Raw genomic sequence first — 57,671 nt, forward strand, 5'->3', positions numbered from 1 at the left:
ATGCTCTACCAACTGAGCTAATGGCTCGTAAATGGCTGGGCTAGCTGGATTCGAACCAGCGCATGACGGAGTCAAAGTCCGTTGCCTTACCGCTTGGCTATAGCCCATCGAAATAATTATCTTCTTTTCAAAGACAAATGTTATTGTAACATAATGCCCAATAAAAAACAACTGCTATATAGCAGAAGTTAAAATGGCGGTCCCGACCGGGGTCGAACCGGCGATCTCCTGCGTGACAGGCAGGCATGTTAACCACTACACCACGGGACCATTTGGTTGCGGGGACAGGATTTGAACCTGCGACCTTCGGGTTATGAGCCCGACGAGCTACCGTGCTGCTCCACCCCGCGACAATACTATTCATATAAAATTATATGGTGGAGGATGACGGGATCGAACCGCCGACCCCCTGCTTGTAAGGCAGGTGCTCTCCCAGCTGAGCTAATCCTCCGAAGTGGTGACCCGTACGGGATTCGAACCCGTGTTACCGCCGTGAAAGGGCGGTGTCTTAACCACTTGACCAACGGGCCAATATGTATGGCAGAGAAGAAGGGATTCGAACCCTCGCACCGCGTTAGCGATCTACTCCCTTAGCAGGGGAGCCCCTTGAGCCACTTGGGTACTTCTCTGTATGGCTCCGCAGGTAGGACTCGAACCTACGACCGATCGGTTAACAGCCGATAGCTCTACCACTGAGCTACTGCGGAATAATGAAGACAATTTGTATCTTATAAAAATTCTCTCTGTAAGTCAAGAAGTTTTTAACAACATCTTGTTCAAACGTGACATGTTTATAATATACTGGATTGCGTTTTTACTGTCAAGATGTTTTCGATATCGGTTTGAGTTTCCCTTTACACTTTCCACAGACATATCTTTTTATATTTATTTGACGCCTTCTTACATATTGAAGTGAACACTCCATACATTCATACTTATAAATCTTTTTTTCCTTCTCTTCATTAATCATTCGTTTACAAAAACGTGGTGCATCAACTTCCTTTAACAACTCACGAAAATCCCTGTCCCTGTGCTTATACCCTCTTCCTGCAATATGTAAGTGATAATGACAAAGCTCATGTTTAATAATCCCGACTAACTCTTCTTCACCATACAATTCGTAATATCGATAATTCAGTTCGATATTATGACTCTTCAATAAATAACGCCCACCAGTTGTACGTAATCTATTATTAAACACCGCTTTATGTAAGAACGGCATCTCAAAGTATTGTAGTGACACTTCTTCCACTAGTCGCTGAATTTCTTGCTCATCCACTCTCATTCCTCCTAAACAAAAAAATATTTTTACACTTTTCTCCCTTCTTATACATATATTAAATAGTACATATACCCATCCTCATGTAAGAAGCGTGGTTTCTAAAAACAAAACATGAATAGAAATCCACTCACCAACCTCTCATCAATAGCATTTTAAATTTTTGAGAGCAGGATTAAACAAGGAGGGATTCCTATGCCTACGTGGCTAAAAAAACAAATGCAACGTGCATATTTCGAAAAAAACCGGTATCAAATTAAGTTATTAAATGAATGCTGGTTTTATTATAGCAAAATACATCAAAGCTCATAATCCATTACACTTTTTATTTCATAAAAAAAGAGCAGTTTCATCTGCTCTCTTCTCTTACTATTCAATCGGCAATATAGATAGTGCAACGCGTCCTTTTTTTGTATCAATATCATCTACCCATACTTTTACAATTTGCCCTACTGATACAACATCTAACGGATGCTTTACAAACTGTTTGCTAAGTTTAGAAATATGTACTAAACCATCTTGCTTTACACCAACATCAACAAAAGCACCAAAATCAACAACGTTACGAACTGTTCCTTCTAGTTCCATACCACGTTTTAAATCTTCTAATTTCAAAATCCCTTTTTTCAAAAGTGGTTTAGGCAACTCATCCCTCATATCTCGTTCAGGACTAATAAGCGCATCTATAATATCAACTAACGTCGGCTCCCCAACTCCTGTTTCTTGAGATAACTTAGAAATCTCTACTTCTTCCAATCTCTTTTGTAATTGCGGTTGTCCTACGTCATCTATTGATAACCCTAGACTCTTCAATAACAATTCAACATTTTTATATTGCTCTGGATGAATACCTGTTCGATCTAATGGATTCGCTCCTTCTAGTATACGTAAGAAACCTATACATTGTTCATAAGTCTTTGCACCTAAACGTGGGATTTTCTTTAATTCCGTGCGCTTCGTGAATTTCCCATCTTCTTCTCTCTTTGCTACAATATTTTTCGCAACAGTTTTCGATAAACCTGAAACATATTGTAACAATGCAACCGAAGCCGTATTTACATTAACCCCAACTTGGTTAACAGCTGTTTCTACTACAAATGTTAATGACTCATTCAGTCTCTTTTGAGATACATCATGTTGGTATTGTCCAACCCCAACTGATTTAGGATCAATTTTCACAAGTTCAGCAAGTGGATCTTGCAGACGTCTCCCAATAGAAACGGCACTTCTCTCTTCAACTTGTAAATTTGGGAATTCCTCACGGGCTAAATCAGAAGCTGAATATACACTAGCACCCGCTTCATTTACAATAATATAAAAGACATCTCGGTTCACACTTTGTAATACATCTACTATAAACTCTTCTGTTTCTCTAGATGCTGTCCCATTACCAATTGCAATCATTTCAACTTGATATTTATCTATAATAGAAAGAACTTTCGTTTTTGCATCCTCATATTTACGAACAGGTGGATGCGGATAAATAACATCGATATGTAGTACTTTCCCCGTATCATCTACTACAGACAATTTACAACCAGTTCTATATGCCGGATCTACCGCTAGCACGACTTTCCCTTTCATCGGAGGTTGTAATAATAAGTTACGTAAGTTCTCAGAGAAAATATGTATTGCTTGTTCTTCAGCTGTTTCTGTTAATTCTTTACGAATCTCTCTTTCGATTGAAGATTGAATTAATCGTTTATAACCATCTTCAATCGCTAATTGTACATAATGTGCACTTTTCGAATCGTTATCACGAATTACTTTCTTATTTAAGAAGGTTACTATCTCATCTACTGGCGGAACAACAGCAACTCTCAATATATCTTCTTTCTCGCCACGATTCATTGCTAATACACGATGTGGTACTACTTTTTGCAATGGTTCTTCATAACTGTAATACATTTCATATATATTCTTTTCATCTTTTTCTTCATCTTTCACGGAAGAAGACATAACACCTTTTCTAAAAGTAACATTTCGAATCCAACTACGATACGCAGCTTCATCTGAAACCATTTCTGCAATAATGTCTTGTGCACCTTGTAAAGCTTCTTCTGCAGATTGCACTTCTTTCTCTACATTAATAAATTCCACTGCCTTTTTAGCCGGATCTTCTTTCTTATATAACAATAACCATTCAGCTAATGGTTCTAATCCTTTTTCTTTAGCAACTGTCGCTTTCGTTCTTCTTTTCTCTTTATATGGACGATATAGATCTTCTACTTCTTGCAACTTTGTAGCTTTAACAATTTGCTGTCGTAGCTCTTCTGTCAGTTTCCCCTTCTCATCAATAAGACGAAGAACTTCTTCCTTCCTATCTTCAAGTTGCATCATATATTGCCATCTCTCTAAAATCGTACGAATTTGCACCTCATCTAAAGAGCCTGTCCATTCTTTTCGGTAACGAGCAATAAATGGAACTGTGTTACCTTCTTCTGTTAATTGAATAACATGACGAACTTGCTTTTCGGTAAAGCCTAATTCTTTCACTAACATTTTCATTAACGCTTGTCGATTATCTACCATTTCCATATACAACCGTAACCTCCTCTATAATAAAAAAAGTTGCCCTTCAAAGAGAGCAACTTAAACTGCCGATTTAAAAATCTATTAGTCCTAAACTAATTTGTAGCGCTTCATCTACACGAATCATCATCACTTCATCTAAGTGAGTTATTTTGTCCGTTAAGCGCTGCTTATCGATTGTTCGAATCTGCTCAAGTAAAATAACAGAATCTCTCTCAAAACCGTACTTTTTCGCATCAATTTCCACATGAGTGGGTAATTTCGCTTTTTGAATCTGTGCAGTAATAGCCGCTACAATCACCGTTGGACTAAAACGATTTCCGATGTCATTTTGAATGACAAGAACCGGACGAACGCCTCCTTGCTCAGAACCAACAACTGGGGAAAGGTCTGCAAAATACACGTCGCCGCGTTTTACAATCAAAATATTACCCCCCGCTAACTAAGCGTTCTACTGTATGAGCTGCTTCATACTCTGCTAAGAAAGCTTCAGATGCAATACCAAGATTAATTTTTCCCATTTCAATGTACCCACGTCGCATTGATTCATGTTGGTAGCGTTTCTTCGTCTTATGTTGACGCAATAACAATTGTGTTGCCTGGCAAATTAGTTCATGGCGATTCTTATTCTCTTGTTTTCCAATTCCGTCCAATTCCGTTACCATTTGCTTTGGCAACCGAACCACGATTTCAGTAGTTACACTTGATTCGGACACAAAAATACACCTCCACCGTCAACTACACACCCAAATATATATATGACACCTATTGTAATAATACCATTGTATGGAGCCTGTTGCAAAGACTTCCTTATTCCTTGCTTATGTTTTCCAATTCACAAACAAAACATTCATCTTCTTAAATTTTTTATCTCATAACTAACTAAAAACAATAGAACTCCTCTTCAAAACTTACGTGCAACTTATATAAAAAATGATTATAAGTAAAAAGCTTCTCATCAAAAAGAGCTTATTATCCAGCAATGAACAGTCACTCCAATGACAAGAAGCAATCATACTACCTTCTATATATTGTTCAAGTAATTAATTATCTCTACAACCTTACCATTCCGTATAAATATTCTCGGCACACGGAAACTGATCGTTGCAATAATTTCATAATTAATAGTCCCTGAGTATTCCGCAACCTCTGTAGCGCTAATATACTCATCTCCTTGCCTTCCAATAAGCGTAACTTTCGTACCAAGTGGCACTTCACAAGGAAGATGAATCATGAACTGATCCATTGTTACTCGCCCTACAATCGGTACCCTTTTACCATTTATAAGCACTTCAAATCCTTGTAACCTCCTAAGCCACCCATCTGCATAGCCAATCGCTACAGTCGCAATCCATTCTTCAGTTTTCGTTCGGTAGGTGACGTTATAACTAATTCCATCACCTTTAATTACCTGTTTAATATGAGCGACTTTCGTATGAAGTGATAGCGCCGGTTCTAATTCAAATGGTAAAAAAGGACGTATTTCTACAGAAGGAGATAATCCATACATTGCAATCCCAATTCGCACTGCATTAAATGTAATCCCTTGAAAACGTAACGTCGCAGCACTATTAGCTGTATGAACAAACTTAGGATCCACTCCGAATTCTTTCAACCAACTTAACTGCTCTAAGAACGTGTTATATTGCTTATCAAAATACGAAGTCTCAACTTCATCTGCCGTTGCAAAATGCGTGTATACTCCTTCTAACTCTAAAAACGGTGCACCCTCTAAACTCTTTAAAAATTCTTTTAGCTCTTTTCTTTCACGTATTCCAATTCTCCCCATACCACTATCAAAGTTAATATGGAATTTCATTACAGATGAACCATCCCAAAGTTTAATTGCTTCGTCCACCCATTCTTTTTGAAAAACCGTTAGCGCTACATCATTTTCAGCAGCTACATTTACATCACGCGGCGGCGAGGGACCTAACACTAAAATCGGCTCAGTAATACCAGCCCTCCGAAGCACTAAAGCTTCATCTAAAAAAGCAACAGCTAACCTTGTTGCACCTGCTTCTAATGCCGTTTTAGCCACCGGTACATAATCGTGCCCATATGCGTTTGCTTTAACTACAGCAAAAATCTCTACATTACTTGGGATGAACTCTTTAATATGTGTAACGTTGTTATAAATGGCATCTAAATCCACTTCCACCCAAGTGTCACGGTAAAATGGTGCTTCTTCCATAAATACACTTCCTTATACACGATATGCGAAGCTTATTCTTTTATATGCTTCTTTTATGAAATCCACCTTCAAACTAAGAAAAGACGTGGTGCACATATATCACCACGTCTAAGAAGTTTACTTCACCTGCTTCGCTGTAACTGAACGAGCAACCATTAACAGCTCCTTCGGCTCTAAACCTTTAGACACGAGCATATATTCTACTCCGTTATGCGACCACGTTACAGAGTCTTTCGTTAATGCACCAATCGTAAACCCAAGATCAACTGGTTCTCCACTTACACTTACCGCTGATGATGCCTCTGCAACTTTTGCCTTTTCTTGTATTAAAGTAAAGGATTTCTTATTTCCAGTGTATGTGAGTATCGCACGCTTGCCACTGTCTGTCTTCAACTCTTTTTCATCTTGCAGAGTCATACCTTGTGGTGTATCAAGTGGATACAAAATAGCAAACGGTTTGTCTTCTTTCGCTGTTGTTTGAACATCTACCTGCGCTCTAGACATATTTTGTTTCGTATCAAATGCACCTTTATCAAATTTCGCATCGAATTTCACTTTAGAGAAATCTACTTTCACAAGAACATTTTGATCATTATCCATTAACTTCACTGAAACTGGAGTCAAGTCGCTCTTATTCAATGTAATCTCTTGTCTCGGCAACATATTTTGATGTTGATAGTTTGTTTTTGTTTTAAAAATATAATACTTATCTGTTTTCTCAAAAGTAAGGTTTTTCTTGTCCTGCAAAATATCTCTTACAAGTGATTCATATAAATAAGCCTGGCTACTATTTTGCGGCCAATCACTTTGAAAACGGAAGCTCTTATTAAGTGCTGGCGTTAATACAAATACACCTTCTTCATTTCTCAAAATAATTTGGCTCTGATCTTTTTTTGCATTTTTTAAATTCACACGATAAAAAGACGGTTCCTTATGCCAAATCTCTACGTTATACTCTTGAGGCTCATTGCCTGTTTTAATAGATAATTTTGCCTCAGCTTGATAACTTTTCATCCCTTTTACTTTTGATTCTAAATCTCTCACGACATCATCTTGCTTCTTTTCCATACAACCCGCCAACACAAAAACGGTCAACAAACCGACAAGAACTAAAAACAGACGCCTTTTCATCAATTCAGCCCCTTTGCCCCTATAAATGAATGGAAGATGTACCTTCCTTATCGCTACCTCAAATATATGAGACAAAGATATAAAATATGCAGACTAGCGTGACAAGCTTTCTAAAACAACTTGAGCAACAGCAAATTCCTTACTATGACTAATTGATAAATGAACAATATACTCTGTACTTGTAATCAGAATTGGCTTACCTCTTTCATCATTTTTCACTTCAATATCTAAAAAACTCACTTCTTTTCCGATACCAGTACCTACAGCTTTTGAATACGCCTCTTTCGCTGCAAACCTTCCAGCTACAAACTCTGTAAGGCGACTTCCTTTCAGCTCCATAGCAACATTACGTTCATTTTCCGTTAAAATACGTTCCATAAATTTAAGCTTTCCATCTAGCATTTTTTCAATACGATTTAATTCAATAATATCGATACCAATCCCTATAATCATTTCAAAATCCCCTTCTTCTATTTAACTTTCTTCTTTCATATTGATAAGAATAACAGAGAATCTTTCTGATGCAAAAGGGGTGATAGTAACCGTATGCTAATAAGATCCACTCATATTTCTTTACAACCGACTATTCTTACCTTACTGCTTATTCATTTAGTCATGATGATATTAGGCGACTTTTTTCTCTTACCACTGGCAGCCTCTAATGAATATATCGCGAAAGGAGAATGGTGGCGTGTCATAACTTCTCTTCTCGTACACGTAGACTTACAACATTTTCTTTCTAATAGTATTTTTTTGTTTGCTCTTGGTTCTTCTATCGAAAAGCAACTCGGACACTTTTCTTTTTTTATTCTATTTTTTCTCTCTGGAATTTCTGGAAATATTTCTTCTTATATTATTATGCCGCTTGAATATATTCACGCAGGTGCATCAGGTGGTATTTTCGGACTATTAGGTGCACAGTTATTTTTATTGTACAATCGATACCGCTCTTCAAAACCAAAAGAAATTGCCATTTTCTCAATTATGATACTTCTATTACTACTATTTACTTTCTTTAACCCTTCTGCCAATCCGATCAGTCATTTAACAGGTTTAATAACCGGTGGCATTTTAACCCCTTTTTTAACAAAAAAAAACGATGGTGCAAAGCTTATTTAATATAAAAGCTTGCACCATCGATAATTTCTACATCTACTTGTTCACTTAAATCTCTCATTAATTGAAATAAAGACTCATCCTTCATCTTCGCCTCAATCATACAATCAATTTGCGGAACACTTCCCTTTATCCTTCTTAAAAAAGATAAAAATGCGTCTACATTAATATAATCTGCATGAGCTCTTGGATCTTTTCCCTCTCTAGGGCTAGAGATATGCATTTTAATCGGCAACAAAGACGTTTCCCACGTATGAACAACACGTGCCCAATCTTCAAACCAATCTTCTTGCTCATTATTCATCATATGGTGATGCAAGTCAAATACGACGGGAATATCTAATTTTTCTCCTAAATATAATGTTTCCTCTAACGTAAAGGTTGTATCATCATTTTCTAATATAATCATTTCTTGAATACCCCTTGGGACATTCGACCAATTCTCTATAAAGCGCTCTAATGCAAGTTCTTTATCTTTATATCCTCCTCCAACATGCAGTACACATCGTTGCTTATGTTCAATCCCCATGCCTTTTAATAATTTTTTGTGCATCTGCAATGTTTTTACAGATTGTTTAAAAACACTCTCTTCAGGTGAATTTAGTACAACAAAATGATCTGGATGGAAATCAATTCTCATATTCATATGAACTGCATATTCACCTAGTTTTTTTAAATTTTCTTTTAACGGACGAATATAGTTCCACTCTAGCAATTCCTCATGATTCGCTAAAGGAATGAGCTTTGAACTGAGCCGAAAGAAAGATATGTCATGCCCTTTATTATGCTTTAATAAACGTAAACAATTTTCTAAATTGGAATTAGCAATTCTTTCAAGCTTACGAATTGCAGCATCACGATCATCTAATTTCTGAAACTGTGCATACGTCATCGTTTGAGATGGAGATGCATTCTTCAAATGCACACTCATCGCAACGTAACCAAGCCTTACAAGCATATAACAGCCCCTTTTCTATCATAACTATTATGTAGTATGCACAATTATAGAAATAAAAAAAAGAGAATGCCCACAAAGGGCATTCTCTTTTTTTTATTAAGCTTGTGGACGGCTATGATGTTTTCTTTCGCCGCGTCCATTTGAAGAACCAGGGCGACCTTGGCCTTCACCTCTACGACCACGACTACCACCATCACGATTACGATCGCGGTTACCATCACGATTGCGATCACGGTTTCCGTCACGATTACGTCCATCACGGTTACGGTCACGATTACGTCCATCGCCACCGCCGCGTCCATCACGACTACGATTACGGTTACCATCACGGTATCCGCCTCCGTTACCGCCGCGTTTTTTAGAACCGCCGCCTCTTGAAACAACAGGTGGTTCTGATGTTAAAGCGATCGGAGTTGTATCCGGCTCTTTAGTCATCATTTTTAAAGCAGCAGCTACTACTGTTACAGAGTCATTTTCTTCTAACATTTCTTCTGCAATACGCTTGTAGTATGCTAAGTTTTCATTTTCAATTGTGCTTTGAAGCTTTTCAGCGATTAAACGTTGTTGACCTTCTAATGCCTCGTCAAGTGTCGGTGCATCCATACGGTCCATTTTACGTTTTGTTGTACGCTCGATATTTTTTAATTGTCCTGATTCACGTGGTGTTACAAATAGCATTGCAATACCTTTTTTACCTGCACGACCAGTACGACCGATACGGTGAACGTATGATTCTGGATCTTGTGGAATATCGAAGTTATATACGTGCGTTACGCCTGAAATATCAAGACCACGCGCAGCAACGTCTGTTGCAACAAGAACTTCAATAGAACCTTCTTTAAATTTACGTAATACAGACATACGTTTCGCCTGAGTTAAATCACCGTGAATACCTTCTGCAGCATAACCACGTAAGTTTAATGCTTCTGATAATTCATCAACACGACGCTTTGTACGACCAAATACGATTGCAAGCTCTGGAGATTGAATATCTAATAAGCGTGTTAACACGTCAAACTTTTTCTTTTCTTGCACTTCTAAATAGAACTGCTGAATGTTTGGCATTGTTACTTCTTTTGCTTTTACTTTAATGTGTTGAGGCTCAGTCATGAAACGCTCAGCAATACGGCGGATTGGATCCGGCATTGTCGCTGAGAATAGTAATGTTTGATGTGTTTCTGGCACATCTGTTAAAATTGCTTCAATGTCTTCAATGAAGCCCATGTTTAACATTTCATCTGCTTCGTCAAGAACAACTGTCTCTACGTTTTGCAGACGAAGTGTTTTACGGTTAATATGATCTAAAATACGACCCGGCGTACCAACAATAATGTGTGGGTGTTTTTTTAGAGCACGAATTTGGCGGTTAATATCTTGACCACCATAAATCGGTAAAATACGAACGCGTTTATGCTTACCAATTTTGTATAATTCTTCTCCAACTTGAATTGCTAATTCACGCGTTGGCGCGATAACAATACCTTGAACCGATTCTTTATGTGTATCCACTTTATCTAATAGTGGTAATCCGAATGCTGCTGTTTTCCCTGTACCTGTTTGCGCTTGCCCAATAATATCTTTACCTTGCAATGCATGTGGAATTGTTTCAGCTTGAATTGGTGTAGCCTCTTCAAAGCCCATACTTTCAACAGATTGCAGTAAAGAATCACTTAATCCTAATTCTCGAAATGTTGTCAATGTTACTTCTCCTTTTCTATCCTATACTTATCATTTAAAAAAAGGCGTTTTCCGAATTTGCGGAAAAGCCCTTTTCCTGAATGCTCACGTATATAAACGGGCGTATATTCTTCACGAAAATACTTCTAAACGTTATTACACTTTATCAATTATAAGTTTTGTATGTGTAAAAAGCAAACCCAACTGTTACCTTATTTTCATATTCAGAGTTTTTTTCTTCACTTTTATTTTTTTATATTTACTGTAAGCGCTTATTATAAGTTTCTTCTATTTTCGTAACTATCATCCCTATTTATATACACCAATTATTTCAACATCGTAATTACTTCTTCTAATTTCATACCGCGAGATGCTTTTATTAATACAACATCTTTCACATCGACTACTGCTTGTAAATCTTTTACTAACTCTTCTTTATTATCATACGCCTTTACACGTTCATTAGGGAAATTAATTTTTGCTCCTTCAGCAATTTGAGCCCCTAATCTACCGTATGTGAATACATGTGAGATTTTTGCTGGATCGATTAATTTTCCTACCTCATAATGGAACTGTACTTCTTGATCTCCAAGTTCTAACATATCACCGAGCACAACGATTTTTTTAGCAAAACCATCTAAACCATTCATTAAATGGAATGCTGCTTCCATAGCCGTCGGGCTTGCATTATAAGCATCGTTGATAATTGTTAAACCACTATTTGTTTTCACAATTTCCATACGCATGCCCGTCATTTGAAGTGTTACTAAACCTTCTTTCATCTCTTCCCACGTTACACCAAAATGTTTCGCAATTGCCATTGAAGCAAGTGTATTATACACATTATGTTTTCCTAACACCGGTAAGTAGAATGAAATATTTTCATCTCTATTCATTTTGAAATGTGTCCCAGTTGCTTGTAATGTTACAGTCGTTGGATAATAATCGTTTGCTCTTGCATCACCAAACGTAACCGTTTCTGCTGCTAAATTCATTCCAGGAACACGATTCGTTAATAAAGGCTCATCTCCGTTATATACGAACACGCCACCTTCTTGTAATCCTGTAACAATTTCTAATTTCGCTTCAGCAATTGCCTCACGAGATCCTAAATCCATTAAATGTGCCTCACCAATATTTGTAATGATAGCTGCATTAGGACGAGCTAACTTAGATAAGAATTCAATTTCGCCTCGGCTTGACATACCCATCTCTAATACTGCTACTTCTGTATTTTCTTCTAAGTTTAAAATGGTAAGAGGTAATCCGATATGGTTATTGAAGTTCCCTTCTGTTTTTTGCACTTTGAATTTAGTCGCAAGAAGACTTGTTACAATATCTTTCGTAGATGTTTTACCGTTACTACCCGTTACACCTACAACTTTAACATCCAATTGATCGCGATAGTTTTTCGCTAACATTTGCAATGCCGATAGCGTGTCTTCTACAAAAATAACTGGAAGATTCTCAGGTGGATTCGCTACATCTTTCATCCATAATGTAGCCACAGCTCCATTTTCAACAGCTTTATCTACAAAAGCATGTCCATCGAAGCGCTCCCCTTGAATCGGAACATACAAGTTTCCTTTTTCAATTTTTCTCGTATCAATAGACACGCCTTGAATAGTAATTCCCTCATATTGCTCTGCTAATTCAGTACCATTTACCATCTGTTCCACTTGCTTTAACATTCGCTTTATCATATATAAACGCTCCTTACATAGAGGAAGCACTATTCCTATGAATAGTGCTTCCTCCTTTTTTATTAGATTGTATATTTAATTTTTTGTTTTTCTTCGTGACGTTCAATCGCTAAACGAATTAGCTCTTCGATTAATTCTGGATACGGTAACCCAGTATGTTGCCATAATAGAGGGAACATACTGAACGGTGTAAATCCTGGCATTGTGTTTACTTCGTTAATATACACTTCTCCATCTTTCGTTAAGAAGAAATCAGCTCGCGTTAAACCTGCACCGTCTAATGATTGGAATGCAATAATCGCATCACGCTTAATTACATTAGATTCTTCTTCTGTCATTTCAGCTGGAATAATTAGCGCCGTATCACCATCGATATATTTCGACTTATAATCATAGAAGTCCTTTTTCGGAACGATTTCACCTACAACTGAACATTTCGGCTCATCATTACCTAGTACCCCAACTTCTACTTCACGACCTACAATATTTTCTTCTACAATAATTTTGCGATCAAATTGGAATGCCTCTACAAATGCATCCTCAAGTTCTTCACGATTTTTACACTTATTAATACCAACACTTGAACCAAGGTTCGCTGGTTTTACGAAGCAAGGATATCCTAACTTATCTTCTACTTTAGAATAAGCTTCCTCACGATTTTTTTCCCATGCACTACGAATGAAGGATGCATATTTTGCTTGTTTTAAACCAGCCTCTGCAAAGATGTTTTTCATAACAACTTTATCCATACCAGCAGATGATGCTAGAACACCATTTCCTACATAAGGGATATTCATTAATTCTAATAGTCCTTGAACCGTTCCATCTTCACCGTTTGGTCCATGTAGTAATGGGAAAATAACGTCAATAGCGTTCTCCTCAGAAGCTGCAGATGGGATAATTTCTGTACTTAATGATAACGGAGAAATCGCATTTTCTGCACCGCTCATTTTTAAAGCTTCAACATCTGTTACTTCGCCTTCAATACGCTCACCACGTACCCATTGACCTTGTTCTGTAATATAAATTGGATGAATCTCGAATTTATCTTGATTTAACGCTTTAATAGCAGCAAGAGCCGTCTGTAGCGAAACTTGATGCTCAGCTGATTTTCCACCATATAATAAACCTAATTTAATTTTCGTCAATGAAATCACCCTAACCAATTGTTTTCATTTTTCTATTTTAGCACTTTTTATAAAAATAGGTAGTTCCTATTTGAAATAAAATGTAACTTCCATAAATAATTAAATAACATCACTTATTGGTTTTTCATTTCATTTTCTATATAGCTACACAAAATAAAATGGCAATCTAATCTAGTTATGTACCTAAAATATGTAGAAATCCCCTTTTTTGTGTATGTCATCTATTCACTAAGAAGATTGTTTGGTTAGTGTGTCTTTTTGCCTTTGCTCAACAAGACGATCTAAAGAAACATATACAATACCTGCAACTACACATCCTACAGCTAAAATTGTAAATAGAAAGTGACCAAGTAATCGATCTAATAAAAAACCGCCCAAAAGTGGACCAAATGCGCTTCCTGTAATCCACTGCAAACTTGCAGCTCCCATATAAGTCCCTCTCAAATGCTCAGGGGCCAAATTTGCTACAAATGTCATCTGTACAGGCGACATAATCATTTCACCTAACGTATATAAAGCATAAACGAACAGTAGTGTTATTAAAATAATTGTAGCATTTGTATTAAATTCTCCAAACCACTTCGGTAACCACCCTATAAAAAATAATCCAATCCCGAATAAACATGCACCATATAACATCGTCTTCCCGACCGGTTTATCCGTAGCCCATTTTGAAATTTGAAACTGGAATAAAACAACTAATAGTCCGTTTAACGCCATTAAATATGGATATGGATTATTCGTTCCAAAAATACGCTTCATTTCATTATCAAAATGTAGTGGCAACATGCCTTCCGTTTGAGAAAACCCCATCGAAATGATAATACCTGCTAATAAGTAAATCATTAATGCCTTATCTCGCATTACAATTTTCCAAACTGCCCCAGATTCCTTTTCTTTATGTTCTTCCTTATCTGTCCTCTTTGGCATCGTCTCTTGAATAAGAAGTAATACAAGCAACGCATAAAATAGCATTGTAGAAGAGGCAATAATAAACACAAGGTTCTTTGACAACACAACTACTGATGCTCCCATTATCGGACCAATCGCAGCACCTATATTGTGTCCCATTCGTAATAAACCATATGCCTCTGTTCTTTTTTCTGGTGCCGTTACATCCGCGACCATAGCTGATGCAGCTGGGTGAAATAAAGAATTACTCAACCCTAAAAAAATAGATAAAATTGCATATGGAATAAACCCTTCTATAAATAGAAAACCGAGCATTAATAATGCATTACTTGCCATAGAAAATATCATAATAGGCTTTCTTCCATATATGTCAGCAATTCTCCCTCCTATAAGTGATCCAAAACTTGCAGCAATTGGAGAAAGCGCCATAATAACCCCAACTTCCAACAACGAATCTACCTTATCTTTTAAATATAATGCAAAAAAAGGCATTAACATCATCATTGCAATTCCATTTAACGTCTCTCCAATAAATCGAATCCATACGTTACGGTCCATCTCCCTTAACTCACGCCACGTATTTTTCATCATTTCACCCCTTTAGTTAGCCAACAATTATCTTATAATAAGTTCAGAAAAATGTAAATTTTCAAATAAAAAAATCCATTCTAACAGAATTAGAATGGATTTTTTCGCTTATAAATTTGCAACATCTTCTTCTTTTTTACTATTATTTAAAGCACTATGTTTTCGGCTATATAAGAAGTAAACCGCTATACCAATAACCATCCATATCCCAAAACTAATCCATGCTGTCCCCGATAATTGAAGCATTAAGTATAAACAGAAGATCACTGTTAATGCTGGTAAAAATGGTACAAGCGGAGCCTTAAATGCCCTTGGTAAGTCTGGATGTGTTCTTCTCATTACGATTACCGCAACAGCTACGAGTGCAAATGCTGACAATGTCCCCATATTTACAAGATGTGCTAAAACATTTAAATCTATTAATCCTGAAATCAGTGCCGCAATAATTCCCGTTGTCCATGTATTTAAAAATGGCGTTTTAAATTTCGGATGAACTTTAGCAAGACGCTTCGGCAGTAAACCATCTCGGCTCATCGCATAAGAAACACGAACTTGCCCATACATCATAACTAGCATTACTGTTGTAATTCCTGTAATTGCTCCTACTGAAATTACCCCCGCTAAACCATCTTGTCCAATAAATTGAAGTGCAAAAGCAACTGGATCTGATATATTTAGCTGTCCGTATGGAACAATTCCTGTCAAAATAAGCGAAACAACGATATAAAGAACTGTACAAATTAATAACGATGCAATAATACCAATTGGTAAATCACGTTGCGGACGTTTCACTTCTTCTGCCGCTGTTGAAACTGCATCAAATCCTATAAATGCGAAGAATACTGTAGCCGCTCCAGCCATTACACCATCTAAACCAAATGGCATAAAAGGCGTCCAGTTTTCAGGTTTCACATAATTAAAACCAGCAAAGATAAAAATAAGAACAACTGCTATTTTAATAAATACCATAATATTATTTACTCGTGCACTTTCACGAACACCCCTAGATAAAAGAACTGTCATCACTAAAATAATTAGAACTGCAGGTAGATCAATTATTCCACCCTTACCTGTACCAGGAGCCGAGGAGAGAATAGTCGGAATATGAATTCCAAACCCCTTTAATAAAGATTGAAAATATGCAGACCAACCGTTCGCTACAGCAGATGTAGCAAGTAAATATTCCAGCATTAAGTCCCAGCCAATTAAAAATGCGAATACTTCCCCCATCGTCGCGTATGTATACGTATACACACTGCCCGAGACAGGAACTGAAGAAGCAAATTCAGCATAACAAAATGCAGCAAAGGCACAAGCTAGAGCGGCAATCGCAAATGATAATATAATAGCTGGCCCAGAATGTTTCGCTGCCACAACACCCGTTAGAACAAAAATACCAGTTCCAACAATTGCTCCGATTCCAAGCATAGTTAAATCTAGCGCGCCCAATGTTCTTGCTAACGTTTTTTGCTTACTTTCTTGCATTAACTTTGCAATTGGCTTCTTTTGAAAAATTTGCTTCATCTTTCACTCCTCCAAGTTTTAAATTTTCTGAAAATTTTTAATTCGCTTTTTTATTTTACTCATTACGCTTTTCCTAGTCAATACTTTTGTCGAAACAAGTAGAAATTCTTCTGAATATGCACAATCCTTATTATTCTTTCTATATATCTTTCCATTATTTTTTTGGTATTATTATACATGTCGATTCCGTGAAAAAGGCATGCCCCCTTATTGAGAGCATGCCTTTTTTACTTATTTCACAGTATATGAACCTTGTTCAATCCAGCTATACATATACTTTTCATCTTCTGTTTCATGTGCTTGTTTTACAATACGAAGCGGACGGAATGTGTCTATCATAACAGCTAATTCAAGCGTCTCTTTCTTCCCTATACTTGCCTCTGTTTTCCCCGGATGCGGTCCATGGGGAATCCCGCTCGGATGAAGTGTAATAGAACCTTCTTCCACACCTTTGCGACTCATAAAGTTTCCTTCTACATAGTAAAGAACTTCATCACTATTAACATTACTATGATAATATGGTGCCGGAATTGACTCTGGATGATAATCGTATAAACGTGGTACGAAAGAGCAAATAACAAAATTATGTCCTTCAAATGTTTGATGTACTGGCGGTGGCTGATGAATGCGCCCTGTAATTGGTTCAAAATCCTCTACATTAAATACCCACGGATATAAATAGCCATCCCATCCCACAACATCTAACGGGTGGTGTCCTAAAACATGTTTATGCATATAGCCTCTTGATTTTGTCATTACGACAAACTCGCCTTTTTCATCATATGTCTCTAATTTTTCTGGACCACGAAGATCTCTTTCACAAAACGGACTATGCTCTAACAATTGTCCGTATTCATTTCGATAACGACGCGGCGTTGTAATTTGGCTATTCGCCTCTACAACAAGAAACTTAGTCTCTCCTTCATCTGGAATAACACGATAAATCGTTCCAATTGGAATCGTTACATAGTCGCCTTTTCTATAGTGAATCGTTCCAAACATCGTTTCAATTTTCCCTGTTCCATAATGAACAAATAACATTTCGTCGCCATCACCATTACGATAGAAATAATCCATTTTTTCTGTTGGACTCACTACTCCAATTAATAAATCTTCATTTCCAAGTATGAAATTCCGTCCACTTATTGCATCACCACTTTTTTTACTGTCTTTCGTTCGAAAGTGGCGATGAGAAAGAGCAACATCCTCTTCATACTGCAACTGACAAGAATGCGATAATGCAGAATGACCTACTTCTGTCGGCATATAATGATGATACAAAATAGACTGCGTACCAGAAAAACCTTTTGTTCCCATTACCTGTTCACGATAAAGCGATCCATCTTTTTTACGAAATTGTACATGTCGTTTATGAGGTAGTTCTCCCATGTGACGATAAAACATGCCCATCACCCGCTTCCTTTTCTTTTTTGATTGTATTACGTAGTGTACCTAAACCAGTAATCGACAGTTCTACAACATCTCCATCTTGTAGCCACTCTTCTGTACCCAGTTCTAAAATACATCCTGTTCCTACTGTCCCAGAACCAATCACATCTCCTGGATATAACGTAACGTCCTCTGAAGCACGTTCAATCATTTCAGCAAATGTATAGTAAATATCTTGGAAGTTTCCTTTTGATAATAGTTTTCCATTTACATGAGCAGTCATTTCTAAATTATATCGATCACCATTACGATAAACGTCTAATTCCTCTTTCGTAACAAGATGTGCTCCTAAAGAAGTTGCAAAGTCTTTTCCTTTCGCTGGACCGAGACCTACTTTCATTTCTGTTGCTTGTAAGTCTCTCGCACTCCAGTCGTTCATAATACAATAACCAAAAATATATTCCTCTGCTTGCTCACGAGAAATATTTCGCCCTTCTCTTCCTATTACGCAAGCAATCTCCAACTCATAATCAAGCTTTTTAGACTTTTTCGGACCAATTACAAAATCACTGGAACCAATTACAGCACGATGATTAGTAAAATAAAAAACCGGAATATCATACCATTCAGGCACAACATCTAATCCTCTTCGTCCGCGAGCTGTTTTTACATGTTGTTCAAATGCGTAAAAATCTCGAATACTACTCGGATTAGGAAGAGCAGCTGTCAATTGTACTTCTTCTAAAGCATATATACCCTTATTTGGATTCTTAATATTCCGCACTACTTCTACATACTCATCCGCTTTCTCTAAAAAAGCAATCATAGAAGAAGGGATTTTCCCTTCACTAGCAAGATTCATATCTATTACTTTGTCACCTTCAAGCCATCCAGCCCGTAGTTCTTTTGAAGGAAGACGAAATGTAACAAATTTCATCCTGATTCCTCCTTATAAAAATGAAATTTCCACCAGCAAAGGGACTTTTGCTGGTGGATACAAATCTTATAAGTTTCCGCGACGCTCTTGTTCTCTTTCAATTGATTCGAATAACGCTTTAAAGTTTCCTTCACCAAATCCACGAGAACCTTTACGTTGAATGATTTCAATAAATAAAGTCGGGCGATCTACAATTGGTTTCGTAAAGATTTGTAGTAAGTAACCCTCATCATCACGATCTACTAAAATCTTTAATTCTTTTAACTTATCAATTTCTTCATCGATTTTTCCAACTCGTGCAGTTAACTCATCATAATAAGTATCAGGTGTATCTAAAAACTCCACCCCATTTGCACGAAGCGCTTCAACTGTTTTAACAATATCACTTGTTAATAAAGCAAGATGTTGTACACCAGCTCCATTATAGAATTCTAGATACTCTTGAATTTGTGACTTTCTCTTTCCATCTGCTGGTTCGTTAATAGGAAACTTAATACGACTTCCATTCGTCATAACTTTCGACATTAACGCCGAATACTCTGTACTAATATCGTCATCATCAAAATGAATCATTTGTTTAAAGCCCATAACATTCTCGTAATAACTAACCCACTCTTCCATTTTTTCAACATTACCAACTACATGATCAACAGCAATTAAACCAGACTCTTCAAATGGAATATTAAATTCTACCTTTTGGAATCCTGGCATAAATGCCCCTTTATAATTTTTACGCTCTACAAGCGTATGAATTGTATCACCATACGTACCAATAACTGCTTTTTTCAATGTACCGTCCTCATCTGTTAATTCCTGCGGTGGAGCAATTGCGACGGCACCACGTTTCACTGCTTCTGAGTATGCTTTATCAACATCATCAACAAGTAGTGCCACATCCTTCACGCCATCACCATGAGTCTTTACAAACTCTGCAATACGATTTTCACTACTTAAAGCTCCAGACACAACGAAACGCATATTTTTTTGCACAAGAACATAAGATACCTTTTCACGGTTTCCAGTTTCTAATCCAGAGTAAGCCACAATTTTGAATCCGAACGCTCTCGCAAGATAATAACTCGATTGCTTTGCATTCCCTACGTAAAATTCCAAATGATCTACATCACGTACTGGAAAAAAGTCCTCCATTTGTGCAGCTAGCGTATCCATAGATTTTTGTTTCATAATATCTTCATCCCCCTGTAAATAGATTAAATGGTCCATACTTAAAACCAACCGAAAACGCTTCCAACGTTAATTAATAGAAATTAGTTAGCAAGCTAACAAATTCTGACCTTTAAAATTTTCTATCTTTTCTGTCAAATTCCTCTTTTTTTCTTACATATAAAATTCGACTTTTTTCTCTTTGAAATAAAGCGGGATTTTATTCAGTGGATTTTTGATTATTCGTTGAATCAAGTTTCAACCGCAACGTTTAATTAGCCATGCATGCTGGATAATGAGGTAACTTTAATACTTGAGGGGATATAAGAAGAATATAAAAAAGACTCCAACATATTAACTACTTACTAATACGTTAGAGTCTTTATTTTTTTTGAATGATTGTATTTATATATCTCATACTAATACATTTGCAAGGAATAGAATAAATGATGTTAATATTACCGCTCCCCCTAAGGATCCTAATAAATCTGTTTTTGTTACTTGAAACACTTGTTCACTGTTCATATCCCTCATTCTCCTTCCTTTTTTGTTTGATTTAAAACTTCTATTATACTAATACACTTGATAAAAATACGATTAATGCTGTTAATACTACCGCTCCACTTGCTGATCCTACGAAGTCACCTTTTGTTACTTGTAATACTTGCTCTTTCATATCTTTCATTCTCCCTTCCTTTTCTTTTGTTACAAAGCTTCTATTATACTAATACGCTTGATAGAAATACGATTAACGCTGTTAATACTACTGCTCCACTTGCTGATCCTACGAAGTCACCTTTTGTTACTTGTAATACTTGCTCTTTCATATCTTTCATTCTCCCTTCCTTTTCTTTTGTTACAAAGCTTCTATTATACTAATACGCTTGATAGAAATACGATTAACGCTGTTAATACTACCGCTCCACTTGCTGATCCTACGAAATCACCTTTTGTTACTTGTAATACTTGCTCTTTCATATCATTCATCCTCCCTTCCTATAAATTATATATATGTAATTTCTAAAAAAAGTATATTTCATAGTTTTTATGTTAACGTTACATTAAATTTGATAACGTAACGTTTGTAACATTAATGTAACATAACTATTATTACGTTGCAATATAATTACGTAAAATTTATTACACTTTTTTTACGTTTTTTTATAATAACCCTCAAAAACCTTTATTTAATGCGTTTTTCACTTAGTTCACGTTTGTAACATTCGTGTAACATTACAGTCATAAAGTGAAATGTCGTCATATTCCTCTCTATTTTTGTTACAAATCGTTTATTTAGTGACACTAAACCTATCTAATCTTTACTTACTTTTAATATGAGATAAAATACCGTCTTTCCAAGATAAGTTTATATGTTTCCTCTATATAACTATGTATAATAAAAACAAAGAGGTGGTCATTTTGAAATTAATCGCATTAGATATGGATGGTACACTACTATCATCTAATCTTGAAATCTCCAAAGAAAACCTACAAGCAATCCAAACTGCACAAGAAGCTGGTCATATTGTAATGATCTGTTCTGGTCGTGCGAAAGAGGATGCTTTAAAGCTATTGGAAGAATATAAATTATCTCTTCCAGTCGGAGCAAGCAATGGGGCTATTGTTTATGTGGATGGAAAAGTAATTAACTCGCGTTGTATACAAAACGACAAAGTTTACAAACTTGCAAAATTACTAGAATCTGAAGGTTTCCCATATAAGCTATATACGAATAAAGGAGTTTATTCTCCATATACATGGCAAGATCAAGTGATGCAAGCATTCGAAGAAAATAAGCATGCGCTTGATGTTACATTAGAGGAACTTGAACGAATTACAGAAAAGCAAAAGAAATCGAACCTAATTACTGATTTCAAAAAAATAGAAGATGTTGTAAATAACCAAGAACTAGAAATATCTAAATTCTTCATTTTAACGTTTAATGCAGCGCATCGCGCACAACTATTAAGTATATTACAAGAAGATGCTGATATTATGGTTACAGCATCGGCTCCTACTAACTTAGAAATTATGGATAAGAATGGACATAAAGGAAACGGGATACAGCAGATGGCAGCTCATTTTAATATCCCTATTGAAGATACAGTTGCTATTGGTGATAATTTTAATGATGTACCGATGTTAGAAGTAGCAGGCTTATCTGTTGCAATGGGCAACGCTGAAGAAGATGTAAAAAAGCTATGTGATGTTGTAACACTAACAAACAATGAACATGGTGTTGCTCACGCAATCGAGCAATTTGTATTGAAACAAACTTCATCTATTAAATAAAAAAAGGACTCTTTCAATTTGAAAGAGTCCTTTTTTATACGTGATGACAAGCAACAAAATGCTCTGCACCAACATTACGGAATTCTGGTACTATTTTTTTACAAACATCCGTTGCAAATGGGCAACGTGTATGAAAACGACAGCCCGAAGGTGGATTTGCTGGACTTGGAATATCCCCTTCTAGTATAATTCGCTCTCGCTTCACTGTTGGATCTGGTATTGGAACAGCTGATAACAATGCTTTCGTATAAGGATGTAGCGGATTGGTAAATAACTCATCACGCGGTGCTGTCTCCACAATCGTACCTAAATACATAATTCCGATTTTCGTACATAAATGTTCTACTACACTTAAATCATGCGAAATGAATAAATAAGATAATCCCTTTTTCTCTTGTAACTCACTAAATAAATTAATAATTTGTGCTTGGATAGATACATCTAGTGCCGCCACAGGTTCATCAGCTACAATAAATTCCGGATTTAATACCATAGCTCTTGCGATTACGATACGCTGACGTTGTCCACCAGAAAACTCATGGGGATACCGGTCAATATGATAAGGAGCTAATCCACATAACTCCAATACTTCAATTACCTTTTCACGAACATTTTCTTTCGTCGCTAATCCGTGGGCCAACATTGGCTCTCCAAGCGCTTCTCCAATTCTCATTCTCGGATTTAATGAGCTAAATGGATCTTGGAAAACGAGCTGCATATTAGGGCGATGTTTTCTTAATTCATCCTTGGATAAAGAATGAACATCTTTCCCTTTAAACTTCACTTCTCCCTCCGTTTTTTGAACGAGGCGTAAAATTGTTTTTCCTATTGTTGTTTTTCCGCTCCCTGATTCGCCAACGAGACCAAACACTTCACCTTTATTAATAGTAAAACTTACTCCATCAACCGCTTTTACATGCCCAATTGTTCTACTAAATACGCCACCCTTAATTGGAAAATATGTCTTTAGATTTTTCACCTCTAATAATGGTTCACTCATTGTTCCGCACGCTCCTCATATAACCAGCAAGCTACTTTATGATTTTCATCATTTACATTTAGATTTGGGGCTTCTTTTTCACATATTTCCATACAATGCTCACAACGCCCACTAAAGTAGCAAAACTCACCTAAACCAACTAAATTCGGAACTTGCCCTGGAATAGAATATAGTTTATCTATTCGTTTTCCCATTACTGGTTTTGATTTCAATAATCCTTTCGTATAAGGATGTTTTGGATTTTGGAATATCTCTAGTACTGGGGCTTCTTCGATAACTTTCCCGCCATACATAACGACAACATAATCAGCCATTTCCGCTACGACACCTAAGTCATGTGTAATTAATAAAATCGACGTTTTAAATTCTTCTTTCACTTGTCTTAGTAGATCCAATATTTGAGCCTGAATAGTAACATCAAGAGCTGTTGTTGGTTCATCCGCAATTAATAACTTAGGATTACAACTAAGTGCAACAGCAATCATAATACGTTGTAACATCCCGCCACTCAGTTCATGCGGATAAGAATGGACGATTTCATCAGCGCGGGCTATGCCAACTTTACGAATTAACTCAATTGCCTTCTTATATGCTTCATTTTTACTAAGTAATTCATGCTCCCTTAACGTTTCTACAATTTGCTCTCCTACAGTGAAGACGGGGTTTAGCGATGTCATCGGTTCTTGGAAAATCATCGCAATATCATTCCCTCGTAAACTACGAAGCTCTTTCTCTTTCATTCCTAAAAGACTTTTTCCTTCATATAAAATATCTCCACCTACTACACTGCCTGATTCAGCAATAAGTCCCATAACAGATAACGCCGTTACACTTTTTCCGCAACCAGATTCACCTACAACACAAACAGTTTCACCTTCTCGAACAGAAAAACTAACATGATTCACAGCTTTTACTGTCCCTTCTTCTGTCTGAAAGTGTGTTTGTAAATCTTTCAGCTCTATTACCGCTTTACTCATATCTCCTCACCTACCGTCTCATCTTTGGATCTAATGCATCACGAAGTGCATCACCAAGTAAATTAATTGATACAACTGTTATAAAGATTGCAAAACCAGGCGGAATCCATAACCATGGACGCTTTTGGAAATCGATTAATGAGTTAGCTGCGCTAATCATGTTCCCCCATGATGGTGTAGGTGGAACGACTCCGAGACCTAAGTAACTTAGTGCGGATTCTCCCAAAATAGAACCTGCAACACCTAATGTAGATACGACAATTAAAATGGGTAAAACATTAGGTATTAAGTGATATATAATTTTCCGGTAATCTTTTATTCCTAACACATCCGCAGCTTGCATAAATGCTTGCTCCCTAAGTGATAAAATTTGCCCTCTTACAAGGCGTGCAAGCCCTGGCCAACCTACTAAACTTAAAATAATCATAATGACATACAAACGATAATCAGACGGTACTTTCCACTCTGATAAAATCGCACCCATTATAATAAGTAACGGTAATCCTGGCATCGACATTAAAATATCTGCAAGTCGCATAATAATATTGTCCACAATACCACGATAAAAACCTGCAATCGCTCCTAATAAAGCTCCAAGTATAACCGATAAAACCATTGAAGCTAAACCAATGGTTAATGAAATACGTCCCGCTTGCATAAGCCTTGTTAAAATATCTCTTCCTAATTGATCTGTACCAAGCCAATGAGAAAAACTAGGTGGTTTGTTAATGAGCGCAACTTGTATTTTTCCTGATGCATATGGAGAAAAGAACGGACCGATAAAACAAAATAAAAACATAAAAATTAATGCATAAAACCCTACAAGTGCCATCTTATTTTTCTTTATCTTTTTAAAAGCTTGTCGCCATGGTGATGATTCATTTCTTCTCTTTTTTTCTTTTTTTTCTGTAATTACTGTAACAGTCTCCATTTCTTCCCCCCCTTACTTCAACCGAATTCTTGGATCAACAACTGCATATACGATATCTGCTAAAAAGTTTGAAACGATTGTTAAACAAGAAAGAAACATCGTAAATGCCATCAATACTGTATAGTCACGGAAATTTAATGCTTCTAATTGAATATTACCAATCCCTGGCCAGTTAAAAATTTGTTCAATAATAATTGCCCCAGAAAACAATCCAGGTAATTCAAATGCTAATAACGTAATTGCCGGTAAAATTGCATTTTTTAATGCATGCTTATAAATAACCGTCTTCTCCTTCAAACCTTTCGCTCTTGCTGTTCGTATGTAATCTTGTCTTACAACCTCTAACATACTTGTTCTAAAATAACGAGTTAGCGAGCCGACCCCAAGAAGTGTCAAAATAAATACTGGTAAAATCATATGTTTTGCAACTTCTATCACGTAAGCAAATCCTGTTGAATTACTGCCAACATCAATCATTCCACCTATCGGTAATAACTTAAAGTCAACCGCAAACACCTTAATTAAAAACAAACCGATAAAGAATGAAGGGAATGACATTGCTGCAAAAACACCGATTGTTACAAGTTTATCGAATAAAGAATGTTGCTTCGTCGCCGAGAATACACCGATAATAAGTGCAATTAGCCAAATAAAAAACAATGCAATAATTGCTACACTAAAGGAATTCCAAATAAATTTATTTAATAATGACGTTACAGGCTCTTGATATTGAAGTGAGAAGCCAAAGTCCCCTTGCAATGCATTACCTAACCAATGAAAATAACGCTCAACAATTGGTTTGTTCAACCCATATAACTCCCTCAGTTCAGCTGCTCTTTCCGGTGTAATTTTCGGGTTTGAATCAATATAATCCCCAGGAAGAAGTGCGAACAGGACGAAGATAATAATTGATGTACCAAGCAGTGTAGGAATCATTTGTAACAACCTACGAACAATATATGTTTTCACCCTTTTTCTCTCCAATCTTATGCTTAAAATAGAAGAACATTTTTTCAAAGCGGCACATTACTAACCGAATGAAAAAATGTCTTCTACTTATACATTCTTATCGTTATTTTTCAAATGATAATACTGGTAAGTTTGCACTAATACTGTTGTACTTTTCAGGATCAATTCCTTTTATATTCCCGTTATAACCAGTAATTGTTCTACGGTAGTTTAATAGAATTACTGGTGGATCATCACTTAATTCTTTATACAATTCTTTATAAATAGGTTTACGCTTTTCGATATCTACAGTTTCAATACCTTTTTGAATTAGCTCATCTACTTTTGCATTCTTATAACCAAGACTAGTTTCATTTGCAGTAGACAAATATTCACCAGCTGTTTCACTCGGATCACTTGTAATCGGTGTCGAAACAGAAGCTAAATCATAATCCCCTTTGTTTACCTTAGAAAGCATCGTATTAAAGTCCATAAATTCAGGATTAAACTCTACACCTATTTCTTTATAATTCTCTTTCGCAATCGGAATTAATAAATCACTATCTTTAGCCGAACTTGGACCGAAATAAGAAAGTTTTAATTTTTGACCATCTTTTTCACGAATTCCATCCGAACCAACTTTCCACCCTGCTTCATCTAATAATTTTTTCGCTTTTTCTTTATCGTATTCGTATTTATTAACTCCTTCTTCCGTATAAGCCCAAGAAGTTGGATGAATTGGTACATTGGCTACTGTACCGTATCCTTTTAACGCTGTATCAACATATTTTTTGCGGTCTAATCCGTAAATAAGTGCTTGGCGAACCTTTTTATCCTTTAAGTAAGGCTTATTATTATTCATATAAATATAACTAAATGACGGTGCTGTTTCGATTTGGATATTGGCGAATTCTAAAGCCTTAGCCTGTTCAAGAACCTCATCACCAGTACCTAAGCCAGTATGGTCAACTTCTCCTGTTTGGAATAACTGAAGCTTCGTATCACCAGAAGTAATTTTATAAATGAAGTTTTGAATTTTTGGTTTACCCGCATAATAATTTTCGTTTGCTACAAAACGAACTTCTTGACCTGGAATATACTTTTCAAATTTATATGGACCCGCAGCTAATGGCTTTCCATATAAATCTTTTAAGTAATCTAAGCTTGTATTTTGCTTATAATCTTTTCCATAATAAGCTTTTGATAGTACTGTACCTCCTAAAACAAATATAGCTTGTGAATTCACTTTTTCAGTTGTAATTTTAATTGTTTGTGGATCAACAACTTGAATACCTTCAATTGAAGTTGCTTTTCCTTCCTTATATTCTTTACCACCTTTAACCGCATATTGAGAGATATCTACTTCACCTTCATATGCCTTATCATGTAAAAGCGTCAATGTGAAAGCTACATCATCCGCCGTTAATGGCGATCCATCACTAAATTTCAAATCTTTACGTAAATGGAATGTATATGTTAACTGATCAGAAGAAACGTCCCACTTCTCAGCTAATTCTGGAATTGGTTTCCCTTGTTTATCGGTTGATACGAGAGATGCAAAAATAACTGAAGTTACGTTTCCATCCCAACCATTTTGTTGGAAATATGGCAAAAATACGCCGCCTGGCTTACTAATACCAACTACTAACGTATCTTTTCTATTCTTCGCTTTGTCTGGCACTTTCGTTTTATCTGTCGCAGCGATCTTTTCAATTTTCACATTTTTTAAATCCTGCTGTTTAACCGGCTCTGTAGAAGCCGCGTCCTCCTGTCCCCCACAAGCAGACAACACAAGCGAACTACTCATTAATACCGAAAATACACCAGCCCATTTTTTTGTCTTTTTCTTCATTGTCCCCACCCTAACTTTTTATGATTATACCCTCTGAACGAATTACCTTATGTATGCCTCCCACAGCAACATTTATAGCCAATCGGAAAAGTCGGTTTTAATCGAAAAAAAAATAGATGTTTTTGAGGGGTAACAATCTTATTCCGACTTTTCCGGTAGACTTTATGGTTATTAGCTTATATCGTTCATTATGTTTTGTCAATTCTTTCTAAATAAATATTTTGAGAATTTTTCCAAAATTATCACTCTACATTTATACTTTAAGAAAACTCAGCTATAATTCGTATTAAAAAACTTAAAAATCTACTTCTATTCCTTCAACATGAAACATAGAATACTAATAACCAATTACCAAAAAGGGGGCGAAAATATGGACAACCTATTCCAATACGTCCTGCACTACGTATTATTAACAATTATGATAGTCGGAGCACTATTACTATTCCCGTTCTTCCCAAAGTTCGTCCTCTTTTTAGCTTTTTTTATCATGCTCGGGATCGCTATTATAATTTCAACGAGAGAAGATGCCACGCAAAAAGAGAGCAGGGTTCAGCGCGTAAAGCTGTAACTTTGCTCTCTTTTCGTTTTCATTCACTAGTCTCTTTTATACATATTTATCCCGCTATTTGCCGGGCAGTAAGAACCCCACCTCAAAATTCAGCGAAAGCAAAAGAAGTTAGGTCGGGGTCGGGCTGCCCGTAAAAGCCCTCACTTTATCTCTCGGGAAATAATTAGCCTTTGTTTTTGTGATTACTCCTATTGAAAAGCCACTAATGACATTTATTTTTCACCTTATCATTTCATACGCTTCACAAGCTATGCAAATTGAGGAACACGGATTTATCTAAGTTACTGTTTCACGTGAAACACATCGTTTCATTTAATCTTTAAAGCAAAATATCATTATGAAAAAGCCACTTCCTCCAACAAAACTGAAAGGAAGTGGCTTTCTACTCTTTACTCCACAATATTCTCTAACTCACTATATAACTTCGCTCGTAACAACTCTTTCATCGTTTTTTCCTCATATAATTTTTCAAGTCTTTCAACATCAGCTACATGTTCCATTTCACATTCTATTGCATATATATCTTCTTCTACATGCATTAACTCATTTTCAATCTCTTCAAGATTCCTAGCTTTTTTCTCTTTTACTGGAACCATTTCAACACTCTTTCTCCCTTGGCGTTTTTGCTTTATTACTTGCTTCTCAAGCTTTTCTTCCCATTTTTGACGAGCCCATGCATAGTTTCCTGCAAACTCAAATAATTTACATTCATCAATCCAGTACGTCTTTTCAAATAACTTATTTAAAAAATAACGATCATGTGAAACAGCTAGGATTGTTCCATTATATTGCTCAAGGGCTTCCTCTAAAACTTCCCTTGATTCAATATCAAGATGGTTTGTCGGCTCATCTAAAATTAGAAAATTGATGTCTTGATACATAAGTTGCGCAAGTCTTAACCTCATTTTTTCTCCACCGCTCAGTTGCGTTACTTTCTTAAATACTGCTGGACCATAAAATAAAAACTTAGCCAATATATGTCTTGCTTCTCCTTCTGTTACAGCTACATACTCTCTAAACGCTTCCAATACATTACTCTTCACATTTCCATACGTATGCTGTGATAAATAACCAATTTTGACACTACTACCAATTCGAATTTCACCAACGTCTGGATTTATTTCTTCTAATAGTAGTTTTAATAATGTAGTCTTTCCTGTACCATTACGACCAACGATAGCCGCACGCTCTTGAAAACGAACATGTAAATTCGCTTGTTCAAATAAAGGTCGTCCAGCAAAACCTTTACTCACTTCTTTCATTACAACAACATCTTTCCCGCTTCTCTCTTGCCCTTCAAACTGAAGACCCATCTGTTTTCGTTCTAAAATTGGCCTCTTTAATTTCTCTATACGTTCTAACGCACGTTCCATATTTCTCGCTCTTTTATGCAATCCTTCATTCGGAGGGTTCGCTTGATTTGCCCATTCACGTAGACGCTTAATTGCTTCTTTCATTTTCTTTATTTTCTTTTGTTGCTCCTGATAAGCTTGAAACTCTTGAAGTAATCTTTCTTCCTTCTCCTCAACGAACTGAGAATAATTCGTATGGTACACGTGAATCTCTCCATCTTCCAAATCAAAAATTTTCGTTACAACTTCATCAAGGAAATAGCGATCATGTGAAATAACTATAACTGTTCCAGTGTATTCTTTTAAAAATTGCTCTAACCATTCAACTGCAAATAAATCTAAATGATTTGTTGGTTCATCTAATAGAAGTAAATCTGGTTTCTGCAATAGCATATATGCAAGGCTTACTTTCGTCTGTTCTCCTCCACTTAATTCCGTAAATACTCTTGAAAATAAGTCTGTCACTTGTAAGCCATTTGCTACCTTCATTATATTTGCCTCGATTTCATAACCACCGAGAAATGCAAATTTTTCTTGAATGACTCCGTACCTCTCCATTAGCTTTTCCAAAGCAGATTGTTCCTGTTCCACCGCCATATTTTTTTCTAAAGCATGCATTTCTTTTTCTAATTCCTTTTCTACTTTAAAAGCAGAACTCAATACATCATATACAGTCATAACCTCATCAAACTTCGGAATTTGTGCGACATGACCAATACGTGTACCTTTCTTCATATGGATGGCTCCTGCATCCAAACTCTCCTTTCCCGTTAGAAGTCCAAAGATTGTTGTCTTCCCACTACCGTTACGACCAACTAACCCAACACGTTCACCATTCTTTATTTCAAGCGATATATTTTCAAATATGATGTTTCCACCAAAAGATTTCATTACATTATTTACACTACAAATAGTCATTTTCCGTACTCCTTTCAATATAAAAAACCATGAGAAAGAAACATTCCCCATGGTTTTCGGCATAGAAAAAGGAAGCCAAATAGCTCCCTTTTCACACGTTTATTAAAAATGGGTGAAGAGATTTCTATCGTTCAATAGTCACTATGCAATTGTTAAAAAAGGGCATACGTATCCCGTTAACAACTACATCATGAAAAATCGCACGACAAAAATAAATAAAATCTAAAAATTTGGCACGCGCAGCTAAAGAACGTTTCATCTCATTCACCCCTTTCGTACGGAATTTAATACTTACTTCTTTATTATACTTTCCAATTTCATGTTTGAATAGTCATTTTTCTGAAAATAATGAAGATAGACTAAACATTTCAATAAGTGACATCAAATCTTACAAAACTGTTATGTTCACGTAATGGAAAGCGATAGTACGAAAAGATGCCTCCCTATACAATAAAGATGTAAACAAGCGAGACAAACAAAAGGGGGAACAAACATGATGAAAGAAATCGTAAAAGCAATCTTTGAGGTATTAGTGAACGGACAAGCAGTTGTAAAAGAACTAAATGAACTATAAAAAGGAGTGAAGAAATATGATGAACATGGTGAAAATGATTTTACACGCTTTAGTCGATGCAAAAGCAGTTAGCCAAGAATTAAACCAACAATAAAAAGGGGTATATGAATATGAAGAAAGCCATTATTATAATTGCAAGCACAGCAATTACCTTATACACAATAAAAAAGAGAAAAAAGAAAAATAATGAAAATGTTCTATATTATCCATACACACTATTAGAGAAAAAATAAAAGACAAGGTACCCTATCGTAATGAGGATATCTTGTCTTTTATTTTTCCCCTATTCCTTTAGAGGATTTCCTTTTCCTTTTCCCGAATGTATTAAGCGGGATTTTTACACATATTTTAAAGGGGCATATATACAAATGGATACACAACAACTATATTTTTTAAACGATATCGGTAAACAAAAACCAGAAAGTATTCGGAATAGAAGCGCTGCATGTCCATTTTGCGATAAAGAACAATTAACGAATATTTTAGCAACTGATGGTTCTATTATTTGGTTAAAAAATAAATTTCCTACATTACAAGATACATTTCAAACAGTGTTAATCGAAACCGATAATTGCGAAGATCATATCGCAACATATACAGAAGAACATATGAGAAAATTAATGCAATTTTCTATTCAACATTGGTTACACTTACAGGAGAACGAAGAGTTCGCATCTGTGATTTTATATAAAAATCACGGTCCATTTTCAGGTGGAAGTTTGCATCATGCACACATGCAAATTATCGGAATGAAATATGTAGATTATCTTGAAAATATTGAAGAAGAAAATTTCCAAGGGTTAATTGTTCAAAAAAATGAATGCATTGAGCTTAATATTTCAGAGCGTCCCATTATTGGCTTCACTGAATTCAATATAATCATTGATAACATTTCATATATAGATGAAATGGCAAATTACATTCAGCAAACTGTACGTTACATACTGACAGATTTCCATAAAGGATGTAGTAGTTATAACTTATTCTTCTATTACTTAAATGGAAAAATTATTTGTAAAGTTGTACCTAGATTTGTCGTTTCACCATTGTATGTAGGATATAAAATACCGCAAGTTTCTACAAAACTAGAAGAGGTGAAAATACAACTCACGCAGTATTTCACGAAAGAAAAGGATGAAATTATTCATAAAAAAACAGAGTAGGTATAGAAAACCTACTCTTTTATTACACCTTTATTTCGATAGTACACATCTTCTAATCCGATGTTATACTTCATGTTATTATCCGTCCACTCTGGCCCTAAATTCCCTGGCCATCCAGATGTATTCGCTATATATTTCAGTAATGCAAAATCAGTCAAACCTTTTTGCACCCCACGCTTATATCCTTTCATTAAATGCGGCATTGCAATTTGCGCATTTGTACGTGGATCTTTCAGCTCATCATCAGTTAAATGTTCTGGTGCAAGCCCGCCGCCGCGGTGTAGTTGAAACAATCCGAATGAAGTTCCATTATCTCCAACACTTCTTGGATTTAATCGACTTTCATGCTCGGCAATTGCAAGAGGTATCCATTCTGGAAGATTTACTTTCTTCGCTTCCTCTATAATGATTTGTTTCATCTGTTTTGCTTCTTCTGAATCAACATAGCTTGTTCCATTCACTAGCTTATCCATTCCTTCAGACTTTCCTTGGAAATATAAATATACTCCAAGAACAACTAAAAATCCTACAAAGAATTTCTTCACTACCTCTACCTCTTTCTCCGCTGAAATTTGTCCCCTTTCAGCCTTCCCTTTACAATTACCTACATTCTATTACTCTTTTATCATAGCAAATAACTATACATATTATCATCATGCTTTAGACCGATTTTGTGAAAAAACAGCTGGTAAATACGGGCAAAAATGTAACTTTCATAGACTATAACGCATTTATTGTATATAATTGTAAACTGAACTCTATATATAGAATAGGAGCGTACAAAATGAAAAAATGCCTAACACTCTTGTTCAGCATTTTACTACTCATCCCTACCTACACCTCTGCACAAACATCATCAAAACCAAAAGTACTTGTTTTGTATAGTACACAAGACGATAAATTTTCAAATAATGTCCAAATCCTTAATACTCAATTAGGACATTTTACAAATGATATAACCGTAAAAAACTTAAAAGAAGCAACTTCAATTAATAACGTATCCTCCTATACACATATTGTTTATATCGGTGAAACAAAAGAAGCGTTTTCTGATGAAACGAAACAATTTCTAGAAAACTTCTCCGGCCCTGTATTAGTATTAGGACAAAATGTTGAACAATTATCTAAGCGTTTTTCTTTCATTACTTTGAATAGTGATGATATACGAGTTAATAAAATTGAATATCCAGACAAGAAGCTAAAAAATACCTTAGAGGAGGAACGATTAATTCAATCATTTGATACGAATGGAACTGTGCTTGCTAACGCCTTAAGCTCAAATAACACTAACCCACTAATCGTTCAGCATGAAACATCTTATTATGTTGCAACACCTAACCTCTTTGACTGGATGTCTCATTACGTCGGTGAAATGTTATTTTCTTATTTCAGCCAAAAACCAACGAAAAATAAAGTTGAAGCTTATTTACGCCTTGAGGATGTTCACCCCGCAGCAGATATAAATCAATTGAAAGAAATTGCTGAATTACTAAAAGAGAAAAAGATGCCTTACATGATTACTGTTATTCCGGTATATAAAGATCCAGATACAGGAAAGATAATACATTTAAAAGATAAACCAGAACTAGTTGATCTTTTACGCTCTATGCAAGATGATGGTGCAGCGATTATTATGCATGGTTACACTCACCAATTTTATGATAGTGAAACTGGGGAAGGTTTTGAATTTTGGGACGTAAAGACGGATCAACCAATTCGCCAATCGAAACATGAAAAACCGAAGAGAAAAGATGAATTTCCAAATATAGAGTCATATAACCAATATGTAAAAAAAGGGGAAGAGTTTGAGGAAAAATATACGACAGATCATATCGAAAAGGGGATTCAAGAACTTGTAGATGCTAAACTATATCCTGTCGCCTTTGAAGCACCTCATTACACAATGTCTCAAAAAGGGTATGAAATATTATCAAGATACTTTTCAACTTATGTAGGACAACTACAGTTAAGTGATACAACTTGGAAATCCATGCACTCTCCAGCATATAGAAGTACACCATCATTTCTACATGGAATGAAATTAATGCCTGAAACAGTCGGTTTTATTGAAGAAGATAAGCCACAAGCTATTGCTAAAATGAAAGCAAATGCTTTATCTGTTGCTAAATTATCCGATGGGATTATTGGAGCATTCTATCATCCTTACTTAGGTGTGAAACCATTAAAAGAAGTGTTAAAGGATCTAGAGAGTATTCCAAATATAGAATGGATTGATTTACAAAAGGAAAAGAATGAAATAAAAATGAAAGATATTCATATTACTACGAATAAAGACGGCATTCACGTTAAAAAACCAACAAGTGCAAATGACATAATTGATTATATAAAGCAATATGGCTTCTTCCTTATACTAGGATTCGTTATCATTGTCTTTCTTTTATTATTAAAACGTGCGAAAAAATTAGAATCCTAATACAAAACCACCGAGCGGAACGCTTGGTGGTTTTTTGTCATATATCAAACCGTGGCATTTTACTAAATAAATTCAACTTTTACTTTTTCCGTTACATGATTAAAACTATAATTCCCCTATCCTTTCAAATAAAATTGACTTGTATTTTCATATATTGTTTTTGCGACCTTATCAATGGATATGTTTTTTATAGAACTAATTTCCTTTAATACCTCTCGAATCATTCTTGGGTGCGTTATAACATCCTCTTGAAATTCCCACGGACCATCTGTTTCTACCATCATATATTCAAGCGGATAATACGAAACGATTTTTCTAATCTTCTCCTTATGTAAAACATCCGGTGTAATCGAAATATAATAACCATTTCTCATCATCCGTTTCATTGTTTCATCGCTTCCTTTAAACCAATGGAAGTGTGCACGTGAAACTTTATATTTCTCTAGCAAATCACATACAATGTCAGCATCTTCATAAACTGCGTGTAATACAATCGGCAAATTATACTTACTAGCTAGTTCTATAAATTTTTTCAATACAGCTATGTATGGATCTGCAGCAATTCTTTCATCTTCTTTTCTCAAATAATAGGGCAAACCTACTTCACCAATCGCAACAATTTCCTCTGCGTTCTGTTCAATAAGTTGATAAATCTGTTCACACTCTTCTTTATGAATCTGTTGCTCTGGATGAAACCCTATCGCTGGATATATAAAGGAATACTTCTTCGCTAAAGATAACGTTTCCTTACAAGATTGATAATTCATAGATACCGCAATAAGCCCCTTTATTTCTTTACTATTTTCCACCTCTTTTAGTAATCTGCTCTTCTCTTCATCCTTATATTGATCAACATGTATATGACTATCAATCCATTTCATCTTTATGCCCCCATAAAAAAAACAAGAAAGGACTTCCTTTCTTGTTTTAGCATCTATATTATTTAACAATTAAGTTTGTTATGATATCAAATAATCCAATACACACTACGGCAACAGTAAAGTAGCTACAGAAATCTTTAATTGGTAACTTCACTACTTCTTCTTTACGCATCCCATTTTTCTCCCTTCTTACTAGATCCCTAATTATTTTTCTATCTGTATCTATTATGCAAAAAATATGACAAATTTACTATCGAATTAACTTACGTAAACCTTACAATGTTGTAAGGTTTAAAAAAGATCCCCATCTTTATTCAGATGAGGATTATTAAAAATTAGTTGGTTTTTCATTCTTCATTACAAACAGAAAGTAATACATTGATACTTTCTAGTTACACTATATGAAAATTACTATCTTTTAACTATCGAATTACATTACAGAAGGCTTACATGTTTGTAAGTTATGTGTAATGTAATTCGATAGTTCTCCTTACTTATATTTCGTACAATAAAGTTAGAAAGTAAGCCAAATAAGAAGAACAATCACATAACCAAATTACATTGCTAGTAGCTACTCTTCTTATACCTTTCACCCATGCTACTACAATGTACCCCCTTCCCCTTTATATAACAAAAAAGCCTTAGTCCATATGGACTAAGGCTTTTTTGTTAACCTTAAAAATACCCTTACCCAGTATTTTTATTTTCGACAAAAAATAGCTGGGGGTATATTTCGCTATCTCACCGTTAAAAGTTTACTCTTCGCATTTATAGGAATATTTGCAACCTCAATCTCTTCAATGGACTCACCGTAACGCCCTTTTGCAAAAACCTTTAATGCTTCATCTCTCTTTAACATATGCTTAACCGTTTTCTTTATTTTCTGCTCTCTACCACGTTCATCGAATGCAATAAATTCATATTCATACCACTCATCACCGATATGCTGACCAATTGTATTCACAACCGTATAGTATTCTTTCGTCTTATAAAATGGATTATATTTATCGATAACCGGTCCAAGTTTCGTAGGCAGTAACATTACTACTATCACTATCATCGCTATTATAGTAGTGATCATTTTTTTCTTCATAATAAACATTCCTCCTCTGCAGGATATATATACATCCATTTTAAAAAGGGGGAATAAAATCTACTATTGAATCTCATTACATTACACTTACATTTTTGTAAGAATTAAAAAAGGTGAACGAATTTACTCGTTCACCTTTTAGCTTGCTTTAAAGCCACCGCCAAGTACATCACGTACATCATGTATAACAACGAAAGCATCTTCATCTACCCGGCTAATAACTTGTTTTAACTTAACAAGCTCTTGTTTATTAATAACAACATATAAAACTTCTTTATTTTTACCAGTATATCCGCCGCGCCCTTCTAATACAGTAACACCGCGTGTCATATTTTTCGTAATAGCTTCACGAATTAAATCTGGTTGATTCGAAATAATCGTAACAGCCGTTTTTGTGTCCATTCCTTCTACAATGAAATCAATCACCTTCGCTCCAATGAACACAGCCACAAGTGTATACATCGCCTTTTCTTGCCCTATTATAAATACAGAACCAGCAATTACAACAATATCAATAATTAGTACGCCTTTACCTACACTCCAACCTAAATATTGATTTGCTAACTGAGCTAAGATTGCTGATCCTCCCGATGTACCTCCGGCTTTGAACATACAGCCTAATCCAATGCCCACAAATAAACCAGCAAATAAAGCTGCTAATAATGTATCACTATTTACATGATACTCAATATGTTCTGTAACGTATAAAAACAAAGATGTTTCTACAATCCCTAAAATTGTATAAATCATTGTTTTCTTATCAAAAAATTTATAACCAACAGCTAGTAAAATTGCATTTATAGCAAAGTTCACAATTCCTGGTGACCAATCAAATAAGTAGTACGTAACAACCGTTAAACCAATAATTCCACCTTCCGATAAACGGTTTGGAATTGCAAAGTAATTAATACCAATTGCGAATAATAATGAACCAATTGTAATTAGTGTTATTTCCTTTATACGTTGATTAACCATAGTTCATACCCTCCCCCCATTTGACATTGTATCACTATCTCCTAGAGGTTTAGAAGTGGTTTTTATTCCGCATTTTCCCTCTTAAAAATTGAAATATTATGTTTAAACAGAGGGTTGATTAATTATTCATATTTGCTCTAACTGCACGGACAAATCGCTCCACATTCCCTTTCTGAATATACTTAGCGCGAATGGTTTCATGACTACAAGTAAATTCAAAATACGGATGAAAATCTATGCTATCTATATGCAAATATGAATACTCTTTAAATGTTGAAGAATAGTACGGAAATTTCCCGTAAAAAAGGAGACGTCTAGTAGTGGCAACAAAAACCCCATGTTGATACGATAATATAAAATTATCCTTCTCAAATATCCCTACCACAAAAGCCAGAATCTTTTCATCATCATCTACATACTTTTTCATACTCGATAAAAGTTCATTCATGCATATTCCTCCAAATTCTATTCACTGCATTAACACTTGAAAAGAATCCATGGATTATTACAGACCGGTTTAACTCCTTTATAAAGTATGAAACGCGTTTCCTGTCAAAGATATTTCAAAAAAATAATCCGTTATGCGATTATACACATAACGGATTACGATTAAACTGTAGAGCGTTCCACAAGTTCGTATGGAATTTCCAGCTTTTCTTGTTCAGAACTCTCGTCATTCACTTTTCTATGCAACATTTCAAAAGCAGTTTTCCCTATCTCCTTTAAATTTTGATCAATAGTTGTCAATTGTAACACTTGCGAGATAGGTTGATTATCAAAGCCAATAATCGCTAAATCCTCAGGAACTTGAACCCCTAATTTTTCAACCTCTGTCATAACCCCAATCGCAACTTCATCACCTGCTACTATTAATGCTTCAGGAAGATCCTGCATCTCTTTTAACTTATGAGCCACTTTTACACCATCTTCTAGTGTAAAACATTCTGTAAAAATCCATTCTTCATTAACCTCTTCGTCTATAGATTGCAATTGCTGTTTATAAACATCAAAACGTTTTTGGCTACTTGGCCCTAATTTCCTTCCCGTGCAATAACCAATTTTTTTATAACCTTTCTCAATCAAATAATCCATTCCTAATTGAAAGGCCGCTGAATGATTCGTATATACACTTGAGATGTTTGAAATATCATTGTCTTCACAAGCAATTATTGCGCCGTAAGAAGCATACGGTTCTATCGTTTCCCAATCATTTGCACGTGAACAAATAATAAGACCATCCAATTGTTTTGTTTTTAACATATGTAAACTTTTCATTTCTTCTTTTTTATTATAATTCGTTTGGCAAAGTAGCACCCTGTAATTATGCGCTAACGCAGTCTCCATCATTCCGCTCACCATCGCATCAAAACACGGATGATTAATATACGGTAAAATCACACCAACAATATTCGTTTTTCCTTTTGATAAATGAACAGCATTTGCGTTTTGCGAGTAATTCAATTTCTCAACTATCTCTATAACCGCTTTCCTTTTTTCTTCACTTACATATGGGTGATCATTCAACACTCTCGAAACAGTCGTAACTGAAACTCCCGCCATCTTTGCAATATCTTTAATATTAGCCATACACTCACCTCTACCTTTAACTTAATGAATCTCATGAACATATGTCAAATCTTCTTATCATTACACCTTCATTCGTTTCTCTTACAAAAGTGTAATTTTTCTGTAAGCTAATTCGATAGTTACTTTCCGCAACATTTCATACAATGGAGTCAGAAACAGGGTAACAACTATTCGAAAAGGAGCGGATTAATATGATGAACAAAATGAAAACGAACAATTTCTTACATACAATGGGCATGGTATTTTCCGCTCTTATCGACGCAAAAGCTGTTGCTTCTACATTAAACAAGTAAGGAGAATATATTATGAATAACATCACTTTTAACAAATTAGATTTTTTAGGACTAGCTAGTGGCTCGCTTCTTCTTACTGCTTTTATTTACGCCGCTACGCTTGTATAACTTTGTGTCCCCTTTCCCCTTTATTATAAATAGTAATAGAAAAGACGACCGTCTATGCCCGGTCGTCTTTTCTTATTTTTGATTTGATTGCAAAGCTTCTTTTAACTCCTCAAACTTCTCATTTAATTGATCTGTCATCATTTTCATAGCGGTTTTTCGATCTATTTGTTCTCCAGCCTCAATTTGAATTGGATCTCCAAAAATCAATTGTGCCTTTTTCCCCTTTATTAATTCTTTTACACTTGATGGACCAACATAAGCTGCCGGCACTAAAGGTACATTAGAACGCATCGCAATTGTCACAGCACCCGCTTTTAATGAAACATCTTCCGCTGATCTTGTTCCACTCGGAAAAATCCCTACTACCTTTCCTTCTTTTAATAAACGTGATGGAATTTTAAGTGTACTTGGTCCTGGATTCGCACGATCTACAGGGAATGCATTTACATTTTTAAAGAACCAATTTTTGAATTTCCCTTCAAATAATTCTTTTTTGGCCATGTAATGAATTTGAGTTGGATACATACCTGTAGCTAACATTAATACATCCATAAAACTTGTATGTGTACATGCAACAACATACGGTCCACCTTCTGGTAGCTTTTCTCTTCCTTGTACTTCTACTTTCCCAGCTGTTTTAAATATATATTTCAACAAAAATGTAATTGGTTTATACATTTATTTCGTTCCTTTCTAAACATCCGAAGTATAATCATATTCTTATAATAATTATAACACTAAGTTTTAGGAGTTGGTAATAAAATTAAGGATGAATTGTTAAATTTCAATTCTTACAAAAGTGTAATTTTCTTGTAAGCTAATTCGATAGTTACTTCTTACTATATTTCATACAATTAAGTCAGAAACAGGGCAACAATTATTCGAAAAGGAGTGGATCAATATGATGAACAAAATGAAAACGAACAATTTCTTAAATACAATGGGCATGGTATTATCGGCTCTTTTCGATGCAAAAGCTGTTGCTTCTACATTAAACAAGTAAGGAGAATGTATTATGAATAACATTGCTTTTAACAAATTAGATTTTTTAGGATTAGCTAGCGGCTCTCTTCTTCTTACTGCTTTCATTTACGCTGCTACGCTTGTATAACTTTGTGTCCCCTTTCCCCTTTATATAGAAAAAGACGACCGTCTATGCCCGGTCGTCTTTTTAATTTTTTCTTTCTTTCAATTCTTTTAAAAGCTGTATCAGCTCAGCTTGTTGTTTTATCTTTTTACGACCATTTCGATTAATTGCTGCAAGCTCACAGGCAACTCCGACGGCGAAGAAAAACAATAAACTTTCTAACATGTGAAATCCTCCATTTGCCTATTAAACAGCTTGACGTAATTGCTCTTCTTGTAAAACTCTCTTATTTATATTTTCTTCTTTTCTCTGACAAACGTTATTGCGAATAAGCGCTGCAATAACAAGTACAGTCCCTATAATATCAAACATTGTGATCTGATACCCTTGCATCATCATAATAACTAAAGTCGTAATTGGTACAAAATTAATAAATAAAATCCCATTAATGGATGATAAAATTTTCACACCATAGTTCCAAGCAAGTAGCGCTACAATACCTGGCAATGTCATCATAAATAACAAATCGTACTTCACAATAGAAATCGTTCCCATACTAGGAACTGAAACATATCCAAGCGACGTAATAATTACCGTTATAATTCCTGTAACAGTCGTACCGAATACACACGTCAACGTAGAATAACGTAATGTTGACCAATCACTACACGTTTGACCACCCATCGTATAAATAACCCAGCCTACAACACCAATAAATATAAATGCTAATGAGAACATATTATCTTTCAATGTTACAAAGAAACTCATGTCACCTTTTGTAATAACAAACACAGCTCCTACAAAAGCAATAACCATACTCGTTATCATATACTTCTTCGGTTTTATATGCTTATATCCCCATAAAATACAAATAGAAATCATCGGCATAAGTGATTCCATAATGGAAGCTACCATTACACCCGACTTACCCATTAACATTTGCCCTAAAAATATGAGGACATTATATACTGTAAATGCCATCGTTCCAAAAAAGACGAGTAACTTTCCTCTTCCCTCTAAACGAAATGCCTGTTTTCCTTCTTTCATTAACAACAATACAATCAGCATTATCGCCACTGCTCCATAACGAATAAGAGAAAAATAAAATGGATCTATGTATTCTAGCGCATGATCAGCAACTGGAAACATCGCTCCCCATGACATACTCGCAATTAAACACGCTAAAGCCCCTATTATCATTTGACCTCTTCTCACCACAATCCCCCGTTTCTTTCTATTTGCACAAAGAGAATTGTAAAAGAAAAAATATATCACGTAAAATGATTCAAAATGATGTTAACTATCATTTATAATGATAGTTAACATCAAGGGGGATTACAAAATGGAATTACGAGACTTACAAATCTTTAAAAGCGTTGCCGACCAGGGTAGTGTAAGTAGCGCAGCAAAGGAATTAAATTATGTACAATCAAATGTAACTGCACGTATTAAACAACTAGAAAACGAATTAAAAACCCCACTCTTTTACCGCCATAAACGAGGAATGACTTTAACAGCTGAAGGAAGAAAAATGCTCGTTTATGTTAGTAAAATTTTGCAAGATGTCGACGAACTAAAACAAGTATTTTTAGATAGCGAAACACCTTCTGGTATATTAAAAATCGGTACAGTCGAAACAGTAAGTACACTGCCTACCATTTTATCTTCTTACTATAAAAGCTATCCGAATGTCGATTTATCATTACAAGCGGGTCTAACAGAAGAATTACTTAGAGAAGTACTTGATCATCAATTAGATGGCGCCTTTATATCAGGTCCTATTAAACATCCACTAATCGAACAATACGATGTTAGTACAGAGAAATTAATGCTTATAACACAAAATAAAGCCTTTCATATAGAAGAATTTACAACAACGCCTCTACTCGTTTTTAACCAAGGATGTGGATACCGCTCCAAACTAGAACGTTGGCTTAAAGACGAAGGTTTGCTACCAAAAAGAATTATGGAATTCAATATATTAGAGACAATATTAAACAGTGTTGCACTCGGTCTCGGAATTACACTCGTACCACAGTCTGCTGTCCATCATCTTTCTAAAGCAGGTAAGGTACATTGTCATGCAATCCCTGAAAAATACGGCAGTATTTCAACGGTTTTCATACGCCGTAAAGATAGCTATATGACGAATTCAATGCGTAGTTTTTTAAAAACAATTGAAGACCATCATCATATCAATATGCTGTGAAAGACATTCTTACATGAATGTCTTTTTTTCTTACAAAAGTGTAAGTCTTTCGTAAGCTAATTCGATAGTTGGAAGTATCCATATTCCCTATAATTAAGACATAAGCAGGGCAACAACTATTCGAAAAGGAGCGGATACGCATGATGAACAATATGAAATCAAATAAATTTTTAAATACAATGGGCATGGTGCTATCCGCACTTGTCGATGCAAAAGCTGTTGCAACTACATTAAACAAATAAGGAGAGATTATAATGAACAACATTACTTTCAACAAATCAGACTTTATCGGACTTGCAAGTGGAGCTACTCTTCTTACGGCTTTCATTTATACACTTGCTCAAGGTCTTATTTAACACTTTGTTTCCCCAAACCCCTTTATATATAGAAAAAGCTGCTCGTCTTATAGACAAGCAGATTTTTAGTTTGTCCCGCTTTAATGGGCAGTAAGACCCCCTCCTCAAAATTCAGCGAAAGCAAAGAAGTTAGGTGGGGGGTCGTGCTGCCCATAAAAGTCCGATTGGTGAAGGCTAATAATCAGTGGGGGATGAAGAACCCCCACACTGATTAAAGTTTCACTTTATTTCATATACAATTTGACCTGTTTTCGTAATATCATATCCGCCAATCGCATTTAATTCATTATGAAATTCTTCCGATTGCAGAATGTCTTTCACAACTTCAATCAGCTCTTCATTTTCTTTATTCTTCAAAATTACTAAATCATACTGTTCTTTCATGATTGGAATAAAGTCCACATTTACAATTTGCGAAAACTTTTCTGAACCTACTCCTACATCAGCTTTTCCATTTGCAACTTGCGTGGCAACACCAAGATGATTCGATTCTTCCCATTCATATCCACTAATATCAGCTTTATTTAATTTTCGGATTCGTAATTGTTCATCCACTAACACTCTAATACCAGAACCCTTTTCTCGATTCACAAACTTTATAGTGGACCCGGATATGTCAGCCCATGTCTTTATTTTCTTCGGATTTCCTTTTTGAACATAAAACCCTACATTTCTGGACAATAAATTAATCATAAGACATGGCTGTCCTACTAAAATACGTTTTACGTAAGGAATATTATATGTACCCGTTTCACCATCAAACAAATGCAAACTAACGATACTTCCTTCTCCTTGATACATTTTCACTAAACTCGTTAAGCTACCTTGATACGCTCTTAAAACATTAGAACTTGGCAAACGATTTTCTATACGTTTAGCTAACATATCTAACGTTAGTTCTTGACCACTAATAATACACGTGTTCAAGATACTACTATCATCGTTTTTCACAGGATTAACTTGTACTTTCCCTGTTTTCATTTGCTTTATATATTGATCTAAATCTGCTGCATCAATGCGCATCTGTCTACCAACTCTATAAGAAGGAAGTTCTCCTTTTTTAATTAAGTCGTATACAGTTAATTTTGATACTTTTAATCGCTTTGCTACTTCTTCCGTTGTGTAGGAATGATGATCCATAGACGATTCCTCACTTTCTCCTTTCATTGTAACAAAGAAAAGAATATTTCTCCTATTTTTTAAAAATAGACTTATGTTCAAATTATATTCAATTATAACTAGTTATATTTAGTTATATTTAGTTATAATTAGATGTGTCAAAATGAAAGGGGACTTTTTTATGAATAAATTTATATTACGTTCCATCGGGGCACTTATACTTTCTTTCCTTCTTATATTTAGCGCTGCTTGTACAAGTGGGGAAAAGCATACAAAGTCAGCTGCTAAAGAGGATAAAACAGTTGAACTGACTATCTCAGCTGCTGCAAGCTTACAAGATGCATTAAAAGAAATCAAAAAACAATATAAAGAAAAAGAGCCAAATATCAAACTTTCTTTTAACTTCGGTGCTTCTGGAGCACTTCAACAACAAATTGAACAAGGTGCACCTGCTGATTTATTCTTCTCAGCAGCAGAAGATAAATTCCAAACCCTTGTAAAAAAAGGATTCATTAATGAAAAAGAAGGGAAAAATCTTCTTGGAAATGAACTAGTTCTAGTCATCCCTAAAGATAGTTCTCTTACAAAATTTCAAGATTTAAAAGATGAGAAAATCAAAAAAATTGCACTTGGTACACCTGAATCTGTACCTGCTGGCAAATATGCAAAGGCTTCTCTAACACACGAAAACCTTTGGAATGATGTTCAAAATAAAGTCATATTTACAAAAGATGTTCGCCAAGTGTTAACATATGTAGAAACAGGGAATATCGATGCTGGTATCGTATACAAAACAGATGCTCTCATTTCGGATAAAGTAAAGATTGGTGAGACAGCAGCAGCTACTTCTCATGAGCCAATCCACTATCCTTTAGGTGTTATAAAGGAATCTAAACATAAGAAAGAGGCGACTTCATTTTATGAGTATTTGCAGTCAAAAGATGCACAATCTATTTTTAAAAAATATGGATTTACAGTCCTGTCGTAATTACTATGAGCATTGATGCTATTTTATCGCCTGTCTTTCTATCTTTAAGAGTAGCTGCATGCGCCACTATTCTCGTTACAATTTTAGGGACAATTGTCGGGCGAGCACTAGCTCGCTCCTCATGGCGATATAAAGTACTATTAGAAACCATATTTTTATTACCAATGGTACTTCCACCAACTGTTATCGGCTTCTTTCTCATTATCATCTTTGGAAACAACAGCCCGATCGGAAAGTGGGTTGAATCATTATTTCAGCAGTCTATTATGTTCACATCTACTGCTGCGATCATTGCTTCTACAGTTGTTGCATTTCCGCTTATGTACCAATCAGCGAAAACGGGATTTTCTATCGCAAATGTACAAATTGAAGAAAGTGCTCGTGACCTTGGCGCAAGTGAATATCAAGTTTTTCTGCACGTTACACTTCCGCTCGCATTTCCTGCCCTACTAAGCGGGATGATTTTGAGCTTTGTCCGCGCGCTCGGTGAATTTGGTGCTACACTTATGTTTGCCGGGAACATTCCTGGTAAAACACAGACAATCCCAACTGCAATTTACATGGCTATTGATGCAAGTAATATGCAACTCGCATGGACACTTGTAGTTATTACTATCGGTATGTCACTCGTATTTCTACTATGTATTCAACTTATTAATAAAAGAATTACTAACTCTTAAAGCAGCTTTTTTCGAAGCTGCTTCTTTATTTCTTAGGAAATAAAATATACCACCGGGAAATAACTGAATTTTACCTCTTATTAAAATATACATTTTATTTGAATTCACTTTCTAAAATAGGCAATTTCCTGTTATTATATGGAGGTGTTTCAAAAAATGAAGAAATGAAAACGCATTTATATCGTGAATTCTTCATCCTGTTTTAGCGATCGGTAATCTTCTACTCTATTAGTGGGGCATTACCGATCGTTAGAACGATATGTAACTATATTGGTATAGCAAACCGAAGGGAGTCTTGTAATGGACATTTTATTAGCGCTTCTTCCTGCAATTGCATGGGGAAACATCTTATTAGTAAGCGTAAAAATGGGCGGTGGTGCATATAGCCAAACGGTAGGTATGACAATCGGTGCTCTATTCTTCGCAACAATTATGTATGTATTTACTCAACCAGCTTTAACAATGACAATCTTAATTGTTGGTTTTATTTCAGGTTTATTCTGGGCTTTAGGACAAGTAAACCAATTAAAAACAGTTGAAAAACTAGGTGTTTCAACTACTGTAACGATTTCTACTGGTATGCAACTTGTTGCAACTTCTATCTTTGGGGTTATCGCTTTCCGTGAGTGGACTACTACTACAACGATCATTCTGGGAACGATTGCAATCCTATTAATCGTAGTTGGTGTTGTATTCACATCATTAGATGATAAAGAAAATGCTCAGCCACCTGGACAATTGAAAAAAGGACTTCTTACTTTAATTGTTTCTACTTTCGGCTATCTTGTATATGTAATTATTATTCGTTGGTATAATATCGATGGTTGGTCTGCTATTTTACCACAAGCAGTTGGTATGTTTGTTGGTGCGGTTGTACTGACGTCTAAACATAAACCATTTAACAAATATGCAATCCGTAATGCTTTGTCTGGTTTACTATGGGGAACTGGAAACTTATTCTTACTTCTTTCATTACCACGTGTTGGAGTAGCAACAAGCTTCCCATTATCTCAAACTGGAATCGTTATCTCAACATTCGGTGCGATTGTATTCTTAGGTGAAAAGAAAACAAAACGTCAATTGATCTTTATTGCACTAGGTAGTGTTTTAATTATCGGCGGCGCTGTATTACTTGGTATGACAAAAGCATAATCTTATATTCTATTAGTAAACCCCTGAAGCATATGTACTTCAGGGGTTTTTTAATTCTAATTATTTTCTAGATATAATTATTTGTATGTTCTTGCCCCTTATAATTGCTCTTCCACTCTAGCAAACCAGCTACACATATAAAGAGATTAATAATAGCTAATATTAGCATGAATTTCCTCCTTCTCATTATCCATTCCATCTACGGTAAGTCTTTTCTTTTTACAAAATTCTCTTAAAGATGATATCGTTTTTATAACATATCTCTACTAGAAAGGAATAAAGGATATGCTAACTAAACATCGAATTTTATTTATTGGTGCCGGTCGTATGGCAGAAGCTATATTTTCCGGATTACTTAAAACAAGCAAAGAGTACATCGAAGAAATTATCGTCTCTAACCGAAGCAACATAGAAAAGCTAAAACAGTTACTACATCGATATAATGTGTCTACTACAACAGATTGGAAACAGCATGTTACATCTGTTGATACGGTTGTTTTAGCAATGCCACCTTCGGCTCATGAAGAGTTATTAGCTGAGCTATCTCCGTTAATATCAAATCAACTAGTCGTAACAGTAGCAGCTGGCATTGGACCATCTTATTTAGAAGCTAGACTCCCAAAAGGCACGCCTGTTGCTTGGATTATGCCTAATACAGCTGCTGAAATTGGAAAGTCTATCTCCTTATATACAATGGGACAATCAGTAAACGAGATACATCAAGAAACCCTGCAACTACTTTTAAAAGGTATTGGTACTTCGCAACTTTGTACTGAGGAAGAAGTTCATCAGCTTACTGCAGTTACTGGAAGTGCACCAGCCTTCCTTTATTACTTTGCTGAAAGCTTAATTGAAGCAACAAAAAGTTATGGAGTTGATGAAGAAACCGCAAAACATCTTGTCATTCAAATGATTTCTGGCTCTGCTTCTATGCTTGAACAAACGCAAAATCCAGCTAACCTTCGCGAACAAGTAACAACGCCAGGTGGTTCCACAGCTGAAGGTCTCAAAACTTTATACGAATATAATTTTTCAGAGGCAATTCAAAAAGCAGTAGAAGCAACAAACAAAAAAGCTAGGGGGAAATAATATGATTTTAACAAGTTTAAAAGACTATACAACATTACATAACGGTGTAAAAATGCCTTGGTTTGGTTTAGGTGTTTTTAAAGTAGAAGATGGTTCAGAAGTAATTGATTCTGTAAAAGCAGCAATTAAAAATGGCTACCGCAGCATCGATACTGCAGCAATCTATCAAAATGAAGAAGGCGTTGGGCAAGCGATTCGTGAATCCGGTGTTTCACGTGAAGAATTATTTATTACCTCAAAAGTATGGAATAGCGATCAAGGATATGAAACAACGCTTCAAGCATTTGAAACTACATTAGAGAAATTAGGTCTAGAATATTTAGATTTATATTTAATACATTGGCCTGTAAAAGGGAAATATACTGAATCATGGAAAGCATTAGAAACACTTTATAAAGATGGCCGTGTTCGCGCTATCGGTGTGAGTAATTTCCACATTCACCACTTACAAGACGTATTTGAAATTGCTGAAATTAAGCCAATGGTCAACCAAGTGGAATACCACCCACGTTTAGCACAAGAAGAGTTACATGCATTCTGTAAAGAACATAATATCCAGCTTGAAGCTTGGTCACCATTAATGCAAGGACAACTACTAGATAATCCAACGTTACAAGAAATTGCGACAAAATATAATAAATCAACTGCGCAAATTATTTTACGTTGGGATTTACAAAACGAAGTTGTAACAATTCCCAAATCAATTAAAGAACATCGCATTATTGAAAATGCAAACATCTTCGACTTTGAATTAAGTGCTGATGATATGAAAGCAATTCAAGCTTTAAATGAAGATCGTCGCGTTGGTCCAGATCCAGATAACTTTAACTTCTAGTAGAAAAACCACTGCCATATGCAGTGGTTTTTTCATTTAAGAAAACTGAAAATTTAAACTATATTTCATTTAGTTGACACTTCATTATTCAAGGTGTAAGATTTTGAATTATCAAAGAAACAAAAAAATTAATAAAATTTATTCGTTTACTCATTGTATCAAGAGAGGTGGAGGGACTGGCCCTTTGAAACCTCGGCAACAGGTTCATTTTGAATACTGTGCCACTTCCTGCAAGCTTTATGCTTGAAAGATAGAATGAGGGACTTCGTTTATATACGGGTGCATAACTTGTACGTAAAAATCCCTCTTTCTCAATATGAAAAGAGGGATTTTTTATTTTTCATTTCCCTCATCATCATCCAAACTTAATTATTTAGGAGGAAAATCAAATGAAAAAGAAGTTTGTACCCGGTATTGCATCAGTTGTAGGAGTAAGTATTTTATTAACTGGTTGCGGTAGTTATAAAAACGAAGCAAGCGGAGCAAATGCAAAAGACGAGGCACCTAGTAAACAGGTTTTAAACTTATCTTCACCTACTGAAATACGAACAATGGATACGGCTCGTGCTACAGATACTGATTCTGGTCAAGTAATGAGAAACGTATTTGAAGGTTTGTATAATCTTGGTGAAGGTAACAAACCTGTTCCTGGTGTTGCAAAATCTCATGAAGTAAGTGGCGATAAAACGAAATACACATTCCATTTGCGAGATTCAAAATGGTCAAATGGCACTCCTGTTACAGCTAAAGATTTTGTGTTCGCTTGGCAACGTGCCGTAGATCCAGCAACAGCCTCTGAATATGCATTTTTATTCTTTGATATTAAAAACGCAACAAAAATTAACAACAAAGAACTTCCAGCCGACCAACTTGGTGTAAAAGCAGTTGATGACCATACGTTTGAGGTAGAATTAGAGCGTCCTGTTCCTTATTTTATTAGCTTAACAGCGTTCCCAACATTTCTACCAATTAATGAGGAATTCTTTAAAGTACAAGGTGATAAGTACGCTTTAGAAGATAATACAATCTTGTACAATGGAGCTTTTACACTAAGCGATTGGAAGCACGAACAAAGCTTTAAATTTAAGAAGAACCCTACCTATTGGGATAAAGATACTGTCAAACTAGAAGAAATCAATTTTAATGTCGTAAAAGAAAAATCAACAGAAGTAAATTTATTCGAGTCAAAACAATTAGATCGTATAAAACTAACATCTGACTTCGTCGATAAATATAAAAAGGATGCTAACTTTAAAGAACGTCCAAACGTAGGCGTACAATTTTTACGTATGAATCAACAAAACAAAGTACTTCAAAACGTTTCTGCACGCCAAGCAATTGATCAAACAATTGATAGAAAATCCTTTGTAAATACGTTATTAAATGATGGCTCTACACCAACATTTGGTCTCGTTCCAAAAAACTTTGCAAAAGGACCTGAAGGAAAAGACTTCCGTACTGCAAACGGCGATTTAACAAAAGTTGATACAAAATCTGCACAAGAGTTATGGAAAAAAGCTAAACAAGAGCTTGGTTCTGAAAAGATAACATTAGAATTATTAACGAGTGATGCTGACCTTGATAAGAAAACTGGTGAATTCTTAAAAGGACAACTAGAAAAGAATCTAGATGGATTAACAGTAAATATAAAACCTCAGCCGCGTAAGCAACAAGTTTCGCTTTTATTAAAAGGTGACTACGAAATCGGAATTGATGGCTGGAGCCCTGACTTTGCGGATCCAATTACATTCCTTGAGCTATTTACAACGAATAACCCTTATAACTTAGATCATTACTCTAATAAGGAATTCGATGAAACAATAGCAAAAGTGAAAACAACTTTAGCTGGTGATGAAAAAGCTCGCTGGGAAGCATTACTAGCATCCGAGAAAATATTATTTAAAGACTCTGTTATCGCTCCTCTTTACCAAAAAGGCGAATCTTATTTAGAACGTTCTTATGTGAAAGGAATTGTGCAAGTAGACTTTGCAGGTCAATTAAACTTCAAGTGGGCAAAAATTGAAAAATAAAGTGAAACTTTAATAAGTGGGGGTTTCTTCATCCCCACTTATTATTAGCCCACACCAATTGTTTTTTTAGCAAAATATATTAAAAATAGGTTCTCTCACACATGAGAATCTGCTTTTTTAATATATTATTCTGAGAAATTAACAATCTATTTTTATTATTGACATATAGTTCTTTTCAGTGTTAATATTCTAAATAATCAAAGAAACAAAATATTTCACCATCAAAATATAATGTCTACTACGTTGAAACATATAACGATAGATTATAGTTCGACATGTATATACATATAGAACACCTGATTACCTATAAACAAATATTTATAATAGGTTTTATCTCCTTCTATAGCTACTTCAAGACACGGACATTATGACGTTACGAACAACACATTTAGGGAGGAACGAACAATGAAGAAAAAAGTTGTACCTGTTGTTGCATCTGTTTTAGGGGCAAGTCTATTACTAACTGCTTGCGGGGGAAATAAAGATAATGCAAGCGGAGCGAAAGCAAACGATAAAGCACCTGATAAACAGGCAATTAACTTATCATTCGCTTCAGAAATTCCAACAATGGATGTTGCAAAAGCAACGGATGGGGAATCCATGAACGTAATGCGTAATGTTTTTGAAGGGCTATATGCAATGGGAGAAGATAATAAACCGGTTCCTGGTGTCGCTGAGTCGGTTGACATTAGTCCCGATAAAACAAAATATACATTCCATCTCCGTGATTCAAAATGGTCAAACGGTACTCCTGTTACAGCAAAGGACTTTGCCTTCGCTTGGCAACGTGCCGTAAATCCTGATACAGCAGCTGAATACGCATTCTTATTCTTCGATATAAAGAATGCGAAACAAATAAACCAAAAACAATTGCCAATTGATCAACTAGGGGTCAAAGCTGTTGATGATAAAACGTTAGAAGTACAACTAGACCGTCCTGTTCCCTACTTCTTAAGCTTAACTACATTCTCAACATTCTTACCAATTAATGAAGAGTACTTAAAGTCTCAAGGCGATAAATATGGTTTAGAAACAAATCATTTAATTTATAACGGTGCTTTCACATTAGATAACTGGAAACATGAACAAAGCTTCCAATTGAAGAAAAATCCTAACTATTGGGATGCTAAAACTGTAAAATTAGAAGAAATCAACTTCAATGTCGTTAAAGATAAGTCTACAGAAGTGAACTTATATGATTCAGGACAAATTGATCGTGTTGCTTTAACTGCAGAGTTTGTTGATAAATATAAGAGCGATCCAAACTTCAAAGAACGCGCTGAAGTCGGTATTCAATTCTTACGATTAAATCAGAAAAATGAAACATTAAAAAATCAACATGCACGCCTTGCTATTAACGGCGCAATGAATAAAAAAGCTTACGTAGAAACAATCTTAAATAACGGCGCTGTTCCAGCTGAAGGAATGGTTCCTGCGAAATTTGCAAAGAGCCCAGAAGGCAATGACTTCCGTAAAGAAAATGGAAATCTAGTCAAGGATGATGTGAAAACAGCTAAAGAAAACTGGAAAAAAGCAAAACAAGAACTTGGTACTGACAAAGTAACAATCGAACTATTAACAAGTGACAATGCTTTAGCTAAAAAGACTGGTGAATATTTAAAAGGTGAATTAGAAAAGAACCTAGATGGATTAACAGTGAATTTAAAACCACAACCACGTAAACAACAGCTAAAACTACTATTAAGTGGTGACTATGAAATTGGTATTGACGGCTGGGGCCCTGACTTCGCTGATCCAATTACATTCTTAGATTTATTTACAACAGATAGTGCTTATAACTTCGATAAATACTCTAACAAAGAGTACGATGAGCTAATTCATAAAGTGAAAACAGATTTAGCTGGCGATGAAAAAGCACGCTTTGAAGCAATGAAGCAAGCTGAAAAAATTCTATTACAAGACGGCGCTGTCGCTCCTTTATACCAACAAGGCCGTTCTTACTTACAACGCTCTTTCATTAAAGGACTTGTAACAACTGACTTCGGTGGTGAGTTTAACTACAAGTGGACAGAAGTTACAAAATAATAAGTGCTAATAAAAAGGTATCCCACCGAGGATACCTTTTTATTTTATACTTCTTTAACTACAGAGCTTCTTCTTCCCTTTACCATTCCTTTTATAGCTAAAGTCATCACTGCTACTGATTGTGTAACCAATACAATAACTAATAATGAAATAATATTTCTCTCTAAACTAACTCCTCCAAATATTATTGTATAATAGCCATTCGCTGCATATGTTGCAGGAAATAATTCACTAATTGTTTGATATGTTTTAGAAAGCATTTCATGTGGCACAGTTACAACCATTTGTGTTAATGAAAGAAAGGCGAAAAAGACTATTGTCAATAATCCTCTTTTCCTTCTTTTTGCATTGAACCAAAACTCATCATAAATATAAACACAAACATCAAATATGTTCTCCACGTCAAAGAAGGTATATGCCCTGACCAAAGATAGCTAACTAAATAATTAATTCCCATAATACAAGACGATATTACTAAACTAATACTTATTAGTTTTACATATTTGAGCATATCTTTTCTCCTTGTTTTTATTTTTCTACTTCTTCAAACTGTAGATTCACCGGATCTTCTAAAAGTGTTTCATAAAAGTTCTCTGCCAAATCTGTTGAAGGGATTTTTTCATCTACTTCATCAAATCGAATACTATCTAGCCACACACAACCTTCTCCTGATAATAAAACACCAAATGCAATACCAGGTGCTTCTTCTTTTATATCTAATACAACCGAGTACGATTGCCAGTTATTCGTATTTTTAATGGGGCGATTTTGCATATTATCCATAGCGAGCGGTTCTGTATCTTTTCCATCTACTCGCATCCACAATCCTGCCCAATCTCTTACATTTTCACTCTTAATAAATGCTGTAAAACGTAATCTCTTCCCTACATATTTATCCGCTCGGAACATTTGCATTAATGTTGAAAATCCTCCATGCGTAACATTCTCTTTTGCTTTTATGTATGCAGATACTTTTCCTTGATGGACAACTTCATAATCTAAACCCATCTCATATTCAGCAGGATGACTTCCACTTAAGATCCATCCTTTCGGTATACCTTTTTGCATTGAAACACCCTCTCTTTCTATATAAAATGACTGAAAGTACTTTCGATATTTCTTTGGTGGCAATTGAAACATTCTTTTAAAAGCTCTCGTAAATGCCTCTTGTGAGGAAAAACCGTATTGCACTGCAATATCAATAACAGCTCTCTCCGTTGACACTAAAACTTGCGCAGCATGAGTTAACCTTCTCTTTCGAATATAATCTGTTACACTCATCCCAACATATCTTTGAAAGATGCGATGAAAATGGTACATCGATACTGCACTGTGGGATGCCACTCTTTCTGTTGTAAGCTCCTCATGTAAGTGATTCTCTATATATTCAATTGATTTTTTTATTATCTCTTTATATTCTTCATGCATTTTAGCCCCTCCCTCACAACTTCAATTTACCATATACATACAAATCGTTTTTGATTTAAATTGCGGATTAGTCCTTGTGACTGCAGGATAATAATTTATTTTCAACACATACATAATTACATGTTTTTGGGAAAAACTTGTATAGAACGAATTTACATAAGGAGGAATTTATAATGAGAATTCTACTATCAGTTTTATTAGCTCTTATGCTAGTACCGGCATTAACAGGATGTAAAGCTCCTGCCAAAGAAGACACAACTTCTAATAAAAAGACGACTGAAGAAGCAAAAAATGAGGCTCCTGCAGATTTAAAACTAAACTTCAATGAATTCGATTTAAAGGCAGACTACCAAGATACAAAGAAAGACTACGAAGCAGACTATAAAAATGTAGCAGCTGACAAGAAAATGGAAGCAAAAATTGAAGATCATAAAGCAGATGTAAAATTAACAGGAGACGAGGCTATCACAAAATTAAGCCCACTTCTACAAGAATTAAAATTTGATAAAGATACTCCTGATCAAGAAGTAATCGATCAAGTAGTGAACGTGTTCAAACTTGATAAAGACTATCAAAAATTCGATTTAGAAGTTGTCTTCTCTGATGGAACGAAAAAAGAATATAAAAGAGAAATAAAATAAAGAAGTAGGCGGTTGCCTACTTCTTTATTTTTGCATATCTTAAATCTGGTTTAGATCCAACATAATATTGAAGTCCAGATACCGTTTGTTTTTGTAAATAGGAATCCGACGGGAATATAATTGGAATTAATGGTGAATCTGTAAACATAATATCTTCCGCTTTATGCAATAAATCAAAACGCTTATCTTCATTTTGTTCTACTTCTGCTTTCTTCACTAAAGCATCAAATTCTTTATTATGCCATTTTGCATAATTGTTTGGACCATCACCTGCATATAAATCTAATTTAGTAATTGGGTCTAATAGAGAACCGCCCCATCCCATATAAGCTAATTGGAAATCACTTTGCTTATATGTGTCGATGTAACTCTTCCACTCTTTATTTTCTAATTTAATATCTACGCCAAGATTTTTCTTAAACATTTCTTGCATTGCTTCTGCTACTTTTTTATGTTGTGTATCTGTAGTGAATTTTAATGTTACTTCAGGTAATGTAGACCAGCCTTGTTCTTTCATACCTTCTTCTAATAATTTTTTCGCTTCTGCTGGATCAAATTTAACGTAACCACCTTTTTCTTTACGGAAATCACGCCCACTTTGTGTTTTTGCTCCTTCTGGAACGAATGCATTTGCTTCTTGTGCATTGTTTTTATACAGTTTTTCAACAATAAACTTACGATCAACTGCTAATGAGAATGCTTTACGTACTTTCGCATTTGTGAACGGCTCTTTTTCTACGTTAAACGAATAAATATAAGATGAAAATCCTGCAACACGTTTATATTCTTTATTTCCTTTTTCTTTCTCAATCATTTCTTGCGGTAAACTACTTAGTAAATCTAATTCTTTTGATTTGTATAATTGGTACGCTGTTTTAGAATCTGGAATAATACGAAACTCAATTTCTTTTAATGTTACCTTTTTATCATAGTATTCTTTATTTTTTTGTACCGTAATAGCCTGATTATGCTTCCATTCTTTTAATGTGAATGGTCCGTTCGTAATTAACTCTTTTGGATCTGTTTTTAATTTATTATTATCATCAATTGATTTTTTTGATAATGGAATGAATAATGAGCTTGCTAATTTTTGTTTAATGGAAGACACTGGGTGCTCAAGTGTTACCTTTAATGTTTGAGGATCAACAACTTGAATACCAACTTGTCCTTCTTCACCTTTTCCAGTATTGTATGCCTCTGCCCCTTTAATAAAATACATTTCTGTCGCATTCATAGAACCCGTTTTCGGATTTAATAATCGCTTCCATGCAAATTCAAAATCATTTGCTGTAATAGGAGAACCATCTGACCATTTAATATCTTTCTTTAAATGAATTGTATACTCAGTTCCATTAGCATTTACTTCTTCTTTCTCTGCTAATTCATTTTGATATTTTCCATCACTATCTTGCGTATATAAGCTTGAGAATAAATGTCCAATTACATAACCTGAAGTACTATCTGTCGCAATAGCGGAATCAAGTGTATATGGATCGCTACCAATATTCGTTACTAATCGATCTCCTTCTCCCTTACCAGCACTCGCCTTTTGCGTCTCTTTCTTACCGCAAGCGACAGAAGTAATTGCTAAAACAGTCATAATGACAAACAGTAAAAACTTCTTCATCCTACATTCTCCTTTAACCTGAAATTTTTGGTGTTGATGCCAATAGTGTTTTTGTATAAGAATGTTGTGGATTACGGAATACTTCGTCCGTATTTCCAAATTCAACAAGTTCTCCTTTGTATAAGACAGCTACTTTTTCACATAAATAGTGAACCATCGGTAAATCGTGCGCGATAAATAAATATG

The 57,671-nt window shown here is 35.3% G+C and carries 61 protein-coding genes, 7 tRNA genes and 1 riboswitch (1 of these 69 running past the window's edge); of the genes, 19 read left to right on the plus strand and 49 right to left on the minus strand.

The features are described 5' to 3' along the window. Positions 1 to 32 precede the first annotated feature (32 nt). The 8 genes from BLT20_RS25435 to BLT20_RS25470 form a co-directional block, all read right to left on the minus strand. Positions 33 to 107, minus strand: a tRNA-Gln gene (locus BLT20_RS25435). A gap of 87 nt (positions 108 to 194) precedes the next feature. Then, positions 195 to 270, minus strand: a tRNA-Asp gene (locus BLT20_RS25440). Between the two features lie 3 nt (positions 271 to 273). Further along, positions 274 to 350 (minus strand) — tRNA-Met (locus tag BLT20_RS25445). Between the two features lie 25 nt (positions 351 to 375). After that, a tRNA-Val gene (locus BLT20_RS25450) sits at positions 376 to 451 on the minus strand. Between the two features lie 4 nt (positions 452 to 455). Beyond that, a tRNA-Glu gene (locus tag BLT20_RS25455) sits at positions 456 to 530 on the minus strand. 8 nt (positions 531 to 538) lie between these two features. Further along, positions 539 to 629 (minus strand) — tRNA-Ser (locus tag BLT20_RS25460). 3 nt (positions 630 to 632) lie between these two features. Next, positions 633 to 707, minus strand: a tRNA-Asn gene (locus BLT20_RS25465). 113 nt (positions 708 to 820) lie between these two features. Next, positions 821 to 1,279 (minus strand): SprT family protein, encoded by a 459-nt coding sequence (locus BLT20_RS25470; RefSeq protein WP_000344233.1) that lies wholly within the window; start codon positions 1,277 to 1,279, stop codon positions 821 to 823. A 195-nt stretch (positions 1,280 to 1,474) separates the two neighbouring features. Between BLT20_RS25470 and cmpA the strand changes: the two genes are divergently transcribed. Then, positions 1,475 to 1,591, plus strand: coding sequence for a cortex morphogenetic protein CmpA (cmpA, locus tag BLT20_RS25475; protein ID WP_001143642.1), 117 nt, complete (start codon positions 1,475 to 1,477; stop codon positions 1,589 to 1,591). Positions 1,592 to 1,648: 57 nt separating this feature from the next. On the opposite strand, the gene BLT20_RS25480 is transcribed toward cmpA, so the two are convergent. The 6 genes from BLT20_RS25480 to acpS all read right to left on the minus strand — a co-directional run bounded on the left by BLT20_RS25480 (position 1,649) and on the right by acpS (position 7,589). Further along, entirely contained in the window at positions 1,649 to 3,817 is a 2,169-nt protein-coding gene (locus BLT20_RS25480) for a Tex family protein (protein WP_000426245.1), read from the minus strand. A gap of 67 nt (positions 3,818 to 3,884) precedes the next feature. Further along, positions 3,885 to 4,235 carry a type II toxin-antitoxin system endoribonuclease NdoA gene (ndoA, locus tag BLT20_RS25485; RefSeq protein WP_000635963.1) on the minus strand — a complete coding sequence of 117 codons (351 nt, stop codon included), beginning with the start codon at positions 4,233 to 4,235 and terminating at the stop codon, positions 3,885 to 3,887. Positions 4,236 to 4,239: 4 nt separating this feature from the next. After that, the gene (locus BLT20_RS25490; RefSeq protein ID WP_000004570.1) at positions 4,240 to 4,527 is read right to left on the minus strand and encodes an antitoxin EndoAI; all 288 of its coding nucleotides are present in this window, start codon (positions 4,525 to 4,527) and stop codon (positions 4,240 to 4,242) included. 308 nt (positions 4,528 to 4,835) lie between these two features. Next, positions 4,836 to 6,005 (minus strand): alanine racemase, encoded by a 1,170-nt coding sequence (gene alr, locus BLT20_RS25495; protein ID WP_000390615.1) that lies wholly within the window; start codon positions 6,003 to 6,005, stop codon positions 4,836 to 4,838. A gap of 117 nt (positions 6,006 to 6,122) precedes the next feature. Beyond that, entirely contained in the window at positions 6,123 to 7,073 is a 951-nt protein-coding gene (locus tag BLT20_RS25500) for a LolA family protein (protein WP_002004297.1), read from the minus strand. Between the two features lie 156 nt (positions 7,074 to 7,229). Then, positions 7,230 to 7,589, minus strand: a complete 360-nt coding sequence (gene acpS, locus BLT20_RS25505) for a holo-ACP synthase (protein ID WP_000583416.1) — start codon at positions 7,587 to 7,589, stop codon at positions 7,230 to 7,232. A 93-nt stretch (positions 7,590 to 7,682) separates the two neighbouring features. On the opposite strand from acpS, the gene BLT20_RS25510 reads away from it, so the two are divergent. Further along, entirely contained in the window at positions 7,683 to 8,255 is a 573-nt protein-coding gene (locus BLT20_RS25510; RefSeq protein ID WP_000908523.1) for a rhomboid family intramembrane serine protease, read from the plus strand. Here the strand turns inward: BLT20_RS25510 and uvsE are convergent. The 13 genes from uvsE to BLT20_RS25580 form a co-directional block, all read right to left on the minus strand. Further along, positions 8,248 to 9,210 (minus strand): UV DNA damage repair endonuclease UvsE, encoded by a 963-nt coding sequence (uvsE, locus tag BLT20_RS25515; RefSeq protein ID WP_000961165.1) that lies wholly within the window; start codon positions 9,208 to 9,210, stop codon positions 8,248 to 8,250. The two genes, BLT20_RS25510 and uvsE, sit on opposite strands and share 8 nt — an antisense overlap. Positions 9,211 to 9,306: 96 nt before the next feature. Continuing rightward, entirely contained in the window at positions 9,307 to 10,908 is a 1,602-nt protein-coding gene (locus BLT20_RS25520; protein ID WP_000206592.1) for a degradosome RNA helicase CshA, read from the minus strand. Between the two features lie 305 nt (positions 10,909 to 11,213). Next, the gene (gene murF / locus BLT20_RS25525) at positions 11,214 to 12,590 is read right to left on the minus strand and encodes a UDP-N-acetylmuramoyl-tripeptide--D-alanyl-D-alanine ligase (protein WP_000595957.1); all 1,377 of its coding nucleotides are present in this window, start codon (positions 12,588 to 12,590) and stop codon (positions 11,214 to 11,216) included. A gap of 62 nt (positions 12,591 to 12,652) precedes the next feature. Next, positions 12,653 to 13,738 carry a D-alanine--D-alanine ligase gene (locus BLT20_RS25530; RefSeq protein WP_000161427.1) on the minus strand — a complete coding sequence of 362 codons (1,086 nt, stop codon included), beginning with the start codon at positions 13,736 to 13,738 and terminating at the stop codon, positions 12,653 to 12,655. A gap of 228 nt (positions 13,739 to 13,966) precedes the next feature. Further along, the gene (locus BLT20_RS25535; protein ID WP_000799721.1) at positions 13,967 to 15,238 is read right to left on the minus strand and encodes an MDR family MFS transporter; all 1,272 of its coding nucleotides are present in this window, start codon (positions 15,236 to 15,238) and stop codon (positions 13,967 to 13,969) included. Between the two features lie 108 nt (positions 15,239 to 15,346). Beyond that, on the minus strand, positions 15,347 to 16,762 hold the full coding sequence (locus tag BLT20_RS25540) for a branched-chain amino acid transporter BcaP (RefSeq protein ID WP_000809361.1): 1,416 nt from the start codon (positions 16,760 to 16,762) through the stop codon (positions 15,347 to 15,349). Positions 16,763 to 16,993: 231 nt separating this feature from the next. Then, entirely contained in the window at positions 16,994 to 18,166 is a 1,173-nt protein-coding gene (locus BLT20_RS25550; RefSeq protein ID WP_033684625.1) for a homogentisate 1,2-dioxygenase, read from the minus strand. Next, positions 18,132 to 19,088, minus strand: a complete 957-nt coding sequence (locus tag BLT20_RS25555) for a fumarylacetoacetate hydrolase family protein (RefSeq protein WP_000674004.1) — start codon at positions 19,086 to 19,088, stop codon at positions 18,132 to 18,134. Before BLT20_RS25555 ends, BLT20_RS25550 begins: the two co-directional genes overlap by 35 nt. A gap of 66 nt (positions 19,089 to 19,154) precedes the next feature. Further along, positions 19,155 to 20,273: a 4-hydroxyphenylpyruvate dioxygenase gene (gene hppD / locus BLT20_RS25560; RefSeq protein ID WP_000810922.1), complete on the minus strand. Its 1,119-nt coding sequence runs from the start codon at positions 20,271 to 20,273 to the stop codon at positions 19,155 to 19,157. A 393-nt stretch (positions 20,274 to 20,666) separates the two neighbouring features. Beyond that, on the minus strand, positions 20,667 to 20,777 hold the full coding sequence (locus tag BLT20_RS25565) for a DUF3948 family protein (protein WP_001083690.1): 111 nt from the start codon (positions 20,775 to 20,777) through the stop codon (positions 20,667 to 20,669). A 43-nt stretch (positions 20,778 to 20,820) separates the two neighbouring features. Then, positions 20,821 to 20,937, minus strand: coding sequence for a DUF3948 family protein (locus BLT20_RS25570; RefSeq protein ID WP_000654250.1), 117 nt, complete (start codon positions 20,935 to 20,937; stop codon positions 20,821 to 20,823). Positions 20,938 to 20,971: 34 nt separating this feature from the next. Next, positions 20,972 to 21,088, minus strand: coding sequence for a DUF3948 family protein (locus tag BLT20_RS25575; RefSeq protein WP_000654250.1), 117 nt, complete (start codon positions 21,086 to 21,088; stop codon positions 20,972 to 20,974). Positions 21,089 to 21,122: 34 nt separating this feature from the next. After that, on the minus strand, positions 21,123 to 21,239 hold the full coding sequence (locus BLT20_RS25580; RefSeq protein ID WP_025988984.1) for a DUF3948 family protein: 117 nt from the start codon (positions 21,237 to 21,239) through the stop codon (positions 21,123 to 21,125). Positions 21,240 to 21,671: 432 nt separating this feature from the next. Between BLT20_RS25580 and BLT20_RS25585 the strand changes: the two genes are divergently transcribed. Beyond that, the gene (locus BLT20_RS25585) at positions 21,672 to 22,544 is read left to right on the plus strand and encodes a Cof-type HAD-IIB family hydrolase (RefSeq protein WP_000766420.1); all 873 of its coding nucleotides are present in this window, start codon (positions 21,672 to 21,674) and stop codon (positions 22,542 to 22,544) included. A gap of 34 nt (positions 22,545 to 22,578) precedes the next feature. Here the strand turns inward: BLT20_RS25585 and BLT20_RS25590 are convergent, their stop codons facing one another. From BLT20_RS25590 to BLT20_RS25610, 5 genes are all read right to left on the minus strand, one after another. Next, positions 22,579 to 23,544: an ABC transporter ATP-binding protein gene (locus BLT20_RS25590; protein WP_001294518.1), complete on the minus strand. Its 966-nt coding sequence runs from the start codon at positions 23,542 to 23,544 to the stop codon at positions 22,579 to 22,581. Beyond that, positions 23,541 to 24,521, minus strand: a complete 981-nt coding sequence (locus BLT20_RS25595; RefSeq protein ID WP_000030737.1) for an ABC transporter ATP-binding protein — start codon at positions 24,519 to 24,521, stop codon at positions 23,541 to 23,543. Before BLT20_RS25595 ends, BLT20_RS25590 begins: the two co-directional genes overlap by 4 nt. A 10-nt stretch (positions 24,522 to 24,531) precedes the next feature. After that, positions 24,532 to 25,452 carry an oligopeptide ABC transporter permease gene (gene opp4C / locus BLT20_RS25600; protein WP_000451077.1) on the minus strand — a complete coding sequence of 307 codons (921 nt, stop codon included), beginning with the start codon at positions 25,450 to 25,452 and terminating at the stop codon, positions 24,532 to 24,534. Positions 25,453 to 25,464: 12 nt separating this feature from the next. After that, positions 25,465 to 26,421, minus strand: coding sequence for an ABC transporter permease (locus BLT20_RS25605; RefSeq protein WP_000860748.1), 957 nt, complete (start codon positions 26,419 to 26,421; stop codon positions 25,465 to 25,467). A gap of 103 nt (positions 26,422 to 26,524) precedes the next feature. Continuing rightward, a complete protein-coding gene (locus tag BLT20_RS25610; RefSeq protein ID WP_000730692.1) occupies positions 26,525 to 28,252 on the minus strand; it encodes an ABC transporter substrate-binding protein in 1,728 nt (575 codons plus the stop codon). Positions 28,253 to 28,622: 370 nt separating this feature from the next. Here BLT20_RS25610 and BLT20_RS25615 point away from each other — a divergent pair, with 370 nt between their 5' ends. Then, complete coding sequence (locus BLT20_RS25615; RefSeq protein WP_000369254.1) at positions 28,623 to 28,820, plus strand: hypothetical protein; 198 nt, start codon at positions 28,623 to 28,625, stop codon at positions 28,818 to 28,820. A 389-nt stretch (positions 28,821 to 29,209) separates the two neighbouring features. Here the strand turns inward: BLT20_RS25615 and abc-f are convergent, their stop codons facing one another. Both abc-f and BLT20_RS31165 read right to left on the minus strand, forming a co-directional pair. Beyond that, a complete protein-coding gene (gene abc-f / locus BLT20_RS25625) occupies positions 29,210 to 31,141 on the minus strand; it encodes a ribosomal protection-like ABC-F family protein (protein ID WP_002025206.1) in 1,932 nt (643 codons plus the stop codon). A gap of 73 nt (positions 31,142 to 31,214) precedes the next feature. Further along, the gene (locus BLT20_RS31165) at positions 31,215 to 31,349 is read right to left on the minus strand and encodes an RAxF-45 family protein (RefSeq protein WP_000830643.1); all 135 of its coding nucleotides are present in this window, start codon (positions 31,347 to 31,349) and stop codon (positions 31,215 to 31,217) included. Positions 31,350 to 31,768: 419 nt separating this feature from the next. Between BLT20_RS31165 and BLT20_RS25635 the strand changes: the two genes are divergently transcribed. Together BLT20_RS25635 and BLT20_RS25640 are read left to right on the plus strand one after the other, a co-directional pair. Further along, positions 31,769 to 31,897 (plus strand): hypothetical protein, encoded by a 129-nt coding sequence (locus tag BLT20_RS25635; RefSeq protein WP_002023099.1) that lies wholly within the window; start codon positions 31,769 to 31,771, stop codon positions 31,895 to 31,897. A gap of 135 nt (positions 31,898 to 32,032) precedes the next feature. Next, entirely contained in the window at positions 32,033 to 32,827 is a 795-nt protein-coding gene (locus BLT20_RS25640) for a DUF4931 domain-containing protein (RefSeq protein WP_000381031.1), read from the plus strand. 11 nt (positions 32,828 to 32,838) lie between these two features. On the opposite strand, the gene BLT20_RS25645 is transcribed toward BLT20_RS25640, so the two are convergent. Beyond that, on the minus strand, positions 32,839 to 33,372 hold the full coding sequence (locus BLT20_RS25645; protein WP_000713249.1) for a transglycosylase SLT domain-containing protein: 534 nt from the start codon (positions 33,370 to 33,372) through the stop codon (positions 32,839 to 32,841). Positions 33,373 to 33,611: 239 nt separating this feature from the next. On the opposite strand from BLT20_RS25645, the gene BLT20_RS25650 reads away from it, so the two are divergent. After that, complete coding sequence (locus tag BLT20_RS25650; RefSeq protein ID WP_000710599.1) at positions 33,612 to 35,261, plus strand: DUF2334 domain-containing protein; 1,650 nt, start codon at positions 33,612 to 33,614, stop codon at positions 35,259 to 35,261. 116 nt (positions 35,262 to 35,377) lie between these two features. Here BLT20_RS25650 and BLT20_RS25655 read toward each other — a convergent pair whose 3' ends face one another. From BLT20_RS25655 to BLT20_RS25680, 5 genes are all read right to left on the minus strand, one after another. Next, the gene (locus BLT20_RS25655; protein ID WP_000871103.1) at positions 35,378 to 36,142 is read right to left on the minus strand and encodes a TatD family hydrolase; all 765 of its coding nucleotides are present in this window, start codon (positions 36,140 to 36,142) and stop codon (positions 35,378 to 35,380) included. Between the two features lie 736 nt (positions 36,143 to 36,878). Continuing rightward, complete coding sequence (locus BLT20_RS25665) at positions 36,879 to 37,235, minus strand: YxeA family protein (RefSeq protein WP_000728423.1); 357 nt, start codon at positions 37,233 to 37,235, stop codon at positions 36,879 to 36,881. Positions 37,236 to 37,373: 138 nt separating this feature from the next. Next, a complete protein-coding gene (locus BLT20_RS25670; protein WP_000248045.1) occupies positions 37,374 to 38,210 on the minus strand; it encodes a YitT family protein in 837 nt (278 codons plus the stop codon). A gap of 118 nt (positions 38,211 to 38,328) precedes the next feature. After that, positions 38,329 to 38,658: a PH domain-containing protein gene (locus BLT20_RS25675; RefSeq protein ID WP_001004245.1), complete on the minus strand. Its 330-nt coding sequence runs from the start codon at positions 38,656 to 38,658 to the stop codon at positions 38,329 to 38,331. 161 nt (positions 38,659 to 38,819) lie between these two features. Beyond that, entirely contained in the window at positions 38,820 to 39,797 is a 978-nt protein-coding gene (locus tag BLT20_RS25680; RefSeq protein WP_001273905.1) for a LacI family DNA-binding transcriptional regulator, read from the minus strand. Between the two features lie 305 nt (positions 39,798 to 40,102). On the opposite strand from BLT20_RS25680, the gene BLT20_RS25690 reads away from it, so the two are divergent. Further along, positions 40,103 to 40,198, plus strand: coding sequence for a DUF3948 family protein (locus BLT20_RS25690; RefSeq protein WP_001060007.1), 96 nt, complete (start codon positions 40,103 to 40,105; stop codon positions 40,196 to 40,198). Between the two features lie 72 nt (positions 40,199 to 40,270). Here BLT20_RS25690 and BLT20_RS25695 read toward each other — a convergent pair whose 3' ends face one another. Continuing rightward, positions 40,271 to 40,876, minus strand: coding sequence for a lysophospholipid acyltransferase family protein (locus tag BLT20_RS25695; RefSeq protein ID WP_000277778.1), 606 nt, complete (start codon positions 40,874 to 40,876; stop codon positions 40,271 to 40,273). 337 nt (positions 40,877 to 41,213) lie between these two features. On the opposite strand from BLT20_RS25695, the gene BLT20_RS30320 reads away from it, so the two are divergent. After that, the gene (locus BLT20_RS30320) at positions 41,214 to 41,309 is read left to right on the plus strand and encodes a DUF3948 family protein (RefSeq protein WP_001059387.1); all 96 of its coding nucleotides are present in this window, start codon (positions 41,214 to 41,216) and stop codon (positions 41,307 to 41,309) included. Positions 41,310 to 41,369: 60 nt separating this feature from the next. Here BLT20_RS30320 and BLT20_RS25705 read toward each other — a convergent pair whose 3' ends face one another. Beyond that, entirely contained in the window at positions 41,370 to 41,510 is a 141-nt protein-coding gene (locus BLT20_RS25705) for a YrzO family protein (protein ID WP_000894065.1), read from the minus strand. Positions 41,511 to 41,531: 21 nt separating this feature from the next. Beyond that, complete coding sequence (locus BLT20_RS25710) at positions 41,532 to 42,500, minus strand: DMT family transporter (RefSeq protein ID WP_002004285.1); 969 nt, start codon at positions 42,498 to 42,500, stop codon at positions 41,532 to 41,534. 127 nt (positions 42,501 to 42,627) lie between these two features. Between BLT20_RS25710 and BLT20_RS25715 the strand changes: the two genes are divergently transcribed. Both BLT20_RS25715 and BLT20_RS25725 read left to right on the plus strand, forming a co-directional pair. After that, positions 42,628 to 43,494, plus strand: coding sequence for a LysR family transcriptional regulator (locus BLT20_RS25715; protein WP_000423037.1), 867 nt, complete (start codon positions 42,628 to 42,630; stop codon positions 43,492 to 43,494). Between the two features lie 254 nt (positions 43,495 to 43,748). After that, on the plus strand, positions 43,749 to 43,850 hold the full coding sequence (locus BLT20_RS25725; protein WP_001060017.1) for a DUF3948 family protein: 102 nt from the start codon (positions 43,749 to 43,751) through the stop codon (positions 43,848 to 43,850). 219 nt (positions 43,851 to 44,069) lie between these two features. Here the strand turns inward: BLT20_RS25725 and BLT20_RS25730 are convergent, their stop codons facing one another. Continuing rightward, positions 44,070 to 44,990, minus strand: a complete 921-nt coding sequence (locus BLT20_RS25730; RefSeq protein ID WP_033684624.1) for a substrate-binding domain-containing protein — start codon at positions 44,988 to 44,990, stop codon at positions 44,070 to 44,072. Positions 44,991 to 45,150: 160 nt separating this feature from the next. Here BLT20_RS25730 and modA point away from each other — a divergent pair, with 160 nt between their 5' ends. The 7 genes from modA (at position 45,151) to BLT20_RS25765 (ending at position 53,789) form a co-directional block, all read left to right on the plus strand. After that, positions 45,151 to 45,957 carry a molybdate ABC transporter substrate-binding protein gene (gene modA / locus BLT20_RS25735; RefSeq protein WP_001031843.1) on the plus strand — a complete coding sequence of 269 codons (807 nt, stop codon included), beginning with the start codon at positions 45,151 to 45,153 and terminating at the stop codon, positions 45,955 to 45,957. A 5-nt stretch (positions 45,958 to 45,962) separates the two neighbouring features. Further along, positions 45,963 to 46,637, plus strand: coding sequence for a molybdate ABC transporter permease subunit (gene modB, locus BLT20_RS25740; protein ID WP_000020526.1), 675 nt, complete (start codon positions 45,963 to 45,965; stop codon positions 46,635 to 46,637). Between the two features lie 300 nt (positions 46,638 to 46,937). Beyond that, on the plus strand, positions 46,938 to 47,789 hold the full coding sequence (locus BLT20_RS25745) for a GRP family sugar transporter (RefSeq protein ID WP_000353544.1): 852 nt from the start codon (positions 46,938 to 46,940) through the stop codon (positions 47,787 to 47,789). A gap of 285 nt (positions 47,790 to 48,074) precedes the next feature. Beyond that, complete coding sequence (gene proC / locus BLT20_RS25750) at positions 48,075 to 48,878, plus strand: pyrroline-5-carboxylate reductase (RefSeq protein ID WP_000956248.1); 804 nt, start codon at positions 48,075 to 48,077, stop codon at positions 48,876 to 48,878. A gap of 1 nt (position 48,879) precedes the next feature. After that, positions 48,880 to 49,713 carry an aldo/keto reductase gene (locus BLT20_RS25755; protein ID WP_000604193.1) on the plus strand — a complete coding sequence of 278 codons (834 nt, stop codon included), beginning with the start codon at positions 48,880 to 48,882 and terminating at the stop codon, positions 49,711 to 49,713. 152 nt (positions 49,714 to 49,865) lie between these two features. After that, positions 49,866 to 49,970: riboswitch (SAM riboswitch) on the plus strand. Between the two features lie 132 nt (positions 49,971 to 50,102). Beyond that, positions 50,103 to 51,743 (plus strand): peptide ABC transporter substrate-binding protein, encoded by a 1,641-nt coding sequence (locus tag BLT20_RS25760; protein ID WP_000726482.1) that lies wholly within the window; start codon positions 50,103 to 50,105, stop codon positions 51,741 to 51,743. Positions 51,744 to 52,148: 405 nt separating this feature from the next. Then, on the plus strand, positions 52,149 to 53,789 hold the full coding sequence (locus BLT20_RS25765; RefSeq protein WP_000731086.1) for a peptide ABC transporter substrate-binding protein: 1,641 nt from the start codon (positions 52,149 to 52,151) through the stop codon (positions 53,787 to 53,789). A gap of 44 nt (positions 53,790 to 53,833) precedes the next feature. Here BLT20_RS25765 and BLT20_RS25770 read toward each other — a convergent pair whose 3' ends face one another. From BLT20_RS25770 to BLT20_RS25780, 3 genes are read right to left on the minus strand one after another with little or no spacing between them, the layout of a single operon-like run. Then, complete coding sequence (locus BLT20_RS25770) at positions 53,834 to 54,112, minus strand: hypothetical protein (RefSeq protein WP_000156944.1); 279 nt, start codon at positions 54,110 to 54,112, stop codon at positions 53,834 to 53,836. Continuing rightward, entirely contained in the window at positions 54,109 to 54,300 is a 192-nt protein-coding gene (locus BLT20_RS25775; protein WP_000922547.1) for a hypothetical protein, read from the minus strand. The genes BLT20_RS25770 and BLT20_RS25775 overlap by 4 nt, the downstream gene beginning before the upstream one ends. Before the next feature lie 17 nt (positions 54,301 to 54,317). Continuing rightward, positions 54,318 to 55,217 carry a helix-turn-helix transcriptional regulator gene (locus BLT20_RS25780; RefSeq protein ID WP_073340070.1) on the minus strand — a complete coding sequence of 300 codons (900 nt, stop codon included), beginning with the start codon at positions 55,215 to 55,217 and terminating at the stop codon, positions 54,318 to 54,320. Positions 55,218 to 55,390: 173 nt separating this feature from the next. Here BLT20_RS25780 and BLT20_RS25785 point away from each other — a divergent pair, with 173 nt between their 5' ends. Beyond that, the gene (locus BLT20_RS25785; RefSeq protein WP_001221552.1) at positions 55,391 to 55,858 is read left to right on the plus strand and encodes a YusW family protein; all 468 of its coding nucleotides are present in this window, start codon (positions 55,391 to 55,393) and stop codon (positions 55,856 to 55,858) included. 16 nt (positions 55,859 to 55,874) lie between these two features. Here BLT20_RS25785 and BLT20_RS25790 read toward each other — a convergent pair whose 3' ends face one another. Next, entirely contained in the window at positions 55,875 to 57,485 is a 1,611-nt protein-coding gene (locus tag BLT20_RS25790) for a peptide ABC transporter substrate-binding protein (RefSeq protein WP_000714117.1), read from the minus strand. A 13-nt stretch (positions 57,486 to 57,498) separates the two neighbouring features. Then, positions 57,499 to 57,671, minus strand: the final stretch of a protein-coding gene (locus tag BLT20_RS25795) for an ABC transporter ATP-binding protein (protein WP_000205673.1). It continues 601 nt past the right edge of the window; 173 of the gene's 774 nt are visible here — the last part of the coding sequence; its start codon lies beyond the right edge, outside the window; its stop codon occupies positions 57,499 to 57,501.

This window comes from Bacillus sp. cl96, from assembly GCF_900100505.1.
GTDB classification, from domain to species: Bacteria; Bacillota; Bacilli; order Bacillales; family Bacillaceae_G; genus Bacillus_A; species Bacillus_A cereus.

Excerpts from the sequence above, each read along its gene's own strand:
- proC (WP_000956248.1), top strand. The coding sequence starts at position 48,075 with ATGCTAACTAAACATCGAATTTTATTTATTGGTGCCGGTCGTATGGCA.
- BLT20_RS25610 (WP_000730692.1), bottom strand. The coding sequence starts at position 28,252 with ATGAAGAAAAAGACAAAAAAATGGGCTGGTGTATTTTCGGTATTAATG.
- alr (WP_000390615.1), bottom strand. The coding sequence starts at position 6,005 with ATGGAAGAAGCACCATTTTACCGTGACACTTGGGTGGAAGTGGATTTA.
- BLT20_RS25570 (WP_000654250.1), bottom strand. The coding sequence starts at position 20,937 with ATGAAAGATATGAAAGAGCAAGTATTACAAGTAACAAAAGGTGACTTC.
- BLT20_RS25715 (WP_000423037.1), top strand. The coding sequence starts at position 42,628 with ATGGAATTACGAGACTTACAAATCTTTAAAAGCGTTGCCGACCAGGGT.
- BLT20_RS25680 (WP_001273905.1), bottom strand. The coding sequence starts at position 39,797 with ATGGCTAATATTAAAGATATTGCAAAGATGGCGGGAGTTTCAGTTACG.
- BLT20_RS25665 (WP_000728423.1), bottom strand. The coding sequence starts at position 37,235 with ATGAAGAAAAAAATGATCACTACTATAATAGCGATGATAGTGATAGTA.
- BLT20_RS25650 (WP_000710599.1), top strand. The coding sequence starts at position 33,612 with ATGAAAAAATGCCTAACACTCTTGTTCAGCATTTTACTACTCATCCCT.
- BLT20_RS31165 (WP_000830643.1), bottom strand. The coding sequence starts at position 31,349 with ATGAAACGTTCTTTAGCTGCGCGTGCCAAATTTTTAGATTTTATTTAT.
- BLT20_RS25590 (WP_001294518.1), bottom strand. The coding sequence starts at position 23,544 with ATGAGTGAACCATTATTAGAGGTGAAAAATCTAAAGACATATTTTCCA.
- BLT20_RS25725 (WP_001060017.1), top strand. The coding sequence starts at position 43,749 with ATGAACAACATTACTTTCAACAAATCAGACTTTATCGGACTTGCAAGT.
- BLT20_RS25635 (WP_002023099.1), top strand. The coding sequence starts at position 31,769 with ATGAATATGAAGAAAGCCATTATTATAATTGCAAGCACAGCAATTACC.
- cmpA (WP_001143642.1), top strand. The coding sequence starts at position 1,475 with ATGCCTACGTGGCTAAAAAAACAAATGCAACGTGCATATTTCGAAAAA.
- BLT20_RS25705 (WP_000894065.1), bottom strand. The coding sequence starts at position 41,510 with ATGTTAGAAAGTTTATTGTTTTTCTTCGCCGTCGGAGTTGCCTGTGAG.
- BLT20_RS25580 (WP_025988984.1), bottom strand. The coding sequence starts at position 21,239 with ATGAATGATATGAAAGAGCAAGTATTACAAGTAACAAAAGGTGATTTC.
- BLT20_RS25540 (WP_000809361.1), bottom strand. The coding sequence starts at position 16,762 with ATGAAGCAAATTTTTCAAAAGAAGCCAATTGCAAAGTTAATGCAAGAA.
- BLT20_RS25550 (WP_033684625.1), bottom strand. The coding sequence starts at position 18,166 with ATGTTTTATCGTCACATGGGAGAACTACCTCATAAACGACATGTACAA.
- BLT20_RS25765 (WP_000731086.1), top strand. The coding sequence starts at position 52,149 with ATGAAGAAAAAAGTTGTACCTGTTGTTGCATCTGTTTTAGGGGCAAGT.
- BLT20_RS25555 (WP_000674004.1), bottom strand. The coding sequence starts at position 19,088 with ATGAAATTTGTTACATTTCGTCTTCCTTCAAAAGAACTACGGGCTGGA.
- BLT20_RS25755 (WP_000604193.1), top strand. The coding sequence starts at position 48,880 with ATGATTTTAACAAGTTTAAAAGACTATACAACATTACATAACGGTGTA.
- BLT20_RS25785 (WP_001221552.1), top strand. The coding sequence starts at position 55,391 with ATGAGAATTCTACTATCAGTTTTATTAGCTCTTATGCTAGTACCGGCA.
- uvsE (WP_000961165.1), bottom strand. The coding sequence starts at position 9,210 with ATGCTTGTAAGGCTTGGTTACGTTGCGATGAGTGTGCATTTGAAGAAT.
- BLT20_RS25535 (WP_000799721.1), bottom strand. The coding sequence starts at position 15,238 with ATGAAAAATACGTGGCGTGAGTTAAGGGAGATGGACCGTAACGTATGG.
- BLT20_RS25575 (WP_000654250.1), bottom strand. The coding sequence starts at position 21,088 with ATGAAAGATATGAAAGAGCAAGTATTACAAGTAACAAAAGGTGACTTC.
- BLT20_RS25790 (WP_000714117.1), bottom strand. The coding sequence starts at position 57,485 with ATGAAGAAGTTTTTACTGTTTGTCATTATGACTGTTTTAGCAATTACT.
- acpS (WP_000583416.1), bottom strand. The coding sequence starts at position 7,589 with ATGATTATAGGGATTGGTATCGATATTATTGAATTAAATCGTATTGAA.
- opp4C (WP_000451077.1), bottom strand. The coding sequence starts at position 25,452 with ATGGAGACTGTTACAGTAATTACAGAAAAAAAAGAAAAAAAGAGAAGA.
- BLT20_RS25780 (WP_073340070.1), bottom strand. The coding sequence starts at position 55,217 with ATGCATGAAGAATATAAAGAGATAATAAAAAAATCAATTGAATATATA.
- BLT20_RS25690 (WP_001060007.1), top strand. The coding sequence starts at position 40,103 with ATGAATAACATCACTTTTAACAAATTAGATTTTTTAGGACTAGCTAGT.
- hppD (WP_000810922.1), bottom strand. The coding sequence starts at position 20,273 with ATGAAACAAAAATCTATGGATACGCTAGCTGCACAAATGGAGGACTTT.
- BLT20_RS30320 (WP_001059387.1), top strand. The coding sequence starts at position 41,214 with ATGAATAACATTGCTTTTAACAAATTAGATTTTTTAGGATTAGCTAGC.
- BLT20_RS25775 (WP_000922547.1), bottom strand. The coding sequence starts at position 54,300 with ATGCTCAAATATGTAAAACTAATAAGTATTAGTTTAGTAATATCGTCT.
- murF (WP_000595957.1), bottom strand. The coding sequence starts at position 12,590 with ATGATAAAGCGAATGTTAAAGCAAGTGGAACAGATGGTAAATGGTACT.
- BLT20_RS25675 (WP_001004245.1), bottom strand. The coding sequence starts at position 38,658 with ATGAATGAACTTTTATCGAGTATGAAAAAGTATGTAGATGATGATGAA.
- BLT20_RS25510 (WP_000908523.1), top strand. The coding sequence starts at position 7,683 with ATGCTAATAAGATCCACTCATATTTCTTTACAACCGACTATTCTTACC.
- BLT20_RS25695 (WP_000277778.1), bottom strand. The coding sequence starts at position 40,876 with ATGTATAAACCAATTACATTTTTGTTGAAATATATATTTAAAACAGCT.
- BLT20_RS25480 (WP_000426245.1), bottom strand. The coding sequence starts at position 3,817 with ATGGAAATGGTAGATAATCGACAAGCGTTAATGAAAATGTTAGTGAAA.
- BLT20_RS25565 (WP_001083690.1), bottom strand. The coding sequence starts at position 20,777 with ATGAACAGTGAACAAGTGTTTCAAGTAACAAAAACAGATTTATTAGGA.
- BLT20_RS25670 (WP_000248045.1), bottom strand. The coding sequence starts at position 38,210 with ATGGTTAATCAACGTATAAAGGAAATAACACTAATTACAATTGGTTCA.
- abc-f (WP_002025206.1), bottom strand. The coding sequence starts at position 31,141 with ATGGGGAATGTTTCTTTCTCATGGTTTTTTATATTGAAAGGAGTACGG.
- BLT20_RS25615 (WP_000369254.1), top strand. The coding sequence starts at position 28,623 with ATGGACAACCTATTCCAATACGTCCTGCACTACGTATTATTAACAATT.
- BLT20_RS25745 (WP_000353544.1), top strand. The coding sequence starts at position 46,938 with ATGGACATTTTATTAGCGCTTCTTCCTGCAATTGCATGGGGAAACATC.
- BLT20_RS25640 (WP_000381031.1), top strand. The coding sequence starts at position 32,033 with ATGGATACACAACAACTATATTTTTTAAACGATATCGGTAAACAAAAA.
- BLT20_RS25595 (WP_000030737.1), bottom strand. The coding sequence starts at position 24,521 with ATGAGTAAAGCGGTAATAGAGCTGAAAGATTTACAAACACACTTTCAG.
- modB (WP_000020526.1), top strand. The coding sequence starts at position 45,963 with ATGAGCATTGATGCTATTTTATCGCCTGTCTTTCTATCTTTAAGAGTA.
- BLT20_RS25500 (WP_002004297.1), bottom strand. The coding sequence starts at position 7,073 with ATGGAAAAGAAGCAAGATGATGTCGTGAGAGATTTAGAATCAAAAGTA.
- BLT20_RS25730 (WP_033684624.1), bottom strand. The coding sequence starts at position 44,990 with ATGGATCATCATTCCTACACAACGGAAGAAGTAGCAAAGCGATTAAAA.
- BLT20_RS25760 (WP_000726482.1), top strand. The coding sequence starts at position 50,103 with ATGAAAAAGAAGTTTGTACCCGGTATTGCATCAGTTGTAGGAGTAAGT.
- BLT20_RS25655 (WP_000871103.1), bottom strand. The coding sequence starts at position 36,142 with ATGAAATGGATTGATAGTCATATACATGTTGATCAATATAAGGATGAA.
- modA (WP_001031843.1), top strand. The coding sequence starts at position 45,151 with ATGAATAAATTTATATTACGTTCCATCGGGGCACTTATACTTTCTTTC.